The following is a 55391-nucleotide window of genomic DNA, read 5'->3' as shown; positions in this document are numbered from 1 at the left end:
AAGGAACCTTCCGTCCTATTGGCACGGCTGGTCGCCGGATGGGAAAAGCTTTGCTTATTGCGGCATTCGCGATCAGGTTTTCGACATCTATGCCATGGATATAGCCAGCGGTGTTGAAACGCGCCTTACCCATGGTGAGGGCCGTAATGACGGGCCGGATTATTCGCCGGATGGCGGGTGGATCTATTTCAATTCCAGCCGCACCGGGTTGATGCAGATCTGGCGCGTGCGGGTGGATGGCTCCAGCGTCGAGCGCATCACTGACAGCGCTTATGGCGACTGGTTCCCGCACCCGTCCCCCAGGGGTGACAAGGTGGTCTTCGTCTCCTACGACGCCGATGTCTTCGACCACCCGCGCGATCTTGATGTGCGCGTGCGGCTGATGGACATGGATGGCGGCAATGTGGAGACGCTGTTCGAGCTGTTTGGCGGGCAGGGAACGATGAATTCACCCAATTGGTCACCGGATGGGGATGAGTTTGCGTATGTGCGTTATTTCCCCGTGGAGTGATGCGGTAAAGGAGGACCCGTCATTCCGGCCTTGAGCCGGAATCCAGTAGACGCGCGTCTGCGCGGTGAAAAGACTCGTCTCAGCCCAAGGACTTGGGCTGGCTGGATTCCGGCTCAAGGCCGGAATGACGGAGGTGTAGGGGGCTCGCCATGGTCACATTGCCGCATCGCTCTGCAATATGCTTGTATTCGCAAGCTTTCTTGCCCATAGGTTCTTGCGTCAGGTGCCCGCAATTTGCGGCGGGAGAATCGGGAATCCGGTGCGAAACCGGAACGTGCCCAGCGCTGTGAGGCGGATGCCCTTTTTCTGATGCCACTGAAGCAATTCGGGAAGGCGAAAGCGGGCGGATGAAGCCGAGTCAGAAGACCGGCCTGACAGGATAGACTGGCTGCGTGGACGGCGGCAGGTTGTTGAAGGGCGTGTCGTGCGTTTGGAAACCGGAGCCGGTTTTTATGGCGGCGCGCCAGCATTGTTGGGGATAGACGATGCCGACCGATCCGCTCGCGACCAGTTCACTCGATGCCAATGCGTCCGATCATGCGCTTTCGCCCGCTCGCCCGTTTTCGGAGGAGGAGCGCGAGGCGATCTACCGCGTCATTGAAACCCGCCGCGATGTGCGCGACCAGTTCCTGCCCGATCCGCTGCCGGATGATGTGGTGGAGCGTTTGCTGAAGGCGGCGCATTCCGCCCCCTCGGTCGGCTTCATGCAGCCGTGGAATTTCACGCTTGTGACCGACGGCGCGGTCAGACAGGCGGCCTGGGTGGCGTTCCGCCGCGCCAATGAGGAGGCGGCGGCGATGTTTGAAGGCGAGCAGCAGGCGCTTTATAGCAGCCTGAAGCTCGAGGGCATCCGCAAGGCGCCGCTCAGCATCTGTGTCACTTGCGATCCGACGCGTGGCGGCAAGGTGGTGCTGGGCCGCACCCACAATCCGCGCACGGATGTCTATTCGACCGTCTGCGCCATCCAGAACCTCTGGCTGGCGGCCCGCGCCGAAGGCATCGGCGTCGGCTGGGTCAGCATTTTCCACGACAGCGACATTCGCGCCATTCTGGAAATCCCCGACCATATCGAAATCGTCGCCTGGCTCTGCCTCGGCCGCGTCGATGAGCTTTACACCGAACCGGAACTGGCGGTGAAGGGCTGGCGTCAGCGCGTGCCGCTGGAGGAACTGGTGTTTCGCAACCGGTGGGGCGGGCGGTAGAGGGAGGCTGGGGCTCGCTTGTGAGAGGCAAAGCGTTGCCGCCTGTTTCTTCTCCCCGTCGGGGAGAAGAAACAAGCTGCACGCGCTCGCTCCATAACTGACCGCCCTAAGGGGGAGGCCCCACAGCACGCTATTGCTGCGGCTGTATACCCTTCAGCGCGGGGTTCTTCAGGTCGATCCGCCCAGTTTGATCGGGCAGGAATTTCGGGCCGATGACGCGGACCTTGCTGTCGTTCGGGTCGTAGTCGCGTTCAGGAACCGGTTGCTCCGGCGGCTTTGCGGCCTGCTGCTGCTCTGCGGGTTTCTGAGCCTTGTCGCCTTGCGGTGATGGGATGGTGGTGATGCCGGAATAGGGTTTTTCGGCTTCCGGCCGGGCTGCCTCTTCCTGCTTCTGCATCTCGTCGTGATAGGCGGCCATGTTGCAGGCGCAGCCCGGTGCCTTTGCCGAGGCATTTTTATAGGCAAAGGCGGTTGGCAGGTCCTTGTAGGGTTTTCCGGTTTCGGCAGACACCATGTCGGCGGTTTCCTGATCCGTCATGGAGTGGAAATAAAGCTCCGTCTCTGTTCCCGGACACATTTTCTGGCATTGCTCCGCCTGGGCGCGAAAATCAAGCGGCGAGGCATTGGCGGCAATGGGGAAAAACGAGCCGTCGCAGGTGCGCACGCAGAGGGTTCTAAGCCCACCTTCCCCGGCGGAGCCGGGATAGGGCGAAAGCCCGGCCTGTCCCGGCTGATTTTCCTGCTGGCGAAAGGCATCGGGGTAGCGGGTGACATCGGGAGCCGGCGGCAGCTGTGCTTCCGTTTCAGGGAGGGGGCTGCAGCCATTGGCGTCGAGCGCGGCGAGAATGCGCTGGCGTCTGATGTCGCCGTCGTCGCTGCGCTGCGCTGCCATGGCATCGTCACGGTCGCGGATGATGGCGTCGCGCTCGCTCTGCGCATCGACCAGGGCATCGCCGATCTCGGCGCAGAGCCCGGCATTGGGGCTGCCATAAATGATGACGCTGCCTGACGAGCAGCCGTAACGGCGCAGATCGTTCTTGATCCTGCGGATTTCTATGTTCTGGCGGGTGAGCGCATTGGCATAGCGGCGCACCTCGGCCGTGTTGCCGATGACGCGCGGCGGCTCGCGCAATTGCGCGTAGAGAGTGTCACAGACCTGATCCGCAAAAGCGGCGGCCGGAGCGATGAAGACGAGGGGAAGCAGGAGGCCGATGATGCGGCTTTGGCGCCGGGTCAATTGTTCGATCCGTTCGATGTCCCCGGCCGGTGGCAGGGGCGTTATACTTCACGAAATCCGTGTTTCAGGAAGATAACATAAGCTGTTGCCGCAATGCGGCAACAGCCTGTTCAAAATTGCGTTAATGCGGCCTCTATCACACCGAAGGGTGCGAGGCCTGCACGACGGCAAAGGCCGCCATGTTGACCACGCCGCGCGAGGTGACGCTGGGCGACAGGATATGGGCGGGCAGGGCCGTGCCGAGCAGGATCGGGCCGACATGCAGGCCTTCCGTCAGGGTGCGGGTGACGCCAAGCGTGATGTTGGCGGCATCGAGGTTCGGGAAGACCAAGAGGTTCGCCTCGCCGGTCAGCACGCTGTTGGGCATGGCGCGCTTGCGCAGCGCTTCCGAAAGCGCCGAGCCGCCCTGCATTTCGCCATCGACTTCCAGTTCCGGTGCGGCTTCCTGCACGATCTTCAGGGCGCGGCGCATCTTGCGGGCGCTTTCGGAATCGCGCGAGCCGAAATTGGAATGGCTCGCGAGGGCAATCTTCGGCGTGATGCCGAAGCGGCGGATTTCCTTGGCCGCGAGAATGGCCATTTCAGCCACTTCCTCTGACGTCGGGTCGTAATTGACGAAAGTGTCGGTAAGGAACAGCGCGCCCTGCTGGGTGATGAGCAGGCTGAGGCCCGCAAACGAGCGCACGCCTTCCTGCTTGCCGATGATCTGGTTCACGTCGCGAAGATGTCGGTCGTAGCGGCCTTCGAGGCCGCAGATCAGTGCATCCGCTTCATCGCGCTTGACCGCAAGCGCGCCGATCACCGTTGAGTTGGTACGCACGATGGTACGGGCCGCTTCCGGGTTGATGCCGGCGCGACCGACGAGGGCGAAATAATCATCGACATAGTCGCGATAGCGCGGATCGTCTTCCGGATTGACCACGGCGAAATCCGCATGCGGGCGGATGCGCAGGCCGAAGCGCTTCAGGCGCGTTTCGATGATCTGCGGACGGCCGATGAGGATCGGAATGCCGGTGCCTTCTTCCAGCAGCACCTGGGCGGCGCGCAGCACGCGCTCGTCTTCGCCTTCGGCAAAGATGATGCGCTTCTTTTCGGCGGCCTTGGCAGCGTTGAAGACCGGCTTCATGATGAAGCCGGAGCGCCAGACGAAACGGTTCAGCTGGTCGAGATAGGCTTCGAAATCGGTGATCGGCCGGGCGGCGACGCCGCTTGCCGCAGCCGCGCGGGCAACCGCCGGGGCGATGCGCAGGATGAGGCGCGGATCGAAAGGCGACGGGATGAGGTAGTTCGGGCCGAAAATCGGCGTTTCACCGCTATAGGCTTTTGCCGCGACTTCGGAAACTTCCTCACGGGCAAGCTCGGCGATGGCCTGCACGGCGGCCATCTTCATTTCCTCGTTGATCGTGGTTGCGCCGCAATCCAGCGCGCCGCGGAAGATATAGGGGAAGCAGAGAACGTTGTTGACCTGGTTCGGGAAATCCGAACGGCCGGTGCAGATCATCGCATCCGGCCGGGCCGCACGCGCCGCCTCCGGCATGATTTCCGGGTTGGGGTTGGCAAGCGCGAGGATCAGCGGGTTTTCCGCCATGCGCTCCAGCAGTTCCGGCTTCAGGACGCCGGCGGCGGAAAGGCCGAGGAAGACATCGGCGCCATCGATCGTTTCGGAAAGGACGCGCTTGTCGGTCTTCTGGGCGTAAACTTCCTTCCACTCGTCCATCAGCGTGTTGCGGCCGTCATAAACGAGGCCTTCAATGTCGTGGACCCAGATGTTTTCTTTCTTCGCGCCCATGGCGACGAGAAGGTTGAGGCAGGCAAGGGCTGCCGCACCTGCACCCGAGGCGACGATCTTGACGCTCGAGAGCGATTTTCCGGCCAGTTCCAGCGCATTGGTGACGGCGGCGGCGACGATGATCGCCGTGCCGTGCTGGTCATCGTGGAAGACGGGGATGTTCATCTTTTCGCGCAGCTGGCGTTCCACCTCGAAACATTCCGGCGCCTTGATGTCCTCAAGGTTGATGCCGCCGAAGGTGGGTTCCAGCGCCGCGATGGTGGAGACCATGTCATTGATGCCGGGTGCGTCGATCTCGATGTCGAAGACGTCGATGCCGGCGAATTTCTTGAAGAGGACGGCCTTGCCTTCCATGACCGGCTTGGAGGCAAGCGGGCCGATATTGCCAAGACCAAGCACCGCGGTGCCGTTGGAAATGACCGCGACAAGATTGGCGCGGGCGGTGTATTCCGCCGCCATCTCAGGATTTTCATGGATGGCGAGGCAGGGGGCGGCAACGCCCGGCGAATAGGCGAGCGCCAGGTCACGCTGGTTGCCGAGCGGTTTGGTGGCCTGGATTTCCAGCTTTCCGGGACGCGGATAGCGGTGGAAAAAGAGCGCCTGTTCCTCGATGTCGGCCTTTGCCGTGTTGGCGGGCGTATTGTTCTTATCGTGAGAGGTCATTCTTCCACCGTCATATCTGGTTTCATTCCGGCCCCCTGAATACAACAAACTTCCCCGTGGTACAGCCGTTATTTGCCGCGCATTCATGCAAATACAGGCATGACTTATTCGCGTTTTCGTGAAGCCATTCGTCATATTTCATATAAAATCCGACGTCTGTCATGTTGCTGAAACACGAGTCTGGTTCTGAGAGGTAAGAAAGCCGCAGGGACGCAACCGAACAGGGGGATGAAATCCGTGGCCGGTCAAATCGAAACCAGACAGTTCAGAACGCTTTTCATTTCGGATGTCCATCTTGGGTCCAAGGCGGCCAAGACGGATTATCTGCTCGACTTCCTGAAATATCACGAGGCCGAGACGATCATTCTGGTCGGCGACATCGTCGATGGCTGGCGCCTGCGCCGCAGCTGGTACTGGCCGCAGGGCTGCAACGACGTGGTGCAAAAAATCCTGCGCAAGGCCCGCAAGGGCACGCGCATCGTTTATATTCCTGGCAACCACGACGAATTCCTGCGGGAATTTCCGGGCATGCATTTCGGCGGCATCGAAGTGGCCGAGCGCATGATCCACGAGGCTGCCGACGGCAAGAAATATCTGGTCATCCATGGCGACGAGTTCGACGTGGTGGTGCGCAATGCCCGCCTTCTCGCCTATCTCGGAGACTGGGCCTATGACGCGGCGATTGCGATCAACATCGCCATTGCCGCCGTGCGCCGCCGCATCGGCCTGCCTTACTGGTCGTTCTCGGCCTGGGCGAAGCTTCAGGTGAAGCACGCCGTCAACTTCATCGGCGAATTCCAGCGCGTGGTCGCCGACGAGGCACGCCGCAACAATGTCGACGGCGTCATCTGTGGGCACATTCACCATGCGGTGATGGAAGACATGGACGGCATCCGCTACATCAACACCGGCGACTGGGTGGAAAGCTGCACGGCAATCGCCGAGAACGCCGATGGCAGCTTCGAGCTGATCACCTGGATGCAGACAAGCGACGTTACCGCCGAACAGACATCGGATGAGATGGAGCCGGTGGATATTCCGGGGCTGATCGGGAAGCATGCGGCCTGATTGAGGCATGCCAACCTCTGCCGCGACGGTGCGTTTCACAGGGATGTGCTGGCTGGGTAATGCGGGCGACGGCGATGGTGTGACCTCGCGGGTGTTGCCTACATGCTCCGAATAACTTGCTACGCCATCCTCAGGCTTGACCCGAGGATCCACAACCCGGAGCGATGGATCCTCGGGTCAAGCCCGAGGATGACAACGGAGAGGTTTAGAATCGCCGTTTGCTTTTCGTGAAAGCGAGCGCGGATGGAATGACGGCGCGCAGTCTCGTCATTCTTAGCGCGCGAGAGCCTTGGCCCGCGCGAGAGCGGCGCCCTCAATTTCCAGCAGGCCGGATAAATCAGCGACCCTTTAGAGACATGCCTCAGCTCATTCATGCGAGGCGAGTGCGTGCCCCTTGTGTCTTCTCCCCGCCGGGGAGAAGGTCGCGGCAGCGGGATGAGGGGGGCGAGGGTAGAGATATTCGGAGAGCTTGCCCCCTCATCTGACCCTTCGGGCCATCTTCTCCCCGGCGGGGAGAAGAAACCAGCGGTGATATCGCACCTTGTTTCTCCGCCTTCAATAGCCGGGGCTTACCCCCACAATTCCGGCCGTGCGGGATAAACCAGCGAACCCTCATAAACCAGACCGGGCTCACGGTCCTCAGCCAGCAGCAGCGGCCCGTCGAGATCGGCAAAGGCTGTATCCTGCGCCGCCAGCACCGCAGGCGCCATGCCGAGCGAGGTGCCGAGCATGCAGCCGACCATGATGGTGAAACCGAGGCGCTCCGCTTCCGCCTTCATGACGAGCGCTTCGGTCAGCCCGCCGGTCTTGTCGAGCTTGATGTTGATCGCATCGTAACGGTCGCGCAGGCCTGCGAGGTCGCGGGTGGAATGCACGCTTTCGTCGGCGCAGATCAGCACCGGATGGTCAATGCGGGCGAGGATGGCGTCCTTGCCGGCGGGAAGCGGCTGTTCGATCAGCGATATCTTCAGTTCCGCCGCAAGCCTCAGATAATATTCGATATTATAATCATTCCAGCCCTCATTGGCGTCGATGATGATGCGCGCTTGCGGGGCTGCGGCACGCACGGCGCGCAGGCGCGCTTCGTCGTCCGCCGTGCCGGTCTTGATCTTCAGCAGCGGGCGGCCTGCATTTTCCGCCGTTTTCGCGGCCATGGTCTCGGGGTCGGCCAGCGAGATGGTGTAGGCGGTGACGAGCGGTTCTGCAGCCCGTCCGAGGATGCGCTCGGCAGCGCTTTTACCGCTGATCTTGGCTTCGAGATCCCACAGCGCGCAATCGACGGCATTGCGGGCGGCGCCCGGTTGCATCGCCTGCTGGAGTTCCTGCCGCGTCAGGCCGTCGGCGATCTGCTCCGCAATAGCCTCGATATCGGCAATGACGCCGTCGATGCTTTCACCATAACGCGGATAGGGCACACATTCGCCATGGCCGGTGAAGGAACCATCGCGGATGGAGCACGTTACGACATCCGCATGCGTGCGGGTGCCGCGCGAAATGGTGAAGCTGCCGGCGACGGGGAAGCGTTGTGTTGTGGCTTGCAGGTAACGGGGCATGTTTTTTCACTTCCGATTGGGCGACAAAAGACACATGACGCCAAATTTATCACGAATTGTCGGCCGTCACTGTGGCTTGCCGGAGACCGAAACGTTATGAAACCTTTAAGAATCTCGTGACGGCTGCACTCGCTCGGAGCATTATGCAAGAACAGGACACACGGCAACAGGCGAACCCGGCCGCAATCACCGAGGACGACAGCGTCTCCGGCGGCGGCTCGCGCTATGTCATGACCGGCTCCTGGCGCAACAGCAATCTTTCCGGCATTTTCGAGAGCCTCGACAGGATTGAAAAAAGCAAACCTGCCGGCCCCGTGGACATCGATCTTTCCTCCGTGGAGGCCATCGACACGACAGGCGCGTGGATTATCCAGCGTCTGCGCAGGGACCTTGAGGCAAACGGCGCAACCGTTACGCTGACCGGCAACGACCGGATCGAAGACGTCATCGGCCAATTGCCTGACAAGGCGGAGATGGAGGCCGAGCCCGTCGCCAGGCCGGGGCTGGTGGAGCGTATTTTCGCGCCGATCGGCCAGGCCGTGGTTCAGAACGGCGCGGATTTCCTCGCCGGCATGTATATTCTCGGCTCCGCCGTGCGCGGCGCGCAGATGAAGCTCGGGCGCGGCCGTGGCGTCTCGCCGGCGGCGATCGTCAACCAGATCGACCATATGGGCGTGCGCGCCGTGCCGATCATCATGCTGATGTCGTTCCTGATTGGCGCGATCATTGCCCAGCAGGGCGCGTTCCAGCTCAGATATTTCGGTGCGGAAGTCTTCGTCGTCGATCTGGTCGGCATTCTGCAATTGCGCGAAATCGGCGTTCTGCTGACCGCGATCATGATCGCCGGCCGGTCCGGAAGCGCGATCACGGCGGAAATCGGCTCGATGAAGATGCGCGAGGAGATCGACGCGCTGAAGGTGATCGGTCTCAACCCTGTCGGTGTACTGGTGTTTCCGCGTCTTGTGGCGCTCACCATCGCGCTGCCGCTTTTGACCATTCTTGCCAATTTTGCAGCGCTTTTCGGTGCGGCCATCGTGGCGCTGCTCTATTCCGGCATCACTTTCGAAGTGTTCCTGTCGCGCCTGCACGGCGCTGTCGAGGAATCAACCATTGCCGCCGGCATGATCAAGGCGCCGTTCATGGCGCTCATCATCGGCATCGTTGCGGCGGTGGAGGGCATGAAGGTGGGCGGTTCGGCGGAATCGCTTGGCCAGCACGTCACCTCCTCGGTGGTGAAGTCGATCTTCGTCGTCATTCTGGTGGATGGTCTTTTCGCCATCTTCTACGCAGCCATCGATTTTTAAGGAGGGCGCGTTGGAAACCCTGGACCAGAAACCGCATGAGACCAAAACCGGAAAGGACGGCCGCGAGGTGGTGCTTTCCGTCGAGGGCGTGACCGTCGGTTTCAACGGTCGGAATGTGCTCGAAGACCTCGATCTGGATGTTTATCGCGGCGAAATCCTGGGCTTCATCGGCCCATCCGGGGCGGGCAAATCCGTCTTGATGCGTGCGATTTTGCGGCTCCTGCCGCGGCAGGCGGGTGCGATCCGCATTCTCGGCAAGGATTACGACAAGGCGAGTGAAGACGACCGCATGATGCTCGACCAGCGTCTTGGCGTGCTGTTCCAGCAGGGGGCGCTGTTTTCCGGCCTGACGGTGAAGGAAAACATCCAGCTGCCGATGCGCGAATATCTGGACCTGCCGAAAAAGCTCATGGATGAGCTTGCCTATCTCAAGATCGAGATGGTGGGGCTGAAACCGGATGCGGGCGATAAATACCCGTCAGAGCTTTCCGGCGGCATGATCAAGCGCGCGGCGCTTGCGCGCGCACTCTCGCTTGATCCCGACCTCGTCTTCCTCGATGAGCCGACATCCGGCCTCGATCCCATCGGGGCGGCGGAATTTGATATGCTGATCGCGCGCTTGCGCGATTCGCTCGGCCTGACCGTCTATATGGTGACGCACGACCTCGACAGCCTGTTTTCCGTCTGTGACCGCATCGCGGTTCTCGGCCAGAAGAAGGTACTGGTAGAAGGGACATTGCAGGACATGTTTGCCTGTGACGATCCCTGGGTGCAGTCCTATTTCCGCGGCAAACGGGCGCGCTCTGTCGTTCTTCCGGACGGCAGACACGAAAATCCGGTGGAGTAACAAGAAGCATGGAAACCAAGGCGAACTACACCATAGTCGGAATTTTCACGCTGATCGTGATCGCCGCCGCATTCGGCTTCGTTTACTGGATGGCGGAATTCGGCCGTGGCGGCCCGACGGCGCAGCTCGTCGTGCGTATTCCCGGTTCGGCCAACGGCTTGTCCGTCGGTTCTCCCGTGCGCTTCAACGGTATTCCTGTCGGCACCGTGCGCGGCCTTGCCATCGACCGCGACGACCCGGCCTATTCCATCGCCTTTACCGAGGTGCAGGCCGATGCCCCGGTTTTCCCGTCCACGCGCGCCGTGCTTGAAATCCAGGGCCTGACGGGCGCTGCCTATATCGAGCTTTCCGGCGGCAACAAGGATGGCGAGCGCATTCTGCAGAAAGCCGTCGAAAGCGGCGTTCCCGCCGAGCTGACGGCCGACCTTTCCAGCGTCACCAACCTTCTTGCCACCGCCGACAAGATTCTGAAGCGTGCGGATGGCGCCATCGGCGAATTGCAGGGCTTCGTGCAGGATGCGCGTGGCCCGCTGACGCAGACGGTGCGCAATGCCGAGAAATTCTCCGATGCGCTGGCGGCCAATTCCGACGGCATAAAGAATTTCATCGCCAGCCTCAGCTCGCTGTCCACCACCGTGCAATCGGTCTCCGTGCGCCTCGACGGCACGCTCACCGCCATCGAGGATCTGGTGAAGGCCGTGGATGCCGGCAAGATCGATTCCATCCTGTCGAATGTCGACAAGGTGACGAAGGACGTCGCGTCTGCCTCCAGCGATATTCAGGGCATCATGGAGACGGTGCAGAACACGGCGCGCAATTTCGAGGCGGCAAGCACGGAAGTGCAGACCGTGGTGAAGCGCGCGGATGAGCTTCTGGCCTCCGTCGACCCCGCCAAGGTCAGCACCGTGGTGGGCGATGTTTCCGCGGCGACCGCCGATGCGCGTGACGCTGTGGCGAATTTCAAACGGATTGCCGATGACGTCGGTGCCCGCCGCGCCGATATCGATCAGGCGGTTTCCGACTTTACCGATATGGGCCGCAAGCTGAACCTTGCCTCTAGCCGCGTCGACGGCATTCTCGCCAAGGTGGACGGCATGCTCGGAACCGACGATGCCAATTCGCTGTTTGCCAAGGCGCGGGAGACTTTGACCTCGTTCAAGGCCGTGGCCGACAATCTCAATGCCCGCATCGGGCCTATTGCCGACAACCTGACCCGCTTCTCCAGCTCGGGCCTGAAGGATTTCCAGGCGCTGATCGGCAGCACGCGGGTGACCGTCGACAATCTGAACAATGCCATCACCAATATTGACCGCGATCCGCAGCGGTTGATTTTCGGCGGCGAAACCGTGAAACAATATGACGGCAGAACAAGGCGCTAAGAGGGGTATGGGCCAATGACACGATTGATGAGCGGCCACAAACGCCGCGCCCTGCTTCTGGCCCCGCTGCTTGCCGTGGCATTGGCAGGCTGCGCGGGTGCGCCGAAGAACGACACGTTCGACCTTTCCGTGTCTTCGGCAACGGTGATGCAGGGACCCTCGCTCAAAAACCGGCAATTGCTGATCGCCGATCCGACCGCGCTCAAGGCACTCGACAGCGAAAACATCGTGGTGCGTCTTTCGGGCTCGGAGGTGCAATATCTCGGCAATTCGCAATGGAGCGACCGCCTGCCGCGCATGGTGCAGTCCAAGCTCGTGGAAGCCTTCGAGGATACCGGCAAGCTCGGCGGCGTCGGCCGACCGGGGCAGGGGCTGGCAATCGACTATCAGGTCGTGAGCGATATCCGTGCCTTCGAGGTGGATACGGCGAAAAATGTCGCGAATATCGAAATATCGGTGAAGCTCCTGAATGATCGCAACGGCACGGTAAAGGCGCAGGAGGTGTTTCGCGCCAGTGCACGTGTCAGCGGTTCCGGCAACGCCAATTTCGTGAAGGCGCTGGATCAGGCCTTTGCCGCCGCCACCCGCGAGATCGTGGCCTGGACGCTGAAGTCGCTTTAAGCCTCGCGGCGGTCATACCGGATTTAAGAAATCAGCCTATGGTGCGGTGAGGCCGCTCCATAGGCTTGCTTTGCGTGCAATCTCTCGATCTGCGGGTTCATCATGCGATTTCTGGTGCCGTTTTGCCTTCTGCTTGTTTCCACGCTCTTCGGTACCGGTGCCGCCATGGCGGCTGGCCTGCGCTTGATCGAGGTTCCATCCGCTGACGGCAAAGCCCCGATCCGGGCTGCCGTTTGGTCACCCTGTGCGGCAGCGCCGGTGGAGATACGGATCGGTCCCTTCGTGCTGCCTGCCGTGCGCGATTGCCCGATTATTGAGGGGCAATATCCGCTTGTCGTCATTTCCCATGGTTTCGCCGGCACCTATTTCAGCCATCGCGATACGGCGGCGGCGCTGGCGGATGCCGGTTTCATTGTCGCAGCGCTCAATCATCCCGGCGACAACGCGATTGACATGAAGCGGGCAGGCGAACTCTCTGCGCTGACCGACCGGCCGGCAGACATTGTGCGCCTGCTTGACCATATGCTGGCAAACTGGAAAGAGGCCGGTTCCATCGATGCCGGGCGGATCGGTGTCTTCGGATTTTCGCGGGGCGGATATACCGCACTGGTGCTTGCCGGTGCTGTGCCGGATTTCGCAAATGCCGGGCTGCCGTGTCCGGATGAACAAGCGGCGATTTGTGCGCAGATGTGGGACAAGAGCGCCGCTGCGAAAGACCGGATTCACGATGCGCGGGTGAAGGCCGTGGTCGTTGCAGACCCTCTGAACGCCTTTCCCCGTGCCGGCGATCTGCTCGGCATCAAGGTCCCCGTCCAGCTCTGGAGTTCGGAGCGCGGTGGCGATGGCGTCATGCCGCAGGATATTGTCAGGCTGCGCGATCATCTCCCGGTGAAACCGGATTATCGGACGGTGACGGGTGCGGGGCACTTTTCGTTTATCGCACCTTGCCCCGCAGAGATGGAAAAAGCCGTGCCGCAGATCTGCAGCGATGCTTCCGGCTTTGACCGGATGGCGTTTCACCGCAGCTTCAATGCGGATGTCGTCAGCTTTTTCAAGGCATCGCTGCGCTGAAACGCAGCCGTTTCCTGCCGGCAGCGCCGTTGTTCAGACGGCGTCCTGCGATTGCCATTCCGGGAGTGGGAAAAGCCGGTCGTAGCTCCAGTTGAAGACGAAGGCATAGACCACGTAAAACAGCGCGAACGAGATATCCATGACCAGCGCATGGGCGAGGGTGATGCCGAGATACCAGGCGATGAAGGGCATCAGCACGATCAGCAGGCCAAGTTCGAACAGCAGCGCGTGTGCGACCCGGATGGCGGGTGTCTTCAGCGTCGTGCCTTTCAGGCGCTGCATGGCATGATCGAAGCCAAGATTGTAGATATAGTTCCAGGCGGTGGCGAGTGTTGCGCTGACCAGGCCGACAATGCCGATATCCTCCATGGGCATGCCGAAGATGAGCGCGCCCAGCGGCACGACGAGCAGAAGGCCGATGATTTCAAAGCTGAGAGCGTGGCGGATACGATCTTGCAGGGAACGCAATTTATTCTCCGGTATGTGACCGGGCCGTCCCGCATGCTGTCGCCATGATGGCCGAGGTCGTCCTCGCGCTGGGTCATATAGAGGTTTTGGGCGAAATTTTCAAGCGCGAGGCATTGCTAAGGCAGTCGATGTCACTGGCAGGATGCCGCCTGTTTCTTTTCTCCGCCGGGGAGAAGTCCGCGGCAGCGGGATGAGGGGGCGAGGGTAGAGGTGTGCGGAGAGCTTGCCCCCTCATCTGACCCTTTGGGCCATCTTCTCCCCGATGGGGAGATTTCCCGCGCACACCAACGAAACCGTGATCGGAACAAGACCGGTGTTTTTTCGTTATCGCTCATGGAAGGAGGCGTGCCATGCAGCAGAATTCCTCTGAAGGAAGAACGATAAAGGCCGCCAACGCGGCAAAGGCCTCGACTTACACACCAAGCCTGATTTCCCTGAAAGGAAGTTATGTGGCGATGATATTTCGCAGGCCGCTTTGCCGAAATCCGCTGGATGTGCGGAAAAAATAAGGGCGCCAGGAAAGTATTGGTGCTCCACCGCTCATCAAAGACGACGACTGCCGAAATGATTCAGAGCTTTAGATGTCTCTAAAGTGTGATTTTCAATCAGGGTCGTCTCCACCTAGACTGGAGATCGCCATAAAAGCGAAGGGAGAATGACATGAAATCAGTTCTCATTATCGCCGCTGTCTTTGGTTTTTCCGCCAGTGCAGCGCTTGCGGAATGCGCCGGTCATGAAAAGATCAACGCGTCCGTTCCTGCCGTCGACCGTGAATTCAAAACCGCAAGCATCATTCCACCCACTGATCCGGTGGAAAAGCCAGTCGTCATCCTGAAAAAGACCGATCGCCTTCCCGCGGCAACGGTTGCAACGACCGGTGAGCCAGAAGCCGCAATGCAGCGCATGCAATAAGACGAGACAATGACCTCTTCATTCTGAAAATCCCGTGCGTGACATGATCCGCACGGGATTTTGTTTTTGCGAGGCAGGTGGACGAACGATCTTCGCTTTTCCGGTGCTGCATCCTGCAACCCGGTCACTGTTCCCGACGCCGTCTAGCTGTCGAGTTTCAACGACAATTGCTTTGGCCCTTCGTTCTTTTTCAGCACGTAGAGCGGCCGGGTTATGATGACTTCCGTTCGCCGCTGCAACTCGCGGCGGCGCTCAAGCGCGCGCTCGCGCATATCGCGGGACCGGGCGACGACCGAGAGGGCATTTTCTATGGTTGCGTCTGCTGTGTTCATCGCTGACCTCCATAATGTTCACTTTATGTTCTCATTAATGGCCGCTTATGTCAACAGTGTGGCAGGATCGCCGGCGGGCGGCTTGTGCGGACCGGAGCAATAGCTGGCCGCCGCCACAACGTCGCGGGTAGAGACCGCGGAGTGCCGAATATCCGTGGATGGGACGGCGACGCTCCGGTCTGCTCGATCGATTTTCGGAATGAGGTGCCAGGGATGCCGCGCGCTGATCCGCCGCGACTGGCGGGGGGATATCAGGACAGGGGGCGTTGATCCGGTAAGGGAATTCCTGCCGACAGCAGATCGGTTAGATGTTCGCTGGCGAGCGCGACGATGGCGAGCGCGGCCTGCTGGCGGTTCCAGCCGGCATGTTCCGCTTTTTCAATCAGCCCCTGGATGGAGGGTTCCAGCGCGAATTGGCACTCGGCCTGATAGTCCATGGTGTCGATAGAAAGCGATGGAGAATTAATAGCCGCCCGCATCGTTTGGTCTCCCTGTTTTTCGTCATGCCGATCGTTACGCGAAACGCAAATCGGAACATGCACATTCAGAGGCCGGTGATATCGGGTATGCCCTAAGGCTCCCATATCACTGGCAGCGAATCCCCCAGCAGGCGGACGTTACCGGCAAGTCTTGATCGCTGTCAACGAACGCGCGGTAGCGGTGACGCTGCCATGCCCTTTTTCAGAGCCTTCCATTGCGGAACGGCTTTCGCCTCCAGACCAGCAGGGCCATGACGTAAAGCGCAAAAAGCACGAACCACGCGACGGGCAGCACCATAAAAAGCGCCGCATAGGCGCAGTTACCCTCAAAACAGGAACCGAGAAGTCCGGAATCGGCAAGCGCCGCCGACAACAAAAACGCACATACCCCGCTCCCGACTGCGCCGAGGACGAACAGCAATATGTTGATGATCAATCTCATGACGCCAATCATAGGGATGATTGAGACGGCTTTGGGGAGATCGGCAGTGCTATGACGCCGATATTTATCGTTTTGTCGAGTTTGCTGAAAAGCTGGCGTTGAACGCCGTTGTGCCTGTGCGAGCCCTGCCTCTGTCGGGCAGGGCCGCCATTGCCGGAGATGTTACTCGGTGATGGTATATTCGCCGAGTTCGCAGAGGTTCTGCGTATCCTCGAGGTCTTCCAGCGCGTCGCCCTGGAATTCGAAGCGCATGTCGTATTTGCAGACGCTGCGGCCGTCGGCGATGGTGATTTCCATCTCTTCGCCGGGACCAAGCGCCTTCTTTCCGAAAACGTCGTCTTCCCAGTCATTGACGCCCACCGGCGACGTGTAGAAGGCGTTGAGAACGGAGCTTGTCCCGTTCTTCAGCGTGAAGACAAGGTCTTCCGCCTGTGCTGCACCCGCAACCGTCATCGCCGCGCCGAAAAATGCCGCCATTACCCATTTCGATGTCATGAAGTCCCCCTTTGCCCAATGTTCTGGCAGGGCAATGCATACAGCCAAACAGGCGGCTTGCAATGCAAACTGCGCGCTTTGGTTAAGGGACGAAGTCGTGTTTATGGCATTGTATTCTGAAGATATTACGATATTTGATATGACATAAATATATCCTGAATTCTCAAAATTATGATTTCGTCTATTTTGCTTTTTTAATTAGAATATTTTCATGTAATTGATTTTTATCGCCGTATAAATTTCAGATTTATTTGTTTTAATGTTGTTTTTATCTATTAATTAATGATGTATTTCGTCGTGACGGTGAATTTATGTGTTCGGACACTTCCGATGCGCGGCGCTTTCAAGTTTTTTTACTGACGGCAAAGATCTAAAAAAATTATGGGCGGCGGCCACCGAGGCGCCGTCTTCGATAAAAGGATGTTTGATTTGTTTAATCACTTATTTTTGGTGTCACGCGGCCTTCATCTGTCGGGGCTCGTGGCCTTGGCCATCCTGGCTGGGGGTGCTTTGACGCAGGCTTCAGGCCAGTCGCGGCAATGCAAGGATCCGACGCCGGCCAGCGATCTCAATGAAATGTTCGACGCGATCTACGCCTGCTGGGTGCCGCCGGCAGATACCGAGGGTTTTGTGGTGACGTTGCGCTTCATTCTGCACAAGGACGGGGAGATAAGGGGCAAGGTCGTCGTCGTTGCCTCGCGCCCGCAGGAGGAGAGCCCGAGACGGCAGGCCTTTATCGATTCCGCCATCAATGCGGTGAAGCAGGCCGCGCCGGTTCCTTTCACCGAGGAATTCGGCGGCCGTATTGCCGGTCGACCATTGGAGCCGCGATTCATCGGCGCAAAAAGCGTGACGGAAATGAAGTTGTAGACTTTGCGGGGGGGGGGGATCTGACGGGGGTGCCCGGTGTCTTCGGTGACGGGTGGCGCCTCTCGCGCAGGCATTGCCGAGAGCGCGATTGCGTACTCGCATACGCTAAGGCGATGCTTCAAGTAAGCATCACAACGTCTTGTCATGTTAAGAGAATTTGGTGGGTGATGTAGGGCTCGAACCTACGACCCGCTGATTAAGAGTTATATTGAAATCGAATAAAGACTGAGAAAACAATATTGGCGGTTTCCAATCTATCCGAAATACACCCGAGATAAACCGGGAACGTTTGGTGAATTGGGAACCGCAATTAGCTATTTATCACCACTGTTTCTGAAGGCCAAGGGCTCAATTTCTTTCCATCGGTCTTCCATCAGCTTCATGGCATCCTTTGCCAAGCTTCTCAGGGCAACCTCACGCCCGTAATGCTGCACCATCTGCGTTGACATGTTGCAGATCGCGCCAACCTGGCTTTCGGTGCAGCCAACCTCCAGCAGATTAATCACCGCATTCTTTCGCAGCCCATGAAACACGATTCTGTTCTCGCGGAATGGCTTGAACTCTTCTCTGTTCATGAGCTTCTGCCACTCGGTTCGAAACCCGTCAGCCGTCTTGTACGACGCGGTGCGCGAACCAGCGTGCAGCATGATGCTGTCCGACTTTGGCGCCCGATCCATCCATTTCCGGTATTCGGAGTGGATCGGTATCCAGACTGAGTTTTTCGTCTTCTGAGCTCGGACTTCCATTGTGGTGTCGCCCGACTTGGGTTTTTTCATCTTGATGACGTCGCTCTGTCTCTGGCCGGTGAAAAAAGCGGAGAGGCAGATGAGCTTGAGATGGAAGGGGGCATGCTCGAACATGATCTCGAAGGCCCAATTCGGCCACGGAACCCACGGCTCACCGCCGGGTATTTTCTCGGTATGCTCGACCACGTTGGTCGTGCAGTAGCCTCTGGGAACACCCCAGGACATCAGGCGGGACAGGAAGGCCCTGAACTGGTTGGCAGTCGCCGGCGTCTCTCCTAGCTCGTCTATGGCCTCCTGAGCGTCAACTGTCGTCAGGTCGGAGGGCAGCATGTCGCCCCACGTCTCCACAATCATAGTGCCGGACGCCTTGTAGCCGCGCTGCGTCGACGGTGCCAGTTCAGTCCAAGAGGGGTTGCCTTTTACCTATCGATTTTGGCCCTCGTGAAAATCCACGGACTTAGGGAGAGCAAGCGATGATCGCCTCCATGCACCCTGATCAACAGCAGTTCCTCATCTACGCATCGGTATTCTTCTCGGCATTCATCGTGTCGGCGGTACTGGCGCACCTGGCTATATCGAGGCCGCGCAAATGACCTATCGCTCCTCGATCGCCGCTTACGATCTATTCCGCGCCGGCCGAGATACGGCCGACATCGCATATCTTTTAAACATCACCGAAGCTGAGGCGCTTAAGCAGATTTCGCAGTCGCGCAGCGCCAAGCTCGGTCTCAGTGATCCATACGAAAGACAATCGGTTCCAGTCGGTGAAAGGGCCTCTGCAAAGGTTCCGTTCGCTGGCCGGGTGCCTGCTGTCTCTAGGGCGGGGTGGTAGCTCCTTTCGTTGCCGCCTCTCGATGGGTTCAACCTATCAGGAGGCGGCGACATGAAGTGCTCAAAAACTCAACAATCTTTGATCGAATTGAAAACAGGGAATGAGGCGAAAGCGATGTCTGTAGTTGACGCATATAGCCCCGAAGAGGCGGTCTTGGTCGCCAAGAAGATGTTTCAGCGCGAATGCGCAGGATGGGGCGATGAGGAACGCGCCCTGAACAAGGTTGCCCGTCAGTGCGGCATGACGGCGACCAGCTTCAAACGGCTCATGAAGGGGCAGCGGAAGGTAATGGACGTATTGCTCTGCAAGCGCATCCGTCTCGCCTACCTCAACATCTGCCACGCCCTCATCGCCCAGGTTCAGAACGACATACAGGCTATCGAGGAGGCCTACGGACATGATGCTGTGGCGGATATTTTTGACGAGGCTGAAGCTTTGGGCTCGCGCGTCCACGCTGCGAAAGCAGCAGCAATCAGATCAATCGAAACGACCAACCGGAGGTGATCGCGAATGACAGCAGCAGTCAGGAATACCACTCTCAATGAGGATGAACGAGCGGCGCTTTACGGCTTTCTCTGCCGCCAAGAGCGTGACGAACTGGCTGTCATCGCCGGCGCTGAATCCAAGCGCAAGGAGAACTTCAAGCGAGCCAAGGAATGGGGGTTCGCGAAGGAGGAAATCACCTTCCACGAAAAGGCACGCAAGGCTGGCGACGGATCATCGATCGTAACAAAGCACAGCCTGCACCAGAAAATTCTCGCCAAGCTGGGGCTGATCCCAGACGCCAGCAACGGTGACCTATTCACCGACAGAGCCGACCGCCTCCAGATGTACGACGCAAAAGGCGAGGCTGATGGCCTTGTTGGCGAAGGCGGCCCCGGCAGTTCCAAACATCCCGCGAATAGCGATGAAGATGTCGCCTACATGACGGGCTGGAAGCGCGGCCAGATGAAGTACGCAGACAACTGGAAGGCCGCGATGGAGAAAGCCCAAGCAGCGCGATCCAAGGAGGAACCGGCGGCAAATACTGCCGATGGCGATGATCCCTTCACCCTCCAGCAAGACGACTGAGTTCCCCCGGCCAGCTTCTCTCCCAAGCGCTGGCCCAACTAACCCGGTGCGAGAATTCAAAGCGGACCCCGCACCGGGTTCTTTCTTCCACGAGGATGGCAATGAACCACATACCTCAGACAAGTCAGTTTTGTTGCCCGTCGTGCGGCGGCCATATTGGTACAGCCGCTCCACTGGATCAGGTTGTTGAAAACATCACCCAGCCGTCGCGCCGCCTCATCATGGCGATGCTTGCCGAGAAGCCGGGGAAGGCCGTTTACCGAGATCGCATCATCGACCGGATTTATGGCGGTCGAGCCGACGGTGGGCCTGAAACAGCAGATCATGTCGTGATGGCAATCGTCAGCCAGTTGCGCCGGCAGATCGAACCGTTCGGGTGGACCATTACCAACTCGCGTGGCGGTGCTGGAAACTTGGCACAGTGGCGGCTTATCCCGGTCGAGGTGACGCCATGACACTCATCCTCGGCTTCGATCCCAGCAAAAGCACCGGATGGGCTCTCTTCAGCCCAGAGCGCGAGCGTGAAGACGGCAACTTCTCCCATATCGAATGCGGCGTTTTCCAGATGCCCGATAAGGCAGACCACTATTACACCAGCGACCAGATCGGCATGAAGGTCGCAAATCTCCTTCGCGGCATAAAGGAGCGCCACAAGCGCCTTCCTGACTTCGCCGTCCTGGAGCAGCAGATCCTTGCCAAGATCGCCAACACCAGCGCCGACGCCATGATCTATCCTGGGAAACGAGAGCGCCAGCTAGTCTTAGCTGCCCAGCAACTCGGCTGGCTGGCGTCTACAATCACGAACGAGAAGATGAGCCGGGGTCAGAAGTACCTCGCCTCAGGTGTCACCCCGCCCATGCCCGATTTGGAGGCAGGAGAGTATCTTCTTGAAGCCCTAAAGGAACTCGGCCCGATCCGGTCAAACGGGATGGGTCTTGGAACGCCGGACTGGCAAGAGCTGGTGGCCTTCGCGTCGGCAAATGACCTCGCGCTCCAGCCTTGGGAGTTCCGGCTTATTCGGAAGATGGCGGCGGCTTATCTGTCTGGTTTCAACTCGGGCAAGGAGCCTTTGAGCATCCCGCCTATGGAGAGAGAACAATGAACCGCAGATCATTCATAGCCGCGTTGCTTGCCCTGCCATTCGTTCCGGTAGCTGCCAAAGAGGCAAAGGCGAGGATCAATGTGGCTTGGGCCGCAATGGAGGTTCCGCATGGCGGCATCGCTCATTATGGTGTGGTGGCCGCCGAAACACCCGCCACTGTGATGTTCATTGATGTCCCCGCTCCATACTACTACCGAGAGGGGGCTCTCTACGTCGAAGAGGCGAAGCTGTATGACCCCCGCAAGGAAACCGTCAACGAGTTCATCAGCCGACATTCACAGAGCGGGGGCTAGACACGCGGTCAGATATAGAGCAATCTCCGCTCATTGAGTTACGCCGAGAGTTCTCAAATCAACCTCGGGCGCGAAAGCGAGCTTGGCAGGCAAGGCGAGGCATGGTTTGGCGAGTTAAGGCCAGTCATGGCAAGGCAGGGCGATCCTTTGGGGTCGCCTTTTCTGTTCCTAGAACGGGATGTCGTCATCATCCATTGCATCAGCAAAGCCAGACCGCTCAAGCGGTGGCCAGCGAGGCGGATCAATCTTTGCGTCCGATAGGAGCGATGACATGTACTCTGGGCCAGCGTTTATGTTCGAGTGTTTCAGCTCGTCGTGGTTTTCAATGATGTTGTCGATGCTGGGCCACAGGATGTCGATGTAATCCTCTCGGAAGGCGCTGCACTTTTTGTCTTTGTAGAAGAACGGCCAGAAGCGCTTTGTGAATGCCAAGCGTCTCTCTTCTTCAAAAGTTGGGTGCAACTGCGGCTCTCCGGCAATCTTTAGCGAGCGCTCGCCTTCATTGACGGACCAGAAGTCTCGCCAGCTTGTCTCTGGTTCGTTGTAATCCGGCTGGATGGTCGCTCTATTGGCCGACTCGGTAATCGCGCGCTCTATAACAGTTGTGATCGTCTGTCCGCGTAGCCGTGCGACAAACTCCAGCATGAACCGGGTTTTAGGGTCCATCCGTATGGACAGGGATTCACTCTTGGATGTTTTCTTAGCCATGCATCACCTCTGTATTGCGCACAGATACACGTAATGAAAAATCATTGCAATTGTCGCTTGACGACACAATTAATATAAGCGTAAATGTGTATCGCAACATCAACACAAATCACGAAAGGAATGCACGTTGCGAGCATCTAAGGCGCGATCAAATGAGGAACGGATGCGGATCGCCACGCCGTTTACCGAATCCGAACTGGAAACCATTGATGACTGGGGCTTTGCCCGCCGGATCAGAAACAGGTCTGATATTGTAAGGGAACTCGTGTTCGCCGGTATTGAGGCTACCACAAAAGAAAAGGGCGCGGAGCCTATCACAGCCTAATCCGCACCCTTCGAACGAAATAACCGCCTTGCCGGGCGGTCTCCCTATCACCAGCGGTTAGAAAAGGAACCGACGATGAATGATCCTATTATCATATCAGGGACAGAAATTCGCAAGATCGAATATCGCGGTCATCAGGTGGTGACGTTTGCGATGATCGATAAGGTACACGGCAGGCCTGACGGGACGGCTGGACGAAACTTTCGCGACAATCGCGATCGCTTTGTTGAATCGGAAGATATCATCACCTTGAACCAACCCGACGAAATCCGTCGCCTTGGTTTCACACGGCCGCAAGGCGGAACGCCAGCGTCTGTAATCCTTATCACTAAACGCGGATATCTTAAGATTGCGAAGACGCTTGGCGACGATAAAGCGTGGGAAGTTTTCGATGAAATGATTGAGCGCTACTTCGCAGCTCAGCAGACAGTTCCGGCGTTCACTATTCCTCAGACCTTCGCAGATGCCCTAAGGCTCGCGGCGAAGCAGTCGGAGCAAATTGAGAAGCAGGCTGCTGCTATCACTGAGATGCAGCCGAAAGCTGAGTTTCATGACGGGGTGGCGTCAGCGATCAACGCTCAAGACTTCCAGGCTGTTGCCAAAGTCTTCGGCACTGGCCGCAATCGCTTCATGGGCTGGTTGCGTGACCGCAGCTTCCTGATGGCAAACAATCGCCCATATCAGCGGTATGAAGATGCAGGTTATTTCCGAGTGATCGAGCGGAAGCGCAAAGACCCGCAGACCGGTGAAGACATCACTTACACCAAAACATTGGTGACAGGGAAAGGTGTGACTTATCTGCACAAAAAATGGCAGGAAGATCATCCTTCTAGCGAAGGGAGGGCAGCATAATGAACACTCTCTTCGCAAGCTATGTCACGGGGTCCGCTTTCCGCATCGACTTGTCGAGCCGGATGGTCAACACGCTGGTCTCTGCCTCGCAGGGAAAAGCCGTCGATACCGGCCACTATGGAGCGCCGGGGTTGGTCAATCGTGGGCTGATGGAGGTGATCGACCCCGAGAGCAAGGGCGCCTTTCAAAAGCTCAAGCTAACCGAAGCCGGTCAGAAGGTGTCCGAACTATGCCTTATGGCTGGTCTGAAAGGCGGTGCAGCATGAACCGGCGCACTGTTCTAAAGGGAGGCCTTGTCGTCGCCATTGCCGGCCACTCAGCCGCAGGCGTTGCCGTTGCAGCCGATCCACTGGCGCAGGCCATCAGGGATTACCGGGCGGGGAAAGCGGCATACTGCGTGACCCCGACCACTAGCGAGACCGAAGATGCCGTCTACGAGATGACGATCGGCCGCACAGAACGCATCGTTGACAATTGGGACCAACCGGCACTGACACGCGAAGGCGCTATCGAAGCCTTAAAGTTGATGGAGGAAGAGGAAGTCTTCATCGACAGGGTGGGCGAACGTATGTGCCGTGCTGTTCTCGGTTATCTCGAAGGTCTTCCGGCTTAATGTCACCACAGCGGTGACACATTAAAATACAGTGAGTTAGGCGGCGCAAGCCGCCTTTCTTATTAGAACACGCCGATCAAATCGAGTTGATGTCTGTCGTAGGCGCCTAATCGCTTAAAGTCATCGCATAGCTTCAACTCTTCAACGAACTCATAAGTCTTGGGTGGCTCTCCAGCCTTATCAGGAATTGTTGCTTTCGCGATGTCAGCGCATCGTTGCGGAGTGATCCGGACAGCGGCTAGCTCTCTCTGTTTCTTGATGGCAAGTTCGCGTAGCCGGTCAATGTCTTGCGTCGTGGCGATATCGGAGAGGCTTTGCCGGCGCTTTTGCTCGGCAACATACGATTGTCGCTCCTTGTATAGATACCAGCTTGACGCTGCGATTATGCAAACGCATGCCGCAGCAATAAGCGCTTTCAATGCATCATTCATGTTCCCCTCCTCGTGGGCGTTCAACTTATCCTAGAGACAGGTAAATCCGAATGGCTGATTTCGCAACGCTGGTTCTTGCGGCGGATTCTCGTAGCCTAAAATCCGGCGAGCGCGATCTCGATAGCATCGGATCGACGGCGGAGCGAACAGAGCGCCGCGTGAACAAGGCCACCGACAATATGGCCAAGGGCTTTACTGCGGTCGGTAGGCAGTCAACGTTCGCTGGTCAGCAGATGCGAATGACGTCGATGCAACTTTCTCAGGTTGCTCAACAAGCATCTGCGACCGGCGACTGGCTACAGGCCATCGCCATTCAGCTTCCCGATTTGGCGCTTGGACTAGGACCGATCGGCATTTTGGCTGGCGCGGCTGCTGGCTCTCTTCTCCCGCTTGCAGTCAACTTCCTCACTGCAGCAGGTAACGCTGATGAGCTGGAAGACGCGATGTCCCGCTTGGCAAAGGCGACAGACAGTTATGCTGAAGCAGTTGCTAACTCCTTGCTTTCCGCAACTGATTTGGTGGAGAAATTCGGCGCCCAAGCGGAAGGTGCTGGCCGGGTTTACGACGCGCTTAGGAAGATTGCTGAACTCGATTTTGCCAAGGCCATGGGTGACGTTAAATCCGCCTTGGAAGGAACAATTCAGCCGCTAGATCAGTCTATAGAAAAGTTCGATCTGTTGGCGAAGTTGCCACGAATGCAGACAGACGGATTTGACGCTTATGCTGCCGAAGTCCAGAACCTAGCGAATGAGTTCGGCCTTACTGCTGAGCAAGGTCGCAAAGTCACCCAGGCGATGGACGATCTCTCCAACGCTCAAGGCCCGGTTGAAATTGCACAAGCCGCGATGCGCCTCGGGGATTCGCTGACTGACGCGGCCAATTCAGGAGCGAAGCTGTCGCCGGAGCTGCAGTCCGTACAGAGAGACGCCTACAAGGCCTCTGTCGATGCGGCTGAGTTCGCTCGCATGACAGGTCAAGCTGTTGGTCACGCCAATGAACTCGCAACAGCAGTAGGGGGTGTCGCTGATCAATACGCCAGAGCGGCAAATATCGCCGCTGCACTCAACGCTCAGGCTACAAAGGACATCTTGAGCCAGCTCGGGCCGCTCAATACCCTGAATGCTTTCGAGCGGACGCCTTTCAAAGACGAGATGCAGCTTCAGAACGAGCGTGCTGCGAACACGAAGAGTTTGTATCAGATCGAGGCCGAGCGAGAAGCGAAGAAGGGCAGCCGTAGCGCCAACAGCGAGGCCAAGAAATACGAGCGCGAACGCCAGTCCGTTGCAGACCTCATCAAAGAGCTTGAGGAAGAGCTTAGCCTTGTAGGCCAGAGTGAGACCGCAAAGCGTTCTGCCGCCGCAATCAGGCAAGCCGGTGCAACTGCTACCGATCAGGAGAGGGAGGCGATTGCCAGCCTCATCACTCAGATCGACGCCGAGCAGGAAGCCCGTGATCGCCAGATCGACACTATGGACGAATACAAGGACAGCGTTGGAAGCGTTCTCGATGACATCCGCTCGGCCATGGACGACGGCAAGATCACATGGGACGAATGGGCCGATATTGCCCTGAACGCCCTCGATAAGGTGATAAGCCGCATTCAGGATGACCTGCTGGACGCGATGTTCTCTGTCAACAAGGCATCGTCAAGCGGCGGCGGCGGGGGATTCCTAAGCTCCCTCTTCGGTGGGTTGTTCGGCGGCGGCACTGGCGGGTTTGCAAAGCTTCCTTCTGTCGGGCCGGTTCCTATAGCCCGCCCCAGCTTCGATGGCGGCGGCTAGCCAAGCCACCAGTGTGGACGATTTGCGACGGGGACACCAATGGCGTGAAGCAAGGAATGGTCGAGACAGAGGCAGGATGCGACAAGCGTCTGGCCGTGAAACTGGTCAATGACTACCGCACGCCTCTGGTGAAGTGCACGGGCGATTGGGAACGGCGTCCGATTTCGTGGCGCGCTGCCATGCTTTCCCTGTCTTGGAATATCGGCACGTCTGGCGCCTGCAATTCTACAGCCTTGAAGCTGGCGAAGGTCGGGAAATACCGGGAAAGCTGTGAGGCCGCAACAGCATGGAATAAGGCCGGCGGCAAAGTCTTGCGCGGGCTCGTTCTTCGCCGCGAGATGGGCGACGAAAAGCGCATTGGCGAAGCTGAACTCTGCGTGAGCGGCCTATGAGCGTCCTCAGCTACATTTACATGGCCGTCGGCGCGCTGGCGATGCTGGCGCTTGCTCACCTCTACAATGAGACAATCGACAACCCGTATGTGCGTCGGCAGGCGCTGGCCGGTTACGTCCAGCAGTCGGAACGTGACGCGCTTCAGGCTCAGCTTGATCGGGAGCGCTCTCTGCGTGAGGCGGCCGACCAATCCCTAGCCGCCGCCACGAAACGCGCTGACGAGGCCACCAAGGCACGACAGGCAGCTGAGGCAGAAGCTGACCGATTGGCAGAAGAAGCAGCCAAGGACGCCACCCTTTCCCGCCCCAACGAAAGCGACAAGAAATGGCTATCCGAGCGCTAATTTTGGTGGCGATCGCCATAATTTCAACGGGTTGCCAGACGGACAAGGAGCGCCTCAAGGCTGCATCCGTCGTCAAGGGCGAGACTGCCGCCCGTCAGCCGGTCCTCGTTCTCCCCGCTGCCTGCACCGCACTCATGGAGCGCGTGAAGCTCCGCGACGAGCCGTGGGTGATCCACTCGTGGCGCTGGAACGTCGCCGCCGACAATCGCGACCAGCTGGCCCGAGACTGCCAGGCATTCGCAGACGATTACAATAAAAGGATTGCACAATGATCGGTCTTGGACTTGGCCTGTCTCTCGGTTTGGCGCGGAAGCCTAAGTTTAATCCCGGCGCTCTGCCGAAACTCAAGGCGGCATCAATCGCGGCGGCTGGCAACAACCCGGTTGAACTGCCTGACCTTGCTTCCCCGCCGACAGTGGCATTCAGCGCCTCCACCGACGCAAGTTTGTTTGTCGTCGCTCCGACCGTCAACGCTAATCCGCTGATCTACAAATCGAGCGGCAAGCGATTTAGCGCATTCAGCGATCAATGGCTGACCATGGCGCATCTCAGCGTGGCCCCTCGCTCGAATGGCAATATCAAGGTTATAAACACGGGGCGCGAACCTACGTCGCCCACAGTTCCCGCCAATGGTTATGACCAGGGCAACAACTGGAATATCCGCTTCAAGGCGACAGGCTTGCAGGTCTTCGAGTTTTCATATCCGCAGAATGCCACAAACGCGCCTGTTCGCATCATCGTGGACGGTCGTTACATTGCGCGAGACGGTCATGCTGTGAATGGCGTTTCGACGTCCAGAGTGAAGGTGACATTTGCGACTGCTGCAACGCGGGAAATCGAGATCGAGATCGGCACGAGCCATACCTTCGCAGCCTTGAAGGTGAACACGGGCGCAACATTGATTGAGCCAACTCGACGCCCAAAGGCTGTCGTTGTCGGAACGAGCTTTGAAGAGGCGCTATTGATTGGCGCCTACACCTCAGGAACATTCATAAGGGACGCCGCTGGTGTAATTCGTTACGCACCATGGGACAGCCATTTCGCGACGTTCTGCAAGCTCAACGGCTACGACTACCGAAACTCGGGGCTTGGCGGCACTGGCTACAGCGCAACGGCTGGAGCACAGAACATCGTTGGCCAGATGGATTACTGGATTGCTGACGACACATACGACCTTATCGTTTTCGGCGGCCCGTACAACGACAAGGACCTGAACCAAACGACGATGCGAACCAACGCCCGCGCGGCATGGGAAAAGGCTCGGCTCAATCAGCCAAATGCAGTCATCATCGTTCAGGGGTGTTGCGGCGGCGCTGGCGTGACCAACAATAGCAGCAGCACAATCACGGCTGAAGCTAACCTGAAGGCAGAATTTGACGCGTGGATCGCAGCAGGCGAGAAGAAAGCCTATTTCATCCCGGTAAGCCCGAACTATGCCACGGCGCTGATCAAAGACACCAATTACACGGATTGGATTTCGACCGACAACACACACCCGTATCGCGGGGATGCCACGCACGGTCACGTTGGGATTGGCTATTATTTCAACACCAAATGGCGTGCGCTCATAGGCGCCTGACGTTCTCCCTCGAGCTATGGCCGGGGGGCTTTTCTTTACTCGCATCTCAAGGGTTTTGCCGATGGCACCTGAAATAGACGCTGCAGTTCATCGGCAGCTTGGAGAACTCGTCGCCGGCATGCACAGCTTGCAGGAATCGTTAAAGCGAGTGGAAGACCAATCCAGACGATCAGAGGATCGGGCGACAGAAAGTCGTGCAGCCGTTCATCGTCGCATGGATGAAATGGTCAACCGTGTCGGATCTGTGGAAACGTCGGTTTCCTCTCTCAAGGAGGATGTGGCCGAAATGAAGCCCGTCACGGATGATGTCAGGCGTTGGCGCCTCATGGGTATCGGGGCATTGAGTATGATCGGGATTGGCGGCGTCGCTCTTGGGGTGTCATTTGCCGACGCGCTCAAGCGGATTGGGGGTCTGTTGATTGGCCGGATTTGAACGTATTCCAATACGGATAATGCTCAGCACACCACCAGCGCGGTTTTTCGACCTTTGACTTGCTATAGCCCAGCCCGCCCCACTTCTTACAGCCCGGATGCTCGCACCAGTGATTTTCGTGCACGCCGTCTCCAGTCTTGTTGGTCTGGTCACTCATAACCGTATCTCTCGTTAAGCTCTACCTTCCGGCGTTCCATCTCGGCAATCACCTCTGGATTATCGTATGGCCTGCTCATGTCGGTATGTGGTGGGCTTAGCTTCGAATCACCCAGCCGCCCACATTGAGCGCAAGTCCATCGCCGGTTCAAATAACTCTCATTCGGATTGATCTTCGAAAGGTCAACGTCAACGCGGCGTTCACACTGCGTGCAGTAGGCGGTTATCGAATAGGCGTGAATGTAGAGATATCCAAATGTTCCGGTGCGCACGGGCTTTCCCTCCTGTGACAGAGTTTCGTTTTCCCTCAATGTTGTGATGCGCGCCGCCCAGCGCTTTGTTCTAGATATGTTCACCGCGATCTTCGTGTCAATAAGGGGAACAGAACGGAACAAGAATTGGAAACGGTTTCCAATTTGCTGGAAACTGGCTCGCCGTAGCGAGAATCGCTCATTTCAATTTGCGCTTTATATTCAATGCTTTGAGATGAGAAATTTGGTGGGTGATGTAGGGCTCGAACCTACGACCCGCTGATTAAGAGTCAGCTGCTCTACCAACTGAGCTAATCACCCGACCGACACCGTGTGGCGGTGTGAGGGGGGCTATAAAGGGGAAGTTTGGGCTTGTCCAGCGCGGAAATGAAATTTCTTCGATTTTTGTGACGAAAAAATTTCAGTCGCGCTGGAAAAGTCTGGAAATCCGGGCTTTTACGGATTTTTCATTTTCCTCATCCGCGTCTGAACGCTCGGCCGATAAGGATGAGGATACAGGCGCCGATGAAGCCGGCGATGAGGTAACCGATCCAGCCGGTCAAAACGATTCCGAAAACCGACAATATGGCGTTGGCGACGATCGCGCCGACGATTCCAAGAAGGATGTTCATGAAAACACCCATATTGCTTTTCATGAATTGTTCGGCGAGCCACCCGGCGACACCACCGATGATGATAGCTGCGATCCAGCCAATACCAGCAGATTCCATGATTTCCTCCCATGTTTGCTGCACTATCAAAGGTGATGATTCTCGTGGTGAAAAGCAAGGCAGACACCCGAAAACCTCGCTTTATGCGGGTGGTTTTCCTCGCTGCAGGCGGTAAATAACCTGAAGCGGTGTTCAGAGACGAAAGGCATGGATGTGCGGTTGATGGTTGGCGGATTGATAAACGACAGGCGCGTGATGGGCGGGCAGGCGTCCGGCCGGCGGCGAAAGACCGCCATGGCCGCGATAATGGCCATGGTGCTTTCCCTGCTTGGCGGGTTTTTCCTGTCGGCAATGCCTGTCTCCGCACAGGAAGGGACAACGCCGTCCGCACCGGTCGTGATCCAGGCCTCCGCCGTCGAGCAGGCAAGAGCGGATCTGGAAAAATGGAAGGCCGATGTTTCGGCGATCGCCAAGCAGGTGGAGGCGGGCGGCAGCGATGACGCGCAGCTGGTGGACCTGAAGGGACGCGCAGATACCATTGCAGCCGATGCCTCCGCCACCAACACCAAGCTGCGCACCCGTCTCGACCAGATAAAGACGCGCCTTGAGGCGCTTGGCGAGCCACCTGCCGATGGCCAGCCGCCGGAAGCGAGCATGGTGACCGAAGAGCGCGCCCGGCTGACGGCGGAGCGGGCGGAGGTGAACGCGATTGCCGGCGAGGTGGAGAGCACCGCCACCAATGCCGCGCAGATCTCCAACAATATCACCGCGGTGCGCCGTGCGCTTTTCGCCGCCACCCTGTTCAAACGCACGGAAGTCTCCGCCCAGACATTGGGCGATGCGTCTTCCGCCTTTTTGACCGAACTGACGAACCTCAACAATGCGTTCAGCAGCTGGGCGGGCTTCGTCTGGAACTACAAGCGCCTGCCGATGTTCGGGGCCGTGGTGCTGTCGATCATGGCGGCGCTGCTCTTTCTGGTGGGTGGTTATCGCTTCTTCGGCAGCCGCATGGACAGGCGCGCCTTTACCGGCGAGCCCTCCTATCTTCGGCGGCTTTCGGTGGCCTTCTGGTCAACCATGGTGCAGTCGCTCTCGCTTTTCCTGTTCCTGGTAACCTCGGCGTTCTTCCTCGATAATTTCAACGTACTTCGCTCCGATATAGCGCCGATCCTGTTCGGGGCCATGGCGATCACCGGCTTCGTTTATTTCGTGTCGCGTCTGAGCTATGCGATCTTTGCGCCGACGCAGCCGGAATGGCGGCTGCTGCAGGTTTCAAACAAGGGCGCGCATACGCTGTCTTCCGCAGTGCTGTTGATGGCGCTGGTCAACGGCCTCGACTATCTGTTCGGCACGATCAGCGAGACGCTTTATTCGCCGCTGATCGTCACCGTCGCCAAGAGCTTCGTTGCCTCCATCATCATCGGCATCATCCTGCTCACCGTTTCGTTCCTGCGCCCGGTGATCGGCGAGGGGCAGGATTACGAGACCGCCAACCAGCGCCTGCCGCGCTGGCTCGTCATCCTGCTGCGTGTCGGCGGCCTCGTGCTCATCGGCGCCTGCCTCACGGGTTATGTCGGGCTGGCGCGATTCCTTGCCACGCAGATCGTCGCCACGGGCGCGGTGCTCGCAACGATGTATATCGGCATTCTCTCGGGCAAGGCGATTTCGAGGCAGGGGGCCTTTGCGGAATCCCTTGCCGGCCGTTATCTCGGGCGTCGTTTCGGTCTCGGTCCTGTCGCGCTCGATCAGGCCGGTCTTGCCGCGGGGCTTGGCATCTATGCCGTGGCACTTGCCTTCGGCGTGCCGCTCATCCTGTTTTCCTGGGGGTTCCAGCCGGGCGACATTGAAAGCTGGGCCTATCGCCTGCTGACCGGCATCACCGTCGGCAATGCCTCCATCTCGCTGATCGGCCTGTTCGGCGGCGTCCTCGTCTTCGCCATCGGCTACATCATCACGCGCTGGTTCCAGAAGTGGCTGGACAACAACGTCATGGCGCGCGGGCAGGTGGATGCCGGGGTGCGCAACTCGGTCAAAACAGGCATCGGCTATCTCGGCATCGCGGTTGCGGCCATCTTCGGCGTGTCCTCCGCCGGCCTCAACCTCTCCAGCTTGGCGCTGGTCGCCTCCGCTCTTTCCGTCGGTATCGGTTTCGGCCTCCAGAACATCGTCTCGAACTTCGTCTCCGGCCTCATCCTTCTGGTCGAGCGTCCCTTCAAGGTGGGCGACTGGGTGGTGACAGGCACGACAGAAGGCACCGTCAAGCGACTTTCCGTGCGCGCGACCGAGATCGAAACCTTCCGTGGCCAGTCGATCATCGTGCCGAACTCCGAATTCATCAATTCCTCGGTCGGCAACTGGACACACCGCAACCGTATCATGCGCGCGGAAATTCCGGTTTCCGTGGCTTACGATTCCGATCCGCAGCAGGTCATGGATATCCTGCTGGAACTGGTGCGCGCCCAGCCGCCGGTGCTGCGCAACCCCGAGCCGCATGTGGAATTTTTGCGTTTCGGCGATTTTTCGCTGGATTTCGAATTGCGTTTCCACCTTGCAGATCTGTCAAACGGGCTTGGCGTGAAAAACGCGCTGAGGATCGCCATCCTCAAACGTTTCCGCGAGGAGGGGATCGATATTCCGTTCCCGCAGCGCAACCTCAATATCCACGTGGAAGGCGACGCTAACCCGCAAATGCTGGCGGCGCTGCTTGCGGAAGAAGGCGAGAAAGCGGTGGCCGCACATACAGGCGCCGCATCGCCCGCCTCTGGAACGACGGAAAAAGATGTCGCCGGGGTGGGCGACAAGACCGCTTCGGAAACGAAGGCGACACCAAAGCTGGTTGGCAAGGATAAATGATGGTGGGCTGCATCGGCAGGGTTCTGGCGACTGCGCCGTAGCCTTGCCGATGTTGGAAAATGGCGGACGCGGGACGGGTGGCTGGCTGAACCCGGCCTGGCTGCTGAGGGATGTATCGCCTGCGGATTTCACAGCGATCTGCCCGTCGCCTGTCGCAAAAATATAATCGAAATACCCGTAATGACTGTATTGATGAATAAACTTTAAGTAGATATATTGTGGTTATTCTTTAGTTTATTTTTCTGTCGGGGTTCACATGCCGGATCCAGTCGATGAGAATGCCCAGCCTGCCCAGCCTGCCCAGCCTGCCCAGCCTGCCCAGCCTCCGGGCCAAGTTCCAGTAAAAGCGTCTCTGATGGAAAAGCTGAAGGGTGTTTGGGCATGGGGAAAGCCCCATGCCACCAGGGCGTCCTTGCTGGCGGCAGGCATCGTTATCGGCTCCGCGGGTCTGTTTTTCCTGATGGGCGAGACGGATGTGACCGACGATTACCTGCCGAAACGCTGGAACGAGTCTATCCGCAGACTGGGAATAGAGCCGGTCTATCCGCCGCAGGAGGATATTTATGTGGGGGATATCATTGCGGAGGTTGTGGATTCCGGCCACAAGTTCAAGTCTCTGCCGCACGATCTGGAAAGCGAATCCTTTATCGGGCGCTACGTCAAGATCACCCAAATACCGAATTTGAGGGGATATCTGGCGGTTAAATCGGACGCGCCCTATTTTGGTGACAGCACGTGGCTGGACGATAAAAAGGGGCTGACGGTGTCTCAACCCCGCACCGAGGTCACAACCGAAGGAACGACGTCGGGCTTGCAGGTGAAGGATGCGCTCTTTCCGGTCATCAAGATAGAACGGAAAGAAGGCATGGCGGGGGTTCTGCGCAATATCGCCTTTGGCGGTGCGCGGGCGGATATCGAGGAGATCGAGCTTCAGAACGTCCAGACCTACGCGATCAACCCTTTTCATGCGCAAAGCGCGCTGATGAGCTTTTGTGATGATGAAAATACCAAGGTCTATTGCGCCGACGAATATCTTCGCGAAAAACTGTCCTATATTCTCAGCCGTGACATTTTGAGAACCGCAGAAACTGAAGATTGTGGTTCGCGCTATATTTACGATATCCGCTTGCTGGTTGTGCGCCAGGCATTTTTGACGCGTGGGGTGAAGGTGACCAATGGCCGGGGCCGCTCGGCCTTTCTCGATGCGCGGGGTGTCAAGAGGGATACCTCAAAGGAAATGGCTGACGCGGCTGCGGCGGCGACCAGTCAGCCGCAGGGCGGGCAGGTTAACGCCGAGGATATGTCGGGCAAAGACAACAGCATTAGCAGCATAAACAGTTCCGGCCTATTTTCCGACCGCCAATTTGCGCGACCGCTCGTCATCGGCTTCAAGAGCGTTTCCATAGGTATGCGCAACAGTACGCCAGCGTGGCTGGACGCCGCGGCAAGAGCCGCTGCCGGCAAGGATGTGAAAGATCGCGCGAAGATTTGTGCATCTTCGCAGGAGGTTGCGAAATGAGAAAGACCATTTTTCTCTTCGGTGTGTTTTTTCCGTTTCTGGCAAATGCGCAGGATGCGGCTAGTCCCTCTGTAACTGCCGGAGGCATTGAGCAATTCACGGCCGACTGCATCTATCGCATTCCGCCCTGCGGCGGTGGTGGTAATCCTCCGCCACCTCCTCCGCCGGGTGGCGGCGGCGGGATACACAATCTGCCAGGTGGCCCAATGTTCAGGGACACGATTATCGTTCCCGGCAATGACGTCCTCAAAGGTTTGAAGCTGGACGGCCCGGATGTCCGGGGGCTGCAAATGCAGCTTCAGAACAGGTAGTCGCTCAAGTCGATCCTTGAATTGCTTGTTCTGAATGGGTCTACGTCCTCGAACTGTTTTGCACCGAATATTCCTGAAACCTTCGCCGCTGCTCGCAAGGGCGTCGGCGGTGTGAAAGCCAGTCTGGCGCAGGCATTTTCTCCCCTGTCGCAGCACCCTATGGCCATGTCGCAATCAGGCGGCTGAACGGCGGCCGGGCGCTTCATATTCCTCCCATCGATTTGGCGGCACGGCAGGTTATGCCGGCGCTTTTTAGGGGTTCTGTAAATGAAGACACATGCACGGGCGGTGGTGATCGGTGGCGGCGTTGTCGGCGTCTCGACGCTTTATCATCTTGCCAAGAAGGGCTGGAGCGACAGCGTTCTCATCGAGCGCAAGGAACTGACCTCGGGCTCCACCTGGCATGCGGCCGGTCTCCTGCCGCTGTTCAACATGAGCTACTCCGTCGGCCAGATCCACAAATATTCCGTGAAGTTCTATGAGGAGCTTCAGGAAGAGACCGGCATGAATGTCGGCTTCTCCAAGGTCTCCAACATCCGTCTCGCCCGCACCAAGGATCGCTGGGACGAATATATGTATTATGCCGGCATTGCCGAAACCATCGGCGTGCGTGTCAACATGCTGACGCCGGAACAGGTGAAGGAAATCTGGCCGCTCTGCGAGACGGATGGCCTGCTCGGTGCCATCCAGCACCCCGATGACGGCTATATCCAGCCTGCCGATCTGACGCAGGCATTGGCCAAGGGCGCGCGTGACCGTGGGGCGACGATCTATCGCAATACCACCGTCACCGCCATCGAGCAGCTGGAAGACGGTCACTGGAAGGTGACGACCGACAAGGGCGAGATCATCGCCGAACATATCATCTCCTGCACGGGCTCCTTCGCCCGCAAGACCGGCGAGATGGTCGGCATCAATATTCCGGTCATTCCGGTCGAGCATCAATATATCGTCACCGAGCCGCATCCGGCCATTCAGGAACGCCGCCGTCAGGGCCTGCCGGAAATGGGTGTCCTGCGTGAATCCGACTCGGCCTGGTACATGCGGGAGGAGGCAGGCGGCCTGATCCTCGGTCCTTACGAAGTCGGTGCACCGGTCTGTTATGTCGACGGCCCTTCCGATGACAGCGAATATGAGCTCTTCCAGGAGGAGCTGGACCGCCTGATGCCGCATATCGAAACGGCGATGGTGCGCGTTCCGGCCTTCGGCGAAGTGGGTATCAAGAAGGTCTATAATGGCGCGATCGCTTATACGCCCGATGGCAACCCGATTGTCGGCCCCGCACCGGGGCTGAAGAATTTCTGGCTGAACGAAGGCCATTCCTTCGGCATCACGGCCGCCGGTGGCGCCGGCTGGCAGCTGGCCGAATGGATCGTCGACGGCGAGCCGACGCTCGACCTGATGGGGGTCGATCCGCGCCGCTTCGGGCCTTACGCCACGGAAGGCTATCTCATCGCCAAGAACGAAGAAGCCTATGCCAATGTCTTCACCATGCATTATCCGGACGAAGAGCGCTCCGCCGCCCGTCCGCTGAAGACGACGCCGGTCTATGACCGGCTGAAGAAGCTTGGCGGTGTGTTCGGCTCCGTTTACGGCTGGGAGCGCGCCAACTGGTATGCGCCGGAAGGTTATGCGCTGCGCGAGGAAGACCTTGGCGTGGGTGCCGATGTTATCACCAGCCACAATCATGCGCCGCCGCTTGCTGATGGCCGTATTGTCGAGAAATGGTCGTTCCGCCGTTCGAATTATTTCGAACATGTCGGCAATGAGGTGAAGAACGTCACCCAGAATGTCGGCGTGCTTGATATGTCGGCCTTCGCAAAGATGGAAGTCTCCGGCCCGGGTGCGCGTGCCTGGCTGGACAGCATTCTGGCCAACATCGTGCCGAAGAAGCGCGGCCGCATCGCACTGACGCATCTTCTGACGCCGAATGGCGGCGTGAAGGTGGAATTCACCGTTTATGAATGGGCTCCGGGCCGGTTCTATCTGGTTTCCGCCGGTGGTCTGGAGGCGCATGACCACGACGTGCTGCGCCGGCTTGCCCCGACCGACGGCTCCGTGGTGCTGCAGCCGATCACCCAGAAATACGGCGTGCTGGTACTTGCCGGTCCGAAGTCGCGCGATCTTTTGAAAAAACTGACCCGCACCAGCCTCGAGAACAAGGATTTCCCGTGGCTGACGGCAAAGCAGATTTCCGTCGGTGTTGCGACGGCGCATGCGCTGCGCGTTAATTTCGTGGGTGAACTTGGCTGGGAACTCCACCATCCGATCGAAATGCAGAACTACATCTTCGACCGGTTGATGGAAGCGGGCGCCGAATTCGGCATCAAGCCGTTCGGCATCCGCGCCATGGTGTCCATGTCGCTCGAAAAGTCCTATCGCAATATGGGGCGCGAGCTTTCGGTGGAATATAACGCCTATGAATCCGGCCTTGACCGCTTCCTGCGTCCGGAAAAGAGCTTCATCGGCCGCGATGCGCTGGTGGCCTATAAGGAGGCCGGGGTGAAATGGGTGTTCTCGACGCTGACCGTTACCGGCAATGCGGATGTGGACGCGCGGGGGTCTGAAGCGATCTCCGACGAGAACGGCGCTCTTGCCGGCCGTGTCACCAGCGGTGGTTTTGGCTGGCGCATCGGCAAGTCGATTGCGCTCGCCATGCTTAAACCGGAATATGCGGCAATCGGCACGAAGCTGAAAATCCGCATTCTCGGCACGCTTTATGATGCCGAAGTGGTGGAAGAAAGCCCGTTCGATACGGAGAATGCGCTGCTGCGCGCCTGAGACCGCTTCTATTCGCACTGACAATACGGCCCTTGCGGGCCGTATTTCCGTTTAGGTAAGCATGTGCGCAACTCGTTTGCCGGCAAAAGTGTCATTAATTATTCTGCAAAATGCGCCTGCTATTTTCCCTTAAATACGACGGGGGACTGGGGCAGGATGAATTTTCTCGGCATTACGGGCATGCAATATTCGGGCGTGCCTTTTACCAATAACCGCATTTTGCTTGCGGAAGACAGTAACGTTTTCACCCAGATGGTGAGCATGCGCCTGAAGGAGATGCTGGGCGTAACGGTGGAGGTGTGCCGCTCTTTTGAGGAGTTGCAGGCCTGCTACGAACATTCGCCCGAACCGGTGACGCTGGCGATTTCCAACATCAACCTGCCGGGGGCGGAAAAGGGCGAGGCGCTGGAATATCTGATCGACCTTTCGATTCCGACCATCGTTTTCACCAGCACCTTCCACGAGGCGACCCGCGAGACGCTGATCGCCAAGGATGTGGTCGATTATATCTTGAAAGACAATATCTTCGCCGTGGACATGCTGACGGAATCCGTCTGCCGGTTCCTCACCAACCACCGCCACCATGTGCTGATCGTCGATGACAGCCCGACGGCGCGGGCGCTGCTTTCCAGCCGCCTCAAACGTTATAATTTCCGCGTCAGCCTTGCCGATAGCGGCGCCAAGGCGCTCGAGATCCTGAAGGCCAATCCCGATATCGGGCTGGTGGTGACGGACTATAACATGCCGGATATTGACGGTTTCGAACTGACGCGGCGCATTCGCACCGTTCGCGGTTCGCATGAGCTGCGCATCATCGGCGTTTCCTCTTCCACCAACCGGCTGCTGTCGGCCCGGTTCCTGAAGGCAGGCGGCAATGATTTCATGCTGCGGCCCTTCATCGACGAGGAATTCTACTGCCGCGTGAACCAGAACCTTGATACGCTGGTGCAGATACAATTGGCCAAGGCCGGGGTGAGACCCGCAGCCTGACCGGCGTTCATTCTCATAGCTGTGATTCAAGCGGCAGGATGCGCATGATACCGGCGATGATCCGACGGCTGATGGCAGCATCGGGTTCGCGCCGGTATATTTTTGGCTGACCCTGTTCTTCCGTCATCCAGAGGAGACGGTTGTCATTGTCCATACCCAGCTCGAAACTCATCATGCGGCGGATTTCATCGGAGAATATCTCGTCCATGCGGGCAACCAGCGGGGCCGAGTTGAAGACGACGCCCATTTCGGTGTTGAGCGAGGCGGAGCGCGGATCGAAATTGAGCGAGCCGATATAGCCGGTCTTGCCGTCGCGCGTGAAGGCCTTTGTGTGAAGGCTCGCCTGTCCCGAACCACGTAGCGTGAAGCTGCCCTGGTCCGCCTGCGAGCGTAATTCATGCAGGTTCACGCCGCCAAGCAGAAGCGGCTTTCGATATCGCGCGTAACCGGCGTGAACGGCGGCCACATCGGTTGCGGCCAGCGAATTGGTGAGGATGGCGACCGACACGCCCCGCTCGGCCAGATCCAGGAAAATGTCCACGCCCTGTTTGCCGGGAATGAAATAGGGGGAGGTGATGTGCAGGCTCTCGCTCGCCGCCTGCATCAGCGGCAGCAGGCTTTCCATCAGGAAGTTATGGCCCTTGCGGCGTTTTCCCGCCGCTTTCTCGGGCGGATCGGCAAGCACATCGGCGGTATCGACCCAGTGAAGGCGATCCGACATCAGGAAATGGCCGCTGCCATACTGGCTTTCGACGCGTTCCAGATAGGGCTTGGCGGCTTCACTTTGCGGCAGGGCGTCAAGTTCGCGTCGCAATCTGGCAAGCTTGCTCGGTCGTCGCGCCAGCAGCGAGCGCACCGGCACGGAGACGGCGCTGTTCCAGTAGTCATCGAAAATTTCGGTGGCGTCGGCAACGATCCTGCCGAAACCGAGCACATCGAAATCGTGGAAATTCGCCCGCTCGGCGGCATCGAAATAGGCATCGCCAATATTGCGCCCGCCGACGATGAGCGCGCGTCCGTCGGCAATCCATGCCTTGTTGTGCATACGCCGGTTGACGCTTCGGAAGCGCAGGATGAGTTCCAGGCTGCGATAGAGGATATTTTCCCGCGCTCTCGTGGGATTAAACAGCCGCAGCTCGATATTGGGATGGCTGTCGATGGCGTGGAAGACGCGGTCGGAGATGGAGACGCCGAGATCGTCGAGAAGCAGCCGCACGCGCACGCCACGGTCTGCGGCAGCGATAACTTCACGCATCATCAGCCGCCCGGTTAGATCGGCATTCCACATGTAATACATGAGATCAAGGCTGCGCCCTGCCGTCCGTGCGGCCGCCACGCGCACCGCAAAGGCATCGAGATTGGAATGCAGCAGGCATAGCGCGTTTTTTTCGCTCCAGCCGTTCCTTATCGACTGCCAGTGCCGGTCAAGCCTGGTTTCATCCTCCGCAACCGGCAGGGCGGTGGAGGGGCGTTTGGGAATGGCCTTTTCCCGCTGCTTGCCGAAGACGACAAACAGGCCGGATCCGATAACCAGCAGAAGAATGGCAATGAAGACCGTAAATGCAGTCACTTGTTTTGATCGCTCCCCGGCCTGAAGATTATCAGGCCGGGTGAAAACGCGCGAGGGCAGAATGCGTTCATACAAGGTTGCAAAATGCCATGGCAATTCAGCGTTTCAAACCCTTAGCGACGCTTCGGGTCTCTTGCAGCCCTGTGGCAGCCTATTTCGCGGCGAAGGCTTTGCCCAGCCTGTTGCCGAGGGCGCGGGCGCCCGAGAGGACAGGATGCTGGCTGGCCCCGCCGGTCTGGACCGGTCGAGCGGATGAAACCTCGCCCTCGCTTAACCGGAACTGCGCGATCAGCCGGTTCAGCGCTGCCACCTCGTTTGCAAGCGCGTGGCTGGCGGCCGTCTGTTCTTCGACCATGGCGGCATTCTGCTGGGTGCCCCGATCGATGGAGTTCACGGCCGAGCTGATCTCGTTCAGTCCGGTCGTCTGCTCACGCGACGAGCGGACGATCGCCGTCACGTTGCGGTCGATCTCCTGCACCTGATCAACGATCTCCGCCAACGCCGCGCCGGTTTCTCCGACAAGGCTGACGCCCATATGGACCTGCTCGCCGGATTTGGTGATGAGCGCCTTGATTTCCTTGGCGGCATTGGCGGAGCGTTGCGCAAGTTCGCGCACCTCCTGAGCAACAACGGCGAAGCCCTTGCCGGCCGAGCCGGCACGTGCCGCTTCGACGCCAGCATTCAGCGCCAGAAGATTGGTCTGGAAAGCAATCTCGTCGATGACGCCGATGATGTTGGAAATCTCGCGCGACGAGCTTTCGATGCCGCTCATCGCTTCGACGGCGCGGCGCACGACCTCGCCGGATTTCGCCGCTCCCGTGCGGGTACGTTCCACCAGCTGGCCTGCCTCGTCGGCGCGCAGCGTCGCATCCTTGAGAGATGTGGTTATCTCCTCCAGCGCAGCCGCCGTTTGTTCCACGGAGGCGGCCTGCTGCTCGGTGCGCTTGGCAAGATCATCGGAAGCAGTGCGGATTTCCTCGGAGCCTGACCGGATGGCCTCGGCGTTTCTGTTGACGGCGGAAAGTGCCGATTGCAATTTTTCGAGCGAGGCATTGAAGTCATGGCGAACCTGATCGAGCGATCCTGCGAAGGTCTTTTCGATACGGTGGGTCATGTCGCCATCGGCGAGCTTCTGCAGGCCCTCGGCCAGCGCCTCCACCGCGGCGCGCGTCTGCTGGTCGCGTTCGGCGGCTTCCGCTGCGCGTTCCGCCCGTTCCTCATCGGAAAGCGCCCGGTTGCGCTCGGCCTCGTCTTCAAGACGCACCTTGGCGATCGTCGCATCGCGCAATACGGCAAGCGAGCGGGCCATTTCGCCGATTTCGTCGCGGTGGCGGGCTTCGGACAGATCCACATCCGTCTGTCCCTCTGCAATCTGGCTGGTTGCGGAGATGACCCTGTTGAGACGCTTGCCAAAGCGGGCGGCAAGCAACCAGCCTATCGCGACCATGAGCCCGGCAGCGATGGCGATGACGGCAATGGAGGTGAGGGCAAGCGTCGAGAGATGGGCGAAAAGCACCGATTTCGGTACCGAGACGATGGTGAACCAGGTCGTATCCGGCAGGACATGGGCGGGCACGGCCAGCATCATGTGGCGGATGCCGGCGGCATCCGTCAGTTCGCGGGCAACACCCGGATTATCGATCATGGCCTGCCATGCGGCCGCGTCCAGGCCGGAATCCTTCAGGGCTTTGCCATGTGTTTTGGTATCGGGATGGCTGACGATACTGCCGTCCTTGCTGAGAAGCGCGATATATCCCTCTCCAAGCGGTTTCAGCTTTGCGAGGTCGGACGACAGGGAGTCGAGCGCGATGTCGACACCAATCACGCCACCGAACTTGCCGTCAAACATCAGCGGCGCCATGAACGACGTCATGAAGACATCCTTGCCGTTGATGGGATAGACGTAAGGCTCGGTCATGAGGTCCTTGCCGGTCCGTCGCGGCACGAGATAGTAGTCGCCGGCTCCGGGGGTCTCGTAGTCGACGAGCGCCTCTTCGATCACCTTTCCGTCCTTGCGGGCATAATAGGGTACAAAACGGCCGGTCGCGTCATGGCCCGGTGCGTTGGCGAATTCCTTGTCCCTGCCGTCAAAGGCGTTGGGTTCCCAGCCGGTGCTGATGCCCACGGCAAAGGGGCTGTCCTGGAGAAGCCGTTTGAGCAGGCGATCGATGGACTCGCGGCTCGGATTGCCGGTTTCCTTCTCGGTATGGAGTGCCGAGCGCATGTTCGCGCCCAGCGTCGTTGCATGCGCAAAGAAGGTTTCGACGTTGGCGGCGCTGGTATTGGCGGCGTTGTGCATCTCGGAGATCGAGCGTTCTTCCACCGCCCGATAGGAAAGCCATAAAAGCACACCGGCAGTCGCGACGGTCGTCAAGACACCGGCGAAAACGATGGCGAACATGTTGCGGGCGGTAGCGGTTTTCAAAAACATCCTCATTCTCCAAAACACCGGCATCGGAGCACGGCGCTAGCTATTGCTTCATAGGGGGATGCAAGGACATGCCGGACCGGCCGGCGAGAGACAGCGAGACCATTTCGCGCAGGTGTATGAGTTACTGGTTGAACGTTTAAGAATCGATAAGGCTGGCAGGAATTCTGGCGGTAATACTTGGTAAGACAAGTATTATGCGAGGTGGGCCGGGCTGACGCCGGCTTGCCGAACGAAGACAGGGGCTTGCGAATCGTATAAGTGTGTGCTTATGTGTTGTCATGACAGAGAATGATATTTTCCGGGCGCTTGCCGATCCGACCCGACGGGCAATTTTTGAAAAACTGGCGGATGGCGCCATGAACGCCTCCGCCTTGCGTGATGGCATGGAAATCAGCCAGCCGGCCATGTCGCAGCACCTTTCGGTACTGCGCGGGGCGGGGCTGGTGGTTGAGAGGCGGCAGGGTCGTTTCGTCAACTACGAGGTTGATCCTGATGGGCTGACCCGCATTGCGGCATGGCTTGGCAAATACCGCGCCTACTGGCCACAGCGCATCGATGCTCTCAAGCTCTTGCTGAAGGATATGGATCAATGAACAGGCAAACACCCGAAGCGATGAAAAACGGTCTCGAGCTTGAATATGATCTCGATGAGCCACCACAAAAGGTCTGGCGCGCGATCAGCATTCCGGCGTTTCGCGAACACTGGTTGCCGAAGGAGGCTTTGGCGGAACCCGAGGCGATCAATGTCACGCCCGGTCAGGAAGTTTGCTACAGGCTGCGGGAGGATATCCCGCCATTTCTGGAAAGCACCGTCACCTTCAGGATCGCATCGAATGACCGGGGCGGCACCAGCCTGCGGGTCATTCATGACCTGCCCAGCATGAAGCCCGGCCGGATGACAAAGGCTGCCGCAAACCACAATGGTTCGCCGATCAAGCTCGCCGCCTGATCCGCCACATTCCCTTACATTGTCAAACGACAGGAGTTCGCCGATGCGCGAAGCGATGCAACTCGTTCCTATGGTAGTCGAACAGTCGGCACGGGGAGAAAGGTCTTTCGACATCTATTCCCGCCTGTTGCGGGAACGGATCATCTTTCTCAATGGAGAGGTAAACGACACGGTGTCCGCGCTTGTCTGCGCGCAACTGCTGTTTCTTGAAGCGGAAAATCCTAAAAAGCCGATCCATCTCTACATCAATTCACCGGGCGGTGTGGTGACCAGTGGTCTCGCCATGTATGACACCATGCATTATATCCGCGCACCGGTTCATACGCTCTGCATGGGAACGGCCCGCTCCATGGGATCGTTTCTGCTGATGGCGGGTGCACCGGGCATGCGGGCGGCATTGCCCAACGCCAGCATTCTCATCCATCAGCCCTCCGGCGGCTTTCAGGGGCAAGCGTCGGATATGCTCATCCATGCAGAAGAAATCCGCCAGACAAAGCACCGCATGACGCGGCTTTATGCCGAGCATTGCAAGCGCAGCTATGATGAGTTTGAAACGGCGATGGACCGCGACCGTTTCATGACGGTGCAGGAGGCGCTGGAATGGGGATTGATCGACCGCATTCTGGATGTTCGCGAGGACATCGCGGAATGAGCTGAAATGTCCCGGCCGCGCCTGGCGGTCGGGACGTATAATCAGATATCCAGATTATCCGCGAAGGCAGCGCGTTCCTGAATGAAACGGAAGCGGGCATCGGCCTTGGTGCCCATCAGATTGTCGACGGCTTCGCGGGTGCCCTCGAAATCCACATCATCGATCTCGACGCGCAGCAGGGTGCGCTTTTCGGGATCCATGGTGGTTTCCTTCAGCTGCGCGGCCATCATCTCACCGAGGCCTTTGAAGCGGCCGATTTCGACTTTCTTGCCCTTGAAGACGGTTTCCATCAGCTCGGCACGGTGGGCGTCGTCGCGCGCATAGGCGGATTTTGCGCCCTGGCGGATGACGTAAAGCGGCGGCACCGCCAGATAGAGGTGGTTGCCGCGAATGAGTTCCGGCATTTCCTGATAGAAGAAGGTGATGAGCAGTGAGGCGATGTGAGCGCCATCGACATCGGCATCGGTCATGATGATGATGCGCTCGTAACGCAGATCTTCTTCGCGGTATTTGGTGCGCGTGCCGCAGCCGAGCGCCTGGATGAGATCGGCGATCTGCTGGTTGGCGGAGAGCTTTTCGCGGCTTGCGCTGCCGACGTTGAGGATCTTGCCGCGCAGCGGCAGGATGGCCTGATTGGCACGGTTACGCGCCTGCTTGGCCGAGCCGCCCGCCGAGTCACCCTCGACGATGAAAAGTTCCGCATTTTCCGCCGTGTTCTGGGCGCAGTCCGCCAGCTTGCCGGGCAGGCGCAGCTTGCGCACCGCCGTCTTGCGGTTGACTTCCTTTTCCTTGCGGCGGCGCAGGCGCTCTTCGGCGCGTTCGATCACCCAGTCGAGCAGCTTGGCCGCTTCACCCGGATTGCCGGCGAGATAATGGTCGAAAGGATCGCGCAGTGCGTTTTCGACGATGCGCTGGGCTTCGACGGTGGCGAGCTTGTCCTTCGTCTGGCCGACGAATTCCGGCTCGCGGATGAAGACCGAGAGCATGCCGGCAGCCGAAATCATCACGTCGTCGGTGGTGATTTCCTTGGCGCGCTTGTTCTGCGTCAGCTCCGCATAATTCTTCAGGCCCTTGGTGAGGGCGATGCGGAAACCGGCCTCATGCGTGCCGCCTTCGGGGGTGGGGATGGTGTTGCAATAGGAATGGATCTGCGTATCGCCGCCATACCAGGTCACCGCCCATTCCAGCGCGCCGTGGCCGCCGGTCTTTTCGGTGCGGCCCGAGAAAATCTCGCGCGTGACGGTGAATTCCTTGCCGAGCGTGGCGGCCAGATAGTCCTTCAGACCGCCGGGAAAATGGAAAACGGCCTTTTCGGGGATTTCGCCGCCGGCCGGCACCATGCCGGGATCGCAGCTCCAGCGGATTTCGACGCCGCCGAAGAGATAGGCCTTGGAGCGGGCCATGCGGAAAATGCGGGCCGGTTCGAATTTTGCGTGATCGCCAAAGATCTGCGGATCGGGATGGAAACGCACGCGGGTGCCGCGACGATTGTGCACGTCGCCCAGTTCCTCAAGCCCGCCGATCGGCGCGCCGCGCGAAAAGCGCTGGCGGTAAAGCTTGCGGTTACGGGCGACTTCCACTTCCAGAAGATCGGACAGCGCATTGACCACGGAAACGCCGACGCCGTGCAGGCCGCCGGAGGTTTCATAGGCCTTGCCATCGAACTTGCCGCCGGCATGCAGCTTGGTCATGATGACTTCGAGCGTCGACTTGCCCGGAACCTGCGGATGGTTTTCCACGGGAATGCCGCGTCCGTTATCGGTGACGGTGAGGAAACCCTCGGTATCGAGATGGACCTCGATGAAATTGGCGTGGCCTGCGACGGCCTCGTCCATGGAGTTGTCGATGACTTCGGCAAAGAGGTGGTGCAGCGCCTTCTCGTCGGTGCCGCCAATATACATGCCGGGTCGCATGCGCACCGGTTCCAGCCCTTCGAGCACGCGGATCGACGAGGCACCGTAGTCGTCACCGGAGGGGGACACGGGCGCTGGGGGCGGGGGCGTCGTGACGGCCGCAACGGCTGCTGGTTTCGGCTGCACGTTCACGTTCGCGGCTGCGGACACCGGGGCCTTCACGGGTTTTGCCGTGTCCTCGTTCTTTTCCGTTTCGCTGTTTGGTGCCACCGGAAGACCGGAGAAGAGATCGTTGCTATCGTCCATCATGTCCAAGGTTCAAAAAAGCGTGTCGTCAGAATTTCGCCAAGCGAATCAGTATGCCAATAGGGGCGAGTATAGCGCCAAACGTGCAGGGCGTGTGGCCTAACGCGGCGCACCCTATGCCACGACTATGTCAGGGTTTCGCAACAGGAGGATTGCGCTGCCGCCCTTGCAATGGCAAGTCTCGCAGCCACGAATGAACGGTTAACCAAGTCATGTCCACAGCTCATTTCACGTTTTGTACTCTTTTCTGCCTGACTGTTGCGGCGATGCCGGGCGGTGCCGGTGCCGCGGACGGGCCACTGCGACCGTTCAAGGACGAGCTATTTTCCAGCCAGACGGTGCTTTCCACTGGAGATGGCGGCGCATCTGAGGTGATCGATTATCAGGAGATGCGCGACATCAACGGCCGCGACGAGGTGCCCGAGCGCCGGGTGAAACGGCAATATGTGGATATGGCGCCCAAGACGGCGCAGGCACTGGAAACCGTGACGGTTGAGAGCAGGGCGCTTGAGGTGGGCCGCGTCGGGCCGTCATCCGGGCAGGCCTTCACCGTGATCTTCATTCACGGGCGCGGTGGCGACCGGCGGCTCGGCATGAACGACTATACGTTTGGCGGCAATTTCAACCGGTTGAAAAATCTGGCTGTCGCCAATGGCGGCACCTATTACGTGCCGAGCGTGCGGTCCTTCGATGCAAATGGCGTTGCCGATGTCGCCGCGCTGATTGCCGATGCGGCCCGCAAATCCGGCGGCAAACCGGTGGTGCTGGCCTGCGCCTCCATGGGCAGCTTCATCTGCTACGGCATCAGCCGCGACAAGGCCGTCGTCGATAATCTCAAGGGCATGGCGATCCTCGGCGGCGCGGTCGATCCCGATTTTCCGAAGAGCGCCTTTGCGAAAGCGAAGAAGCCTGTCTGGTTCACGCATGGCAGCGCCGACAAGGTCTATTCCGCCGACAGCCAGGCGACCATCTTTCGCACCTTGCTGAAGGCGCGTGAGCCGGTACGCTTCACGCTTTTCGAGACCGGCAGCCACGGAACGCCGGTGCGCATGACCGACTGGCGCACGGTTTTGAACTGGATTTTGAGCCGCTGAGGCCGTTTTGGGGGTCGACAAAAGCGGGTTTCGGCAAATTGGCCGACGTTTTGAACCTCCAGACCGCTTTTTTGTACCATTTGTCACCGGCTGCGTTTAAAGACATAGTCCGGGATTTCCGGCAGAGTTTCTGTCGCGATTAGGGGCCGCCAGGCGGCTGAGGTGAAGGGGGGCTTGCGCAAGCGGCTCTCCGAGACAAAGGGAATGGGATACGCATGACGCCGAATGTTCGACCGCTTGTTGCCGGAAACTGGAAGATGAACGGCACCCGTTCGTCGCTCGATCAGATCAAGGCCATGGCAGAGGGCGTCAAGGGCGCGCTTTCCGAGAAGGTGGATGCGCTGATCTGCCCGCCATCGACGCTGCTTTATGTCGCGACGGCGCTGTGCGACGACAGCCCGCTGATGATCGGCGGGCAGGATTGCCACCAGAATGTTTCCGGCGCGCATACGGGTGATATTTCCGCAGAGATGATCGCCGATTGCTTCGGCACCCATGTCATCGTCGGCCATTCAGAGCGTCGCACCGACCATGCCGAGACGGATCATCTGGTGCGCGCCAAGGCCGTTGCCGCGCACCAGGCGGATCTCATCGCCATCGTCTGCATCGGCGAGACGGCGGATGAGCGCAAGGCGGGCCAGACACTCGATATCCTCAAGCGGCAGCTGGCCGGCTCCCTGCCGGACGAGGCAACCGCCGAAAACACCGTCATCGCCTATGAGCCGGTGTGGGCGATCGGCACGGGTCTGACGCCGACAACGCAGGACGTGCGCGAGGCCCATGCCTTCATGCGCGACGAACTCGTCAAGCGTTTCGGCGAAGAAGGCAAGACGATGCGCATTCTTTATGGCGGCTCGGTGAAGCCCGCCAATGCGCTGGAACTGATGGGCGTCGAGAATGTCGATGGCGCGCTGATCGGCGGCGCCAGCTTGAAAGCCTCCGACTTCCTTTCCATCTATGCGGCATACGAGCAACTGACGGCCTGAGACAAGCTTTCCTGTCACAGTGGCGGGAAAGGGGCTTGGAATAAACCTTCGCCTCATGTAAAGAGCCGCGAAACCTTCTTTGTAGTGCTCCGCGCGGGGCATGGAATGGATTGTCATGCAGACCGTTTTGATTGTTATTCACCTCATGATCGTGCTGGCGCTCGTCGGCGTGGTCCTGATCCAGCGTTCCGAAGGCGGCGGCCTCGGTATCGGCGGCGGTTCGGGCTTCATGTCCGCGCGCGGAACGGCCAATGCGCTGACCCGCACGACGGGCATCCTCGCCGCGCTGTTCTTCCTGACGTCGCTCGGGCTTGGTCTTCTGACCCGTTACGAAGCGCGCCCGACCGATATTCTGAACCGTATTCCGGCAACGCAGGGCCAGGGCAACGGCATTCTCGACACGCTCGGCCCGGCGACGACGCCCGCAACACCGGCTCCGGCTGGAAATGGCGTTCCGACCAATAATGGTGCAGCAGCGCCCGCGCAGACGGCTCCGGCTCCTGCCGCGTCCGGCACTGCCGCCCCGGCACCGGCGCAGCCCGCCGATCCGAACGCAGTTCCGACCGGTCAATAAGTCCGGTTTCGATTTAACGCTCCGGCAGGCCAAAAGCCTGCCGGTTTTCTTTTGTTCGTATTCCGGCCAGCTGAATTGTGAATTCGTCAACAGCGAATTTGCAACAGCATGAAATTTGGGCTGGCGGAATCAGAGGTAAAAAGGTATCCGGTGAATCCCATGGCGCGATATGTATTCATCACAGGCGGCGTGGTCTCCTCTCTAGGTAAGGGCATCGCCGCGGCAGCACTCGGAGCTTTGTTGCAATCCCGTGGTTATCGGGTGCGGCTTCGTAAACTCGACCCCTATCTGAACGTCGATCCCGGCACCATGAGCCCGACACAGCACGGCGAAGTGTTCGTGACGGATGACGGTGCCGAGACGGACCTCGACCTTGGCCACTACGAGCGCTTCACGGGGCGTTCGGCCACCAAGACCGACAACATCACGACCGGCCGCATCTACAAGAACATCATCGACAAGGAACGGCGCGGCGACTATCTCGGCGCAACGGTTCAGGTCATTCCGCATGTCACCAACGAGATCAAGGATTTCGTGATCGAAGGCAATGACGATTACGACTTCGTCATCTGCGAAATCGGTGGCACGGTGGGTGACATCGAGGCGATGCCGTTCATGGAGGCGATCCGCCAGCTCGGCAACGACCTGCCGCGCGGCACCGCGATCTATCTTCACCTGACGCTGATGCCTTACATCCCGGCAGCCGGCGAGTTGAAGACCAAGCCGACCCAGCATTCCGTCAAGGAACTGCAGGCGCTCGGAATTCACCCAGACATTCTGCTCGTGCGCGCCGACCGGGAAATCCCGGAAGCGGAACGCCGCAAGCTTTCGCTGTTCTGCAACGTGCGTCCTTCCGCCGTCATCCAGGCGCTGGATGTTGCAAACATCTATGACGTTCCGATCGCCTACCACAAGGAAGGTCTCGATTCGGAAGTGCTGGCCGCTTTCGGCATCGAGCCGGCGCCCAAGCCGCGTCTGGAACAGTGGGAAGAGGTCTGCAACCGTATCCGCACGCCGGAAGGCGAGGTCACGATTGCGATCGTCGGCAAATATACCGGCCTCAAGGACGCCTACAAGTCGCTGATCGAGGCGCTGCATCACGGCGGTTTTGCCAACCGCGTCAAGGTGAAGCTCGAGTGGATCGAGTCTGAAGTCTTCGAAAAGGAAGATCCGACACCCTATCTCGAAAAGGTCAACGGCATTCTGGTGCCGGGTGGCTTCGGCGAGCGTGGATCGGAAGGCAAGATCATGGCGGCGCAGTTTGCGCGTGAGCGCAATGTGCCCTATTTCGGCATCTGCTTCGGCATGCAGATGGCAGTCGTGGAAGCGGCCCGTCATCTGGCCGGCATCGAAAATGCCTCCTCCACCGAATTCGGCCCGACTTCCGAGCCGGTCGTCGGCCTGATGACGGAATGGGTGAAAGGCAACGAGCTGGAGAAGCGCTCCTCCAAGGGCGATCTCGGCGGTACGATGCGCCTCGGCGCCTACAAGGCAGCGCTGAAGAAGGACACCAAGATCGCCGAAATCTACGGCACCACGGATATTTCCGAGCGCCACCGTCACCGCTACGAGGTGAATGTGGACTACAAGGACCGGCTGGAAAATTGCGGCCTCGTCTTCTCGGGTATGTCTCCGGACGGTGTCCTGCCGGAAACGGTGGAATATCCTGACCATCCGTGGTTCATCGGCGTGCAGTATCACCCTGAACTCAAGAGCCGTCCGCTTGACCCGCATCCGCTTTTCGCCAGCTTTATTGAAGCGGCGGTGGAGCAGAGCCGGCTGGTTTGATGGTTTGAATGAGATGAAGAGGGCCGCTTTTGCGGCCCTTTTTTATTACGGGGATGTTCGCGGTCCAGCGGCGATTATGTATCGAGTTCGGCCAATATTGTGGTTGCGTTCGCCGTCAGTTCAGGCCAGTTCGGGCAATAGTGGAATATATGGCGATTGCCGTCACTGTCCTCCAGTTCGGCTCCCCTCGCATGCATCGTCTCCACCATGGTGCGGAAAAGCGTTGAATTGGGGAAGTCGCCATATAGCTTTTCCAACTGCGGCCTCAGCACGGACTGAATGAGATCACCGTCCCCGCCTTCATGGGCCGCCAGTTTAACCAGCAGGTCCTCGACTTCCTGGCATCGGCCATGCGATTGAACGATTTCTGCCACCACACTGTACTGCTGATCCAGATTAGGATCGTCCCAAACGTCTAGGAAACGGGTAAAAACTGGAACGAAGTCCGAATACATGACAGCCAGAATACTTACAGGCACTTCGCCCAACAGGACTTCGTCGGTTTCCCTGATCGAGACATGCTCTTCTCGCAAGTGAAGCGCGAGCAGGTTTTCCAATTCACCAACCCAGATGCGAAGGCCTTCCAGAAACTCGCCATGGCCGGCCAACTGAACCCAGGCTTCCGCATTTGGTGATGTCCACGGGTCGTCGAAAGCCTCGTTATCTGAACGCCACTTCCCGGATATATCGACGACCCTGTACCACGCGTTTTCGCGGGACAGGCTCTCCCTAATTCGCGGAATTACTTCGTTGAGCTCCGCAATTACCTTGCTCTTGTTTCTTTTAAATGGAATTCGGAACGCAATGGTCATTGCGCCTTCGTCGAAAATTTCTTTTATTGCCATATGTGCATCCGGAAATATAATATTAATATATATTGTATTTATATTTTTAGATTTTGTTTTCTGCTCTTAATATTGTTATCCTTATGTGTTGTTTGTATTGTTTTTTCCTTAAATTTACTTGAAGCGAAGCGTTTAAACCGCAAACAAAAACGGGCCCGAAGGCCCGCTTTCTATTCCAGCGATAAACCTCGACGGGTTTACTTCGGGCCGATCATGTTTTCCGGGCGCACATACTGGTCGAATTCCTCGTTGGTGAGGTATCCACCACCAACGGCCTCGTCGCGCAGCGTCGTGCCGTTTTTGTGTGCCGTCTTGGCGATCTTGGCGCAGATGTCGTAGCCGAGCTTGCTGTTCAGCGCAGTGACGAGCATCAGCGAGTTTTCGACGCCCTTCTTGATATTGTCTTCGCGGGCCTCGATGCCGACGACGCAATTGTCGGTGAAGGAGACGGCCGCATCGCCCAGAAGCTGGACCGACTGCAGGAAGTTGTAGGCCATCATCGGGTTATAGACGTTGAGCTCGAAGTGGCCCTGCGAACCGGCAAAGGAAAGCGCTGCGTTGTTGCCGAAGATGTGGGCGCAGACCTGCGTCAGTGCTTCCGACTGGGTGGGGTTGACCTTGCCCGGCATGATCGACGAGCCGGGCTCGTTTTCCGGCAGCGACAATTCGCCGAGACCGGCGCGTGGGCCGGAGCCGAGGAAGCGGATGTCGTTGGCGATCTTGAAGAGTGCAGCGGCTGCCGCATTGATCGCGCCATGCGAGAAGACCATGGAATCGTGCGAGGCGAGCGCCTCGAACTTGTTCGGTGCGGTCACGAAGGGCAGGCCGGTGATCTTGGAAATCTCGTCTGCGACCTTTTCAGCAAAGCCGATGGGGGCATTGAGGCCCGTACCAACAGCCGTGCCGCCCTGGGCGAGCTTGGAGAGCGCGGGCAGGGTGAGTTCGATATTGGCAATCGCCGAGGCGACCTGCGCGGCATAACCGGAGAATTCCTGGCCTAGCGTCAGCGGGGTCGCATCCTGCGTGTGGGTGCGGCCGATCTTGATGATCTTTTCGAACTGCTTGACCTTGGCTTCCAGCGCCTTGTGCAGGTGCTTGAGAGCCGGCAGCAGGTGGTGAACGATTTCTTCCACGCAGGCGATGTGCATCGCCGTCGGGTAGGTGTCGTTCGAGGACTGGCTCATATTGACGTGGTCGTTGGGGTGAACCGGCTTCTTGGTGCCCATTTCGCCGCCGAGCATTTCAATCGCGCGGTTGGAAATCACTTCGTTGGCATTCATGTTGGACTGGGTGCCTGAACCGGTCTGCCAGACGACGAGCGGGAAATGCTCGGTCAGCTTGCCGTCGATGACTTCCTGTGCGGCGGCGATAATGGCGTCGCCGACCTTGGGGTCGAGGCCTGCCAGCGCCATGTTGGCACGGGCGGCTGCCTGCTTGACGATGCCCAGCGCACGAACGACAGAGGCGGGCTGCTTTTCCCAGCCGATCTTGAAGTTGCCGAGCGAGCGCTGCGCCTGCGCGCCCCAATAGCGATCGGCCTGAACTTCAATGGGTCCAAATGTATCGGTTTCCGTCCGTGTGGCTGTCATCAATCTTGCCTTTTTACTTGTTTTCCTCCGCCAAAACGGCGCCTTCGCCCGCCTTGCGCGGCCGATATATAGAATCATCGCGCCGGCAATGAAAGCGCTGCAATGCGGTAGAGGCAGATATTTCCGGTCGTGCAAAAGCGATTATGGGGTGCGGATCGCCCAAGCGAGAAAAAGGCTGCTGCGTGTCATTTTTACTACGTCATGAAATGGCCGGAAAACCGGCGTTTCAGGGGCGGGCAGGGCGCGCCGCTGCCTCTGGCAAAGTTAATGAAATAAATAGAAATTTAACCATTCTCGCCAATTCTGGAAATTACGTTTTTACGGCTTTGGCTGTATCATAAGGTTCATTTCGGCATGGTTGTGGGCTTTGGGCGTTTTCTTTTCAACGGGCCGTCGATCGGCTAGACAAGCATGAAACTGATGCCCGCCGTTTGACTGGCGGTGCTGGGGTGCTACGAGGATCAAATTGCAAGTCACTTCTGGAAAATCATCGGCAGCGCTGGTGCTGGCTCTCGGTCTTTCCGTCTCCACCGCTCTTCCCGGCAGCGCCGGCGCGGTGACGCTGATGGACCTTCTGCGCGGCGGCCCGGGCAAGGTCGCGCGTGATCGCGGTGAGCTGCCGCCGGCCGGCATCGTCACATCGCCACCGGTTTCAGGACCGAGCGCCGATGCCTCCGATCCCGAACCCCTGCCGCGCGTTTCCGGCCCGCGTTATTACGACTACAAGGCGGATACGGCCCGTGCGGTGAATACGGCGAATTTCGGCGAGGGTCTTGCCAATCTGAAGTTCAGCGCCACGCCCGAAATCGCCAAGGCGCTCGAGGCCTATTACGGCGCGGGCGGCAAGACGCTGTGGGTTTCCGAAGGCGAACTGACAGACCGGGCAAACGCCACCATTGCTTTCTTCGAAACGGTTGGTGAAAGCGGCCTTGATCCGGCCGATTACAGCATTTCCGCACCGGCAAAAGACGTGACCGCCAGCATCAGCAGCAATGCAGCCGGTACGACGGCCACGGGCACGCCGGTGGAAACGGCGTCCGCGTCGGCCTCCGATGCCTATCAGCGGGCGCAGATGCAGTTCGAGCTGGCGCTTTCTGCCAAGGTTCTGGCCTATGTGCAGGACACGACCCGTGGCCGCGTCGATCCGAACCGGCTGTCGGGCTACCATGATTTCAAGCGCAAGACGGTGAACCTCACACCGGTGCTGAAGCTTGCGGGCCTCAGCCCCGATGTCGGCGCCTATCTGCGCAGCCGCGAACCATCCAGCACTGAGTATCTTGCGCTGAAGGCGGAACTTGCGCGCCTGCGTGGCGAAGGCGATGCGGCGCATGTCGTCCGCGTTCCGGCCGATCTGGTGCTGAAGCCCGGCAATAGCAGCGCTGATATGGCCAATGTCGTCAAGGCCATCGAACATCGCGCTTCTCCGGCCTTCAAGGCGGAGCATGCGGCGATCATTTCCGGCTATCAGCAGACGCCGGACTACACGCCCGATCTCGTTGATCTCGTGAAGGCCTTCCAGAGCGCAAACGGCCTGAAGCCGGACGGCGTCATCGGCCGCGCTACCGTGCGCGCCATGGTCGGCGAAAGCAATGACGCGAAGATAGCCAAGGTGCAGGTGGCGATGGAGCAGGTCCGCTGGTTGCCGGCCGATCTCGGCCAGCGCTACGTCTTCATCAACCAGCCCGCTTTCATGGCCTATTACCACAATGAGGGCAAAGAACAGTTCGGCATGAAGGTCGTGGTCGGCTCCAAGGCCAACCAGACCTATTTCTTCCAGGACGAGATCCAGACTGTCGAGTTCAACCCCTATTGGGGCGTGCCGCAGTCTATCATCGTCAACGAGATGCTGCCGAAGCTGCGCCGCGACCCGTCCTATCTCGACCGGCTGGGTTATGAGGTTCAGGTGGGCGGCCGTGCGGTCTCTTCCACCAGCGTCAACTGGTATGGTTCGACCAATGCCGTGTCCGTTCGCCAGCCGCCGAGCAGCGACAACGCGCTGGGCGACCTGAAAATCCTGTTCCCCAATGCGCATGCCATCTACATGCACGATACGCCTGCCAAGAGCTTCTTCAACCGCGACATGCGGGCGCTGAGCCATGGCTGTATCCGTCTCGTCGAGCCGCGCCGCATGGCGGCTGCCGTTCTCGGCACCAGTGTCGAAAAGGTCGGCGAGCAGATCGCGTCCGGCAAGAACCGCGCCGTGCAGGTGCCGGAGAAGGTTCCGGTCTACGTAGCCTATTTCACCGCCTGGCCGGACAAGGACGGCAAGGTGCAGTTCTTCGACGATGTCTATGACCGCGACAGCTATGTGCAGAAGGCGTTTGCCGTGACGACGAAGGCGCGGGCCGCGTCGATCTGATCAGAATAGCATCGAGAAAAAAGCGCCGGAAACGGCGCTTTTTTGTTTGAAGGAAAGGCCTGCCCAATTTGTTTGGTGCTGGAGTCCGCCAGCTACATTTGGCGTTAACGGCAACACC

57 protein-coding genes, 1 tRNA gene and 1 riboswitch (1 of these 59 running past the window's edge) are annotated in these 55391 nt (G+C 58.8%); of the genes, 39 read left to right on the top strand and 19 right to left on the bottom strand.

Features of this window, described 5'->3' with window-relative positions; genetic code table 11:
* Together JZY08_RS07215 and bluB are read left to right on the top strand one after the other, a co-directional pair.
* Window positions 1-511, top strand: partial view of a TolB family protein gene (locus JZY08_RS07215; RefSeq protein ID WP_216331415.1) — the 3' portion only. Its footprint begins 320 nt before the window's first position; 511 of the gene's 831 nt are visible here — the last part of the coding sequence; its start codon lies beyond the left edge, outside the window; it ends in the stop codon at window positions 509-511.
* Window positions 512-715: 204 nt separating this feature from the next.
* Window positions 716-901, top strand: a riboswitch (cobalamin riboswitch).
* Between the two features lie 95 nt (window positions 902-996).
* Window positions 997-1713 (top strand): 5,6-dimethylbenzimidazole synthase, encoded by a 717-nt coding sequence (gene bluB, locus JZY08_RS07210; RefSeq protein ID WP_216331414.1) that lies wholly within the window; start codon window positions 997-999, stop codon window positions 1711-1713.
* Window positions 1714-1843: 130 nt separating this feature from the next.
* Here the strand turns inward: bluB and JZY08_RS07205 are convergent, their stop codons facing one another.
* Window positions 1844-2950 carry a DUF2865 domain-containing protein gene (locus JZY08_RS07205; protein ID WP_216331413.1) on the bottom strand — a complete coding sequence of 369 codons (1107 nt, stop codon included), beginning with the start codon at window positions 2948-2950 and terminating at the stop codon, window positions 1844-1846.
* Window positions 2951-3086: 136 nt separating this feature from the next.
* Complete coding sequence (locus JZY08_RS07200) at window positions 3087-5402, bottom strand: NADP-dependent malic enzyme (protein WP_216331412.1); 2316 nt, start codon at window positions 5400-5402, stop codon at window positions 3087-3089.
* Window positions 5403-5630: 228 nt separating this feature from the next.
* Here JZY08_RS07200 and JZY08_RS07195 point away from each other — a divergent pair, with 228 nt between their 5' ends.
* Window positions 5631-6470, top strand: a complete 840-nt coding sequence (locus JZY08_RS07195; protein WP_003495762.1) for a UDP-2,3-diacylglucosamine diphosphatase — start codon at window positions 5631-5633, stop codon at window positions 6468-6470.
* 569 nt (window positions 6471-7039) lie between these two features.
* Here JZY08_RS07195 and dgcA read toward each other — a convergent pair.
* The gene (gene dgcA / locus JZY08_RS07190) at window positions 7040-8023 is read right to left on the bottom strand and encodes an N-acetyl-D-Glu racemase DgcA (protein WP_216331411.1); all 984 of its coding nucleotides are present in this window, start codon (window positions 8021-8023) and stop codon (window positions 7040-7042) included.
* Between the two features lie 143 nt (window positions 8024-8166).
* Between dgcA and JZY08_RS07185 the strand changes: the two genes are divergently transcribed.
* From JZY08_RS07185 to JZY08_RS07165, 5 genes are all read left to right on the top strand, one after another.
* The gene (locus JZY08_RS07185; RefSeq protein ID WP_003495766.1) at window positions 8167-9327 is read left to right on the top strand and encodes an ABC transporter permease; all 1161 of its coding nucleotides are present in this window, start codon (window positions 8167-8169) and stop codon (window positions 9325-9327) included.
* Between the two features lie 10 nt (window positions 9328-9337).
* Window positions 9338-10174 carry an ABC transporter ATP-binding protein gene (locus tag JZY08_RS07180; protein ID WP_003495768.1) on the top strand — a complete coding sequence of 279 codons (837 nt, stop codon included), beginning with the start codon at window positions 9338-9340 and terminating at the stop codon, window positions 10172-10174.
* Window positions 10175-10182: 8 nt separating this feature from the next.
* On the top strand, window positions 10183-11553 hold the full coding sequence (locus tag JZY08_RS07175; RefSeq protein WP_216331410.1) for an MlaD family protein: 1371 nt from the start codon (window positions 10183-10185) through the stop codon (window positions 11551-11553).
* A 15-nt stretch (window positions 11554-11568) separates the two neighbouring features.
* Window positions 11569-12174: an ABC-type transport auxiliary lipoprotein family protein gene (locus JZY08_RS07170; protein WP_003495772.1), complete on the top strand. Its 606-nt coding sequence runs from the start codon at window positions 11569-11571 to the stop codon at window positions 12172-12174.
* Window positions 12175-12276: 102 nt separating this feature from the next.
* Complete coding sequence (locus JZY08_RS07165) at window positions 12277-13245, top strand: dienelactone hydrolase family protein (RefSeq protein WP_216331409.1); 969 nt, start codon at window positions 12277-12279, stop codon at window positions 13243-13245.
* 33 nt (window positions 13246-13278) lie between these two features.
* Here the strand turns inward: JZY08_RS07165 and JZY08_RS07160 are convergent, their stop codons facing one another.
* Window positions 13279-13713, bottom strand: a complete 435-nt coding sequence (locus tag JZY08_RS07160) for a PACE efflux transporter (protein WP_082184317.1) — start codon at window positions 13711-13713, stop codon at window positions 13279-13281.
* A gap of 350 nt (window positions 13714-14063) precedes the next feature.
* Between JZY08_RS07160 and JZY08_RS07155 the strand changes: the two genes are divergently transcribed.
* A complete protein-coding gene (locus tag JZY08_RS07155; RefSeq protein WP_167373899.1) occupies window positions 14064-14222 on the top strand; it encodes a hypothetical protein in 159 nt (52 codons plus the stop codon).
* A 151-nt stretch (window positions 14223-14373) separates the two neighbouring features.
* On the top strand, window positions 14374-14625 hold the full coding sequence (locus JZY08_RS07150; RefSeq protein WP_216331408.1) for a hypothetical protein: 252 nt from the start codon (window positions 14374-14376) through the stop codon (window positions 14623-14625).
* 143 nt (window positions 14626-14768) lie between these two features.
* On the opposite strand, the gene JZY08_RS07145 is transcribed toward JZY08_RS07150, so the two are convergent.
* From JZY08_RS07145 to JZY08_RS07130, 4 genes are all read right to left on the bottom strand, one after another.
* The gene (locus JZY08_RS07145; protein WP_020012681.1) at window positions 14769-14957 is read right to left on the bottom strand and encodes a hypothetical protein; all 189 of its coding nucleotides are present in this window, start codon (window positions 14955-14957) and stop codon (window positions 14769-14771) included.
* A 251-nt stretch (window positions 14958-15208) separates the two neighbouring features.
* Window positions 15209-15436 (bottom strand): hypothetical protein, encoded by a 228-nt coding sequence (locus JZY08_RS07140; protein ID WP_035242455.1) that lies wholly within the window; start codon window positions 15434-15436, stop codon window positions 15209-15211.
* Between the two features lie 202 nt (window positions 15437-15638).
* Window positions 15639-15890: a hypothetical protein gene (locus JZY08_RS07135; RefSeq protein WP_003495780.1), complete on the bottom strand. Its 252-nt coding sequence runs from the start codon at window positions 15888-15890 to the stop codon at window positions 15639-15641.
* A 150-nt stretch (window positions 15891-16040) separates the two neighbouring features.
* Window positions 16041-16373, bottom strand: coding sequence for a hypothetical protein (locus JZY08_RS07130; RefSeq protein WP_216331407.1), 333 nt, complete (start codon window positions 16371-16373; stop codon window positions 16041-16043).
* Window positions 16374-16754: 381 nt separating this feature from the next.
* On the opposite strand from JZY08_RS07130, the gene JZY08_RS07125 reads away from it, so the two are divergent.
* Window positions 16755-17243 (top strand): energy transducer TonB, encoded by a 489-nt coding sequence (locus JZY08_RS07125; protein WP_253204061.1) that lies wholly within the window; start codon window positions 16755-16757, stop codon window positions 17241-17243.
* A gap of 314 nt (window positions 17244-17557) precedes the next feature.
* Here JZY08_RS07125 and JZY08_RS07120 read toward each other — a convergent pair whose 3' ends face one another.
* Window positions 17558-18343, bottom strand: coding sequence for a tyrosine-type recombinase/integrase (locus JZY08_RS07120; RefSeq protein ID WP_216331406.1), 786 nt, complete (start codon window positions 18341-18343; stop codon window positions 17558-17560).
* A gap of 529 nt (window positions 18344-18872) precedes the next feature.
* Between JZY08_RS07120 and JZY08_RS07115 the strand changes: the two genes are divergently transcribed.
* The 5 genes from JZY08_RS07115 (at window position 18873) to JZY08_RS07095 (ending at window position 21287) form a co-directional block, all read left to right on the top strand.
* Entirely contained in the window at window positions 18873-19325 is a 453-nt protein-coding gene (locus tag JZY08_RS07115) for a hypothetical protein (protein WP_216331405.1), read from the top strand.
* Between the two features lie 6 nt (window positions 19326-19331).
* The gene (locus JZY08_RS07110; protein WP_216331404.1) at window positions 19332-19892 is read left to right on the top strand and encodes a hypothetical protein; all 561 of its coding nucleotides are present in this window, start codon (window positions 19332-19334) and stop codon (window positions 19890-19892) included.
* Between the two features lie 101 nt (window positions 19893-19993).
* Window positions 19994-20347, top strand: a complete 354-nt coding sequence (locus JZY08_RS07105; RefSeq protein ID WP_216331403.1) for a winged helix-turn-helix domain-containing protein — start codon at window positions 19994-19996, stop codon at window positions 20345-20347.
* Window positions 20344-20994 (top strand): hypothetical protein, encoded by a 651-nt coding sequence (locus JZY08_RS07100; protein ID WP_216331402.1) that lies wholly within the window; start codon window positions 20344-20346, stop codon window positions 20992-20994. Before JZY08_RS07105 ends, JZY08_RS07100 begins: the two co-directional genes overlap by 4 nt.
* Window positions 20991-21287 (top strand): hypothetical protein, encoded by a 297-nt coding sequence (locus JZY08_RS07095; RefSeq protein WP_216331401.1) that lies wholly within the window; start codon window positions 20991-20993, stop codon window positions 21285-21287. Before JZY08_RS07100 ends, JZY08_RS07095 begins: the two co-directional genes overlap by 4 nt.
* 168 nt (window positions 21288-21455) lie before the next feature.
* On the opposite strand, the gene JZY08_RS07090 is transcribed toward JZY08_RS07095, so the two are convergent.
* Window positions 21456-21995 (bottom strand): type II toxin-antitoxin system VapB family antitoxin, encoded by a 540-nt coding sequence (locus JZY08_RS07090; protein ID WP_216331400.1) that lies wholly within the window; start codon window positions 21993-21995, stop codon window positions 21456-21458.
* A gap of 163 nt (window positions 21996-22158) precedes the next feature.
* On the opposite strand from JZY08_RS07090, the gene JZY08_RS07085 reads away from it, so the two are divergent.
* From JZY08_RS07085 to JZY08_RS07070, 4 genes are all read left to right on the top strand, one after another.
* On the top strand, window positions 22159-22320 hold the full coding sequence (locus JZY08_RS07085) for a hypothetical protein (RefSeq protein WP_174068277.1): 162 nt from the start codon (window positions 22159-22161) through the stop codon (window positions 22318-22320).
* A gap of 75 nt (window positions 22321-22395) precedes the next feature.
* Complete coding sequence (locus tag JZY08_RS07080) at window positions 22396-23172, top strand: phage antirepressor KilAC domain-containing protein (RefSeq protein ID WP_216331399.1); 777 nt, start codon at window positions 22396-22398, stop codon at window positions 23170-23172.
* Entirely contained in the window at window positions 23172-23438 is a 267-nt protein-coding gene (locus JZY08_RS07075) for a hypothetical protein (RefSeq protein WP_216331398.1), read from the top strand. The genes JZY08_RS07080 and JZY08_RS07075 overlap by 1 nt, the downstream gene beginning before the upstream one ends.
* Window positions 23435-23785 carry a hypothetical protein gene (locus JZY08_RS07070; RefSeq protein ID WP_216331397.1) on the top strand — a complete coding sequence of 117 codons (351 nt, stop codon included), beginning with the start codon at window positions 23435-23437 and terminating at the stop codon, window positions 23783-23785. The genes JZY08_RS07075 and JZY08_RS07070 overlap by 4 nt, the downstream gene beginning before the upstream one ends.
* Before the next feature lie 62 nt (window positions 23786-23847).
* Here the strand turns inward: JZY08_RS07070 and JZY08_RS07065 are convergent, their stop codons facing one another.
* Window positions 23848-24216: a hypothetical protein gene (locus JZY08_RS07065; protein WP_216331396.1), complete on the bottom strand. Its 369-nt coding sequence runs from the start codon at window positions 24214-24216 to the stop codon at window positions 23848-23850.
* Between the two features lie 50 nt (window positions 24217-24266).
* On the opposite strand from JZY08_RS07065, the gene JZY08_RS07060 reads away from it, so the two are divergent.
* The 6 genes from JZY08_RS07060 (at window position 24267) to JZY08_RS07035 (ending at window position 28745) form a co-directional block, all read left to right on the top strand.
* Entirely contained in the window at window positions 24267-25997 is a 1731-nt protein-coding gene (locus tag JZY08_RS07060; RefSeq protein WP_216331395.1) for a hypothetical protein, read from the top strand.
* A gap of 56 nt (window positions 25998-26053) precedes the next feature.
* Window positions 26054-26389, top strand: a complete 336-nt coding sequence (locus tag JZY08_RS07055; RefSeq protein WP_216331394.1) for a glycoside hydrolase family protein — start codon at window positions 26054-26056, stop codon at window positions 26387-26389.
* A complete protein-coding gene (locus JZY08_RS07050) occupies window positions 26386-26733 on the top strand; it encodes a hypothetical protein (RefSeq protein ID WP_216331393.1) in 348 nt (115 codons plus the stop codon). Before JZY08_RS07055 ends, JZY08_RS07050 begins: the two co-directional genes overlap by 4 nt.
* Before the next feature lie 5 nt (window positions 26734-26738).
* Complete coding sequence (locus tag JZY08_RS07045) at window positions 26739-27005, top strand: hypothetical protein (protein WP_216331392.1); 267 nt, start codon at window positions 26739-26741, stop codon at window positions 27003-27005.
* Window positions 27002-28312, top strand: coding sequence for a hypothetical protein (locus JZY08_RS07040; RefSeq protein ID WP_216331391.1), 1311 nt, complete (start codon window positions 27002-27004; stop codon window positions 28310-28312). The genes JZY08_RS07045 and JZY08_RS07040 overlap by 4 nt, the downstream gene beginning before the upstream one ends.
* A gap of 61 nt (window positions 28313-28373) precedes the next feature.
* Window positions 28374-28745, top strand: a complete 372-nt coding sequence (locus JZY08_RS07035; RefSeq protein ID WP_216331390.1) for a DUF1515 family protein — start codon at window positions 28374-28376, stop codon at window positions 28743-28745.
* A gap of 652 nt (window positions 28746-29397) precedes the next feature.
* On the opposite strand, the gene JZY08_RS07030 is transcribed toward JZY08_RS07035, so the two are convergent.
* From JZY08_RS07030 to JZY08_RS07020, 3 genes are all read right to left on the bottom strand, one after another.
* A tRNA-Lys gene (locus tag JZY08_RS07030) sits at window positions 29398-29473 on the bottom strand.
* A gap of 155 nt (window positions 29474-29628) precedes the next feature.
* Window positions 29629-29883: a GlsB/YeaQ/YmgE family stress response membrane protein gene (locus JZY08_RS07025; protein WP_035223217.1), complete on the bottom strand. Its 255-nt coding sequence runs from the start codon at window positions 29881-29883 to the stop codon at window positions 29629-29631.
* A gap of 26 nt (window positions 29884-29909) precedes the next feature.
* A complete protein-coding gene (locus tag JZY08_RS07020) occupies window positions 29910-30137 on the bottom strand; it encodes a hypothetical protein (protein WP_003495785.1) in 228 nt (75 codons plus the stop codon).
* Here JZY08_RS07020 and JZY08_RS07015 point away from each other — a divergent pair.
* The 5 genes from JZY08_RS07015 (at window position 30079) to JZY08_RS06995 (ending at window position 38277) form a co-directional block, all read left to right on the top strand.
* Complete coding sequence (locus JZY08_RS07015; RefSeq protein ID WP_253204067.1) at window positions 30079-32676, top strand: mechanosensitive ion channel family protein; 2598 nt, start codon at window positions 30079-30081, stop codon at window positions 32674-32676. The genes JZY08_RS07020 and JZY08_RS07015 overlap by 59 nt on opposite strands.
* Window positions 32677-33265: 589 nt before the next feature.
* A complete protein-coding gene (locus JZY08_RS07010; RefSeq protein ID WP_253204059.1) occupies window positions 33266-34195 on the top strand; it encodes a hypothetical protein in 930 nt (309 codons plus the stop codon).
* Window positions 34192-34506, top strand: a complete 315-nt coding sequence (locus JZY08_RS07005; RefSeq protein WP_216331388.1) for a hypothetical protein — start codon at window positions 34192-34194, stop codon at window positions 34504-34506. The genes JZY08_RS07010 and JZY08_RS07005 overlap by 4 nt, the downstream gene beginning before the upstream one ends.
* Before the next feature lie 267 nt (window positions 34507-34773).
* Window positions 34774-37287 (top strand): FAD-dependent oxidoreductase, encoded by a 2514-nt coding sequence (locus JZY08_RS07000; protein ID WP_216331387.1) that lies wholly within the window; start codon window positions 34774-34776, stop codon window positions 37285-37287.
* A 156-nt stretch (window positions 37288-37443) separates the two neighbouring features.
* Window positions 37444-38277 carry a response regulator gene (locus JZY08_RS06995; RefSeq protein WP_003495796.1) on the top strand — a complete coding sequence of 278 codons (834 nt, stop codon included), beginning with the start codon at window positions 37444-37446 and terminating at the stop codon, window positions 38275-38277.
* 13 nt (window positions 38278-38290) lie between these two features.
* On the opposite strand, the gene JZY08_RS06990 is transcribed toward JZY08_RS06995, so the two are convergent.
* Both JZY08_RS06990 and JZY08_RS06985 read right to left on the bottom strand, forming a co-directional pair.
* Window positions 38291-39847, bottom strand: coding sequence for a phospholipase D family protein (locus tag JZY08_RS06990; RefSeq protein WP_216331386.1), 1557 nt, complete (start codon window positions 39845-39847; stop codon window positions 38291-38293).
* 151 nt (window positions 39848-39998) lie between these two features.
* The gene (locus JZY08_RS06985; RefSeq protein ID WP_003495800.1) at window positions 39999-42278 is read right to left on the bottom strand and encodes a methyl-accepting chemotaxis protein; all 2280 of its coding nucleotides are present in this window, start codon (window positions 42276-42278) and stop codon (window positions 39999-40001) included.
* A gap of 278 nt (window positions 42279-42556) precedes the next feature.
* On the opposite strand from JZY08_RS06985, the gene JZY08_RS06980 reads away from it, so the two are divergent.
* From JZY08_RS06980 to JZY08_RS06970, 3 genes are read left to right on the top strand one after another with little or no spacing between them, the layout of a single operon-like run.
* Window positions 42557-42871 carry a helix-turn-helix transcriptional regulator gene (locus tag JZY08_RS06980; RefSeq protein WP_003495802.1) on the top strand — a complete coding sequence of 105 codons (315 nt, stop codon included), beginning with the start codon at window positions 42557-42559 and terminating at the stop codon, window positions 42869-42871.
* Window positions 42868-43227: an SRPBCC domain-containing protein gene (locus tag JZY08_RS06975; RefSeq protein WP_082184313.1), complete on the top strand. Its 360-nt coding sequence runs from the start codon at window positions 42868-42870 to the stop codon at window positions 43225-43227. Before JZY08_RS06980 ends, JZY08_RS06975 begins: the two co-directional genes overlap by 4 nt.
* Before the next feature lie 43 nt (window positions 43228-43270).
* A complete protein-coding gene (locus tag JZY08_RS06970) occupies window positions 43271-43879 on the top strand; it encodes an ATP-dependent Clp protease proteolytic subunit (RefSeq protein WP_216331385.1) in 609 nt (202 codons plus the stop codon).
* 41 nt (window positions 43880-43920) lie between these two features.
* Here JZY08_RS06970 and parE read toward each other — a convergent pair whose 3' ends face one another.
* Window positions 43921-46041, bottom strand: coding sequence for a DNA topoisomerase IV subunit B (parE, locus tag JZY08_RS06965; protein WP_216331384.1), 2121 nt, complete (start codon window positions 46039-46041; stop codon window positions 43921-43923).
* Between the two features lie 209 nt (window positions 46042-46250).
* On the opposite strand from parE, the gene JZY08_RS06960 reads away from it, so the two are divergent.
* From JZY08_RS06960 to JZY08_RS06945, 4 genes are all read left to right on the top strand, one after another.
* A complete protein-coding gene (locus JZY08_RS06960; RefSeq protein WP_216331383.1) occupies window positions 46251-47132 on the top strand; it encodes a lysophospholipase in 882 nt (293 codons plus the stop codon).
* Between the two features lie 215 nt (window positions 47133-47347).
* Window positions 47348-48118: a triose-phosphate isomerase gene (gene tpiA / locus JZY08_RS06955; RefSeq protein ID WP_082184308.1), complete on the top strand. Its 771-nt coding sequence runs from the start codon at window positions 47348-47350 to the stop codon at window positions 48116-48118.
* A gap of 115 nt (window positions 48119-48233) precedes the next feature.
* On the top strand, window positions 48234-48692 hold the full coding sequence (secG, locus tag JZY08_RS06950; protein ID WP_035223455.1) for a preprotein translocase subunit SecG: 459 nt from the start codon (window positions 48234-48236) through the stop codon (window positions 48690-48692).
* Between the two features lie 159 nt (window positions 48693-48851).
* Window positions 48852-50480, top strand: a complete 1629-nt coding sequence (locus tag JZY08_RS06945; RefSeq protein ID WP_082184692.1) for a CTP synthase — start codon at window positions 48852-48854, stop codon at window positions 50478-50480.
* Between the two features lie 74 nt (window positions 50481-50554).
* Here JZY08_RS06945 and JZY08_RS06940 read toward each other — a convergent pair whose 3' ends face one another.
* A complete protein-coding gene (locus JZY08_RS06940; RefSeq protein ID WP_216331382.1) occupies window positions 50555-51325 on the bottom strand; it encodes a hypothetical protein in 771 nt (256 codons plus the stop codon).
* A gap of 197 nt (window positions 51326-51522) precedes the next feature.
* Window positions 51523-52914, bottom strand: a complete 1392-nt coding sequence (gene fumC, locus JZY08_RS06935; protein ID WP_216331381.1) for a class II fumarate hydratase — start codon at window positions 52912-52914, stop codon at window positions 51523-51525.
* Between the two features lie 502 nt (window positions 52915-53416).
* On the opposite strand from fumC, the gene JZY08_RS06930 reads away from it, so the two are divergent.
* Complete coding sequence (locus JZY08_RS06930) at window positions 53417-55273, top strand: murein L,D-transpeptidase (protein WP_216331522.1); 1857 nt, start codon at window positions 53417-53419, stop codon at window positions 55271-55273.
* Window positions 55274-55391 lie beyond the last annotated feature (118 nt).

The sequence above is a fragment of the Rhizobium sp. X9 genome (assembly GCF_018873185.1).
GTDB classification, from domain to species: domain Bacteria; phylum Pseudomonadota; class Alphaproteobacteria; order Rhizobiales; family Rhizobiaceae; genus Agrobacterium; species Agrobacterium oryzihabitans.
This window is presented reverse-complemented; position numbering and strand designations above follow the sequence as displayed.

Bases quoted from the DNA above. Each gene is read 5' to 3' on its own strand.
- JZY08_RS06945 (WP_082184692.1), top strand. From the start codon at position 48,852: ATGGCGCGATATGTATTCATCACAGGCGGCGTGGTCTCCTCTCTAGGT.
- JZY08_RS06960 (WP_216331383.1), top strand. From the start codon at position 46,251: ATGTCCACAGCTCATTTCACGTTTTGTACTCTTTTCTGCCTGACTGTT.
- fumC (WP_216331381.1), bottom strand. From the start codon at position 52,914: ATGACAGCCACACGGACGGAAACCGATACATTTGGACCCATTGAAGTT.
- bluB (WP_216331414.1), top strand. From the start codon at position 997: ATGCCGACCGATCCGCTCGCGACCAGTTCACTCGATGCCAATGCGTCC.
- JZY08_RS07175 (WP_216331410.1), top strand. From the start codon at position 10,183: ATGGAAACCAAGGCGAACTACACCATAGTCGGAATTTTCACGCTGATC.
- JZY08_RS07145 (WP_020012681.1), bottom strand. From the start codon at position 14,957: ATGAACACAGCAGACGCAACCATAGAAAATGCCCTCTCGGTCGTCGCC.
- JZY08_RS07170 (WP_003495772.1), top strand. From the start codon at position 11,569: ATGACACGATTGATGAGCGGCCACAAACGCCGCGCCCTGCTTCTGGCC.
- JZY08_RS07195 (WP_003495762.1), top strand. From the start codon at position 5,631: ATGAAATCCGTGGCCGGTCAAATCGAAACCAGACAGTTCAGAACGCTT.
- JZY08_RS07140 (WP_035242455.1), bottom strand. From the start codon at position 15,436: ATGCGGGCGGCTATTAATTCTCCATCGCTTTCTATCGACACCATGGAC.
- JZY08_RS07120 (WP_216331406.1), bottom strand. From the start codon at position 18,343: ATGATTGTGGAGACGTGGGGCGACATGCTGCCCTCCGACCTGACGACA.
- JZY08_RS06940 (WP_216331382.1), bottom strand. From the start codon at position 51,325: ATGGCAATAAAAGAAATTTTCGACGAAGGCGCAATGACCATTGCGTTC.
- JZY08_RS07135 (WP_003495780.1), bottom strand. From the start codon at position 15,890: ATGATTGGCGTCATGAGATTGATCATCAACATATTGCTGTTCGTCCTC.
- JZY08_RS07095 (WP_216331401.1), top strand. From the start codon at position 20,991: ATGAACCGCAGATCATTCATAGCCGCGTTGCTTGCCCTGCCATTCGTT.
- parE (WP_216331384.1), bottom strand. From the start codon at position 46,041: ATGATGGACGATAGCAACGATCTCTTCTCCGGTCTTCCGGTGGCACCA.
- JZY08_RS07000 (WP_216331387.1), top strand. From the start codon at position 34,774: ATGAAGACACATGCACGGGCGGTGGTGATCGGTGGCGGCGTTGTCGGC.
- JZY08_RS07080 (WP_216331399.1), top strand. From the start codon at position 22,396: ATGAATGATCCTATTATCATATCAGGGACAGAAATTCGCAAGATCGAA.
- secG (WP_035223455.1), top strand. From the start codon at position 48,234: ATGCAGACCGTTTTGATTGTTATTCACCTCATGATCGTGCTGGCGCTC.
- JZY08_RS07115 (WP_216331405.1), top strand. From the start codon at position 18,873: ATGAAGTGCTCAAAAACTCAACAATCTTTGATCGAATTGAAAACAGGG.
- JZY08_RS07130 (WP_216331407.1), bottom strand. From the start codon at position 16,373: ATGACATCGAAATGGGTAATGGCGGCATTTTTCGGCGCGGCGATGACG.
- dgcA (WP_216331411.1), bottom strand. From the start codon at position 8,023: ATGCCCCGTTACCTGCAAGCCACAACACAACGCTTCCCCGTCGCCGGC.
- JZY08_RS07125 (WP_253204061.1), top strand. From the start codon at position 16,755: ATGGGCGGCGGCCACCGAGGCGCCGTCTTCGATAAAAGGATGTTTGAT.
- tpiA (WP_082184308.1), top strand. From the start codon at position 47,348: ATGACGCCGAATGTTCGACCGCTTGTTGCCGGAAACTGGAAGATGAAC.
- JZY08_RS06980 (WP_003495802.1), top strand. From the start codon at position 42,557: ATGACAGAGAATGATATTTTCCGGGCGCTTGCCGATCCGACCCGACGG.
- JZY08_RS07035 (WP_216331390.1), top strand. From the start codon at position 28,374: ATGGCACCTGAAATAGACGCTGCAGTTCATCGGCAGCTTGGAGAACTC.
- JZY08_RS06995 (WP_003495796.1), top strand. From the start codon at position 37,444: ATGAATTTTCTCGGCATTACGGGCATGCAATATTCGGGCGTGCCTTTT.
- JZY08_RS07185 (WP_003495766.1), top strand. From the start codon at position 8,167: ATGCAAGAACAGGACACACGGCAACAGGCGAACCCGGCCGCAATCACC.
- JZY08_RS07165 (WP_216331409.1), top strand. From the start codon at position 12,277: ATGCGATTTCTGGTGCCGTTTTGCCTTCTGCTTGTTTCCACGCTCTTC.
- JZY08_RS07070 (WP_216331397.1), top strand. From the start codon at position 23,435: ATGAACCGGCGCACTGTTCTAAAGGGAGGCCTTGTCGTCGCCATTGCC.
- JZY08_RS07105 (WP_216331403.1), top strand. From the start codon at position 19,994: ATGAACCACATACCTCAGACAAGTCAGTTTTGTTGCCCGTCGTGCGGC.
- JZY08_RS07055 (WP_216331394.1), top strand. From the start codon at position 26,054: ATGGTCGAGACAGAGGCAGGATGCGACAAGCGTCTGGCCGTGAAACTG.
- JZY08_RS07005 (WP_216331388.1), top strand. From the start codon at position 34,192: ATGAGAAAGACCATTTTTCTCTTCGGTGTGTTTTTTCCGTTTCTGGCA.
- JZY08_RS07150 (WP_216331408.1), top strand. From the start codon at position 14,374: ATGAAATCAGTTCTCATTATCGCCGCTGTCTTTGGTTTTTCCGCCAGT.
- JZY08_RS07075 (WP_216331398.1), top strand. From the start codon at position 23,172: ATGAACACTCTCTTCGCAAGCTATGTCACGGGGTCCGCTTTCCGCATC.
- JZY08_RS07060 (WP_216331395.1), top strand. From the start codon at position 24,267: ATGGCTGATTTCGCAACGCTGGTTCTTGCGGCGGATTCTCGTAGCCTA.
- JZY08_RS06970 (WP_216331385.1), top strand. From the start codon at position 43,271: ATGCGCGAAGCGATGCAACTCGTTCCTATGGTAGTCGAACAGTCGGCA.
- JZY08_RS06975 (WP_082184313.1), top strand. From the start codon at position 42,868: ATGAACAGGCAAACACCCGAAGCGATGAAAAACGGTCTCGAGCTTGAA.
- JZY08_RS07025 (WP_035223217.1), bottom strand. From the start codon at position 29,883: ATGGAATCTGCTGGTATTGGCTGGATCGCAGCTATCATCATCGGTGGT.
- JZY08_RS07020 (WP_003495785.1), bottom strand. From the start codon at position 30,137: ATGGCCATTATCGCGGCCATGGCGGTCTTTCGCCGCCGGCCGGACGCC.
- JZY08_RS06985 (WP_003495800.1), bottom strand. From the start codon at position 42,278: ATGTTTTTGAAAACCGCTACCGCCCGCAACATGTTCGCCATCGTTTTC.
- JZY08_RS07050 (WP_216331393.1), top strand. From the start codon at position 26,386: ATGAGCGTCCTCAGCTACATTTACATGGCCGTCGGCGCGCTGGCGATG.
- JZY08_RS07040 (WP_216331391.1), top strand. From the start codon at position 27,002: ATGATCGGTCTTGGACTTGGCCTGTCTCTCGGTTTGGCGCGGAAGCCT.
- JZY08_RS07155 (WP_167373899.1), top strand. From the start codon at position 14,064: ATGCAGCAGAATTCCTCTGAAGGAAGAACGATAAAGGCCGCCAACGCG.
- JZY08_RS07065 (WP_216331396.1), bottom strand. From the start codon at position 24,216: ATGAATGATGCATTGAAAGCGCTTATTGCTGCGGCATGCGTTTGCATA.
- JZY08_RS07085 (WP_174068277.1), top strand. From the start codon at position 22,159: ATGCGGATCGCCACGCCGTTTACCGAATCCGAACTGGAAACCATTGAT.
- JZY08_RS07090 (WP_216331400.1), bottom strand. From the start codon at position 21,995: ATGGCTAAGAAAACATCCAAGAGTGAATCCCTGTCCATACGGATGGAC.
- JZY08_RS07110 (WP_216331404.1), top strand. From the start codon at position 19,332: ATGACAGCAGCAGTCAGGAATACCACTCTCAATGAGGATGAACGAGCG.
- JZY08_RS07100 (WP_216331402.1), top strand. From the start codon at position 20,344: ATGACACTCATCCTCGGCTTCGATCCCAGCAAAAGCACCGGATGGGCT.
- JZY08_RS07015 (WP_253204067.1), top strand. From the start codon at position 30,079: ATGGGCGGGCAGGCGTCCGGCCGGCGGCGAAAGACCGCCATGGCCGCG.
- JZY08_RS07200 (WP_216331412.1), bottom strand. From the start codon at position 5,402: ATGACCTCTCACGATAAGAACAATACGCCCGCCAACACGGCAAAGGCC.